This is a genomic window from Streptomyces sp. V3I8 (genome assembly GCF_030817535.1).
GTDB lineage: Bacteria > Actinomycetota > Actinomycetes > Streptomycetales > Streptomycetaceae > Streptomyces.
The window spans coordinates 4,112,117-4,167,459 of record NZ_JAUSZL010000002.1 but is presented as its reverse complement, the minus strand read 5'-3'; the positions used below and the strand labels follow the sequence as shown (position 1 = coordinate 4,167,459).

Sequence of the window (55,343 nt, the reverse complement as noted above, 5' to 3'; positions counted from 1 at the left end):
AGGAACCCCTCGGACAGCGGGTACTCACGGCCGGCCAGGATCACGCAGCGCGCGCACGCCGGCAGCTCGACCACGCGCACGTAGGACACGACGCGCGGCCGGGCGATCATCCCGGCCATGTCGGCGATCCGGCCCGCGTCCGCGATCAGGGAGCGGGTCACCATCTCCAGGAACGCCGCCCCGGACAGGATCGACAGAGCTGTGGAGAACCCGCGGCGCAGCCGGTTGAGGGCGATCAGCAGCGGATACACCAGCGGCACGGCCAGATCCCCCGTCGCGGCGACGGCGGCCTCGGGGTCCACCGCGCCTTCGCCGGGACCGATCTCCTGAGCCAGCCACGGCTCCGAGGTGCCTGCTGCCGCCAGCTGCCCGCTGCGGATCAGCTCGGCGACCAGGACGGCCCGGGCCAGCCAGGACCGTTCGAGGTCCTCGGGGTCGACGCCGGACCACACCGCCCGCACGGCGGCCGCCGTCGCCTGGCCCTGCGCCGCGCGCTCCGCCTGGTGCTGCTGCGCAGCGGCCGGGACCGTCACGCCGCCTCCTCGGCTGGCTCATCGTCCTCCCCGGGCCCGGGCGGCATCTCACGCCGGGAGATGAGCGCGGCCGCCGCGGCGACCGGATCCATCTCCGCCTCCCGCTCGCGCAGTGCCACCACGTCCGCCACCTCGGTGGGGGTGAGTCCGTAGCGCAGGGCCAGCCACTCGAAGGGGAAGCCGATGTCCTTCAGCTTCACCAGGGAGTCGGCGAGCTGGGCGTTCGAGCGGGACTCGGAGTCCGCCCACAGGACCGCGCCGGCGCGCATCGCCTTGGCCTTGGCCTGCTGGTCACGAGCCAGATAGATCAGCCGTGCGACCTCCCGCAGGCCCTGGCCCGACCACAGTTTCTTCTCGTCGACCCGCTTGACCAGACCGGTCTCGGCGGCCAGCAGCGCGCCCTCGGCGAGGTTGGCCATCTTCCCGATCAGGTAGTGCTGCGGGGTGCGCGTCTGCGCGGCGAGGTGCCCGACGGCGACCTCCATCACGTCGGTGTACATGGTCAAGTTGGCCGCCGACCACTCCGAAATCTTCGCGTCCTTGCCGGTGATCCACGCGACCCGGTCCACCTGGAACTTGTCCAGGTCGACCGCCTGCTTGCCGACGATCTCCCCGGCTGCGTTCAGCTTGGGGATCATCGGCCGCTCCGCGCCCGTGATCACGCGCTGCGGGAAGGAGGCGGCGTCGGAGGCGGTGAACAACTGCGCCCAGATCAGGTTGATGGCGTCCTGCATCGCGACGACGCCGGCGACGTCCGAGATCGGCTCGTCGACCAGCATCGGCTTGTTCGGCAGTTCCACCATCGGAACGGCCCCCATCGGGTTGGGCTGCGGGTTCGGCTCGTCCCCCATTTCCCGGGGCTCCCAGGTCTGGCGGCGCCGCCGCTCGCCCTCCGGCACCCACAGGCGCATCGCCTCGTCGACGTCGGCCATCTGCGGACTCTTGTCCTGGCGTGCCAGCGGCCGGGAGAACTTCCACACCTCGTCGGGCAGGTACAGGGTGGCGAAGTCGCCGTTGCCGTCCTGCCAGCGCTTGAGGGCGGCCCGGCGCCGCCGGCGCGAGCCGGGCTCGTAGACCACGATGCACTGGCTCGCGTCCTCGAACGTGACGACCGGCATGTCCTCGTCATCCGGGTTGCCCCACACGAGAACGAAGCTGCGGCCGGACAGGACGGAGCCGAGGAACCCCAGCTGGCTGTCGGCGTCCAGCCCGTTGACCTGCCACACCTCCCACAGGTCCTTGTCCGCTGTGTGCTCGCCGGAGGCCTGGAAGCCGGTCACCGACATGCGCTCGATCGGGCTGTCGCCCACGACCTGGACCCAGTTGTCGGAGAAGTCGCGGTACCGCTCGCCGTGGAACTTGGCGAACTCATCGCTCGCGAAGCGCAACGGGTGTTTCCCGCGGTAGTAGTTGTTGTGCTTGTCGATGTCGATGCGGCGGCGGATCAGCTCCGACTCCAGCAGAGCGACCAGCTCGAGGGCCTCGCCCAGCGTGGCCATGCAGCCCCCTCATGAGCCGTAGTAGTAGGACACTTCCTGCTCGGCCAGGCCCGCGGCGATGACGTCGCCGAGCGCCTCGTGCGCGAGCACGGACGACACCGCAATGTCGATCTTCTGAGCGGGGCTGGCCTTGCGGAGCACGTACAGCCCAGACGGCCGCTCGGCCTGCCGGGTGTTCTCGATATGCGACTGCGTCAGCGGGCAGCCGTCGTGCGTGAACGCGGCCGCGCGCGCACCTTCCGCGGTGTTCCGCTTCACCACGTCGGTCTTCAGCCGCTCGGCCGCCGCGTACATCTGCACCATGCGGCGCGTGTACCAGCGGATCACCCGCTCCTCGCCGTACTGGTCCACCCACTCGTCGACCTCCGTGTCCCAGTAGGGCGGGTCCGCGTACAGCCGCACGACGTCGTAGCGGTTCATCAGCTGGTCCATCGCCGCGCGCACTTCCGCGCGCGGGACCTGGCCGCCGTAGTCGGCCGGGTTCCAGATGGTCGGCTCGTCGTTGCCCCCGTACAGCGGGGTGAACTGGTAGCCGTCCATCGTCTCGGCGCGGATCGCCGTCCAGTCGTCCATGTCCGAGCCGTCGAAGCCCAGGACGATCCGGGTCATCGGCCGCACCCTGCGCGGCTTGGCCTTGGCCGCCCACTTCGTTCCGTCCAGCCAGCCCGCGCTGCCGGCCACGCACCGGTTGCCGAAGAACCGTTCGGCCTGCGCCGGGTCCTTCTCCATGATCTCGGCGGCCTCGGCCTCGATGGCGTCGAGATCCACGTGCGAGGAGCCCGCGTACACGACGGCGTGGATCTTCCGGCGCTGCCGCTTGTCCTTGTACGACAGCGACTTGGGCGCCTGCGGGTGGTACCGGAAGATGTCCTTCGCCCGGGCCTCGGACGTCGTCTGCGCGACCGAGTTCTCCGACGGATCCCACCCGTTCGTCGTCTCCATCGACCGGCCGCCCATGCCGGCCGCGCCGCGCCGCTGCGTCTCGGCGACCCTCCGGAGCTTGTTCGTCACGTTGTACAGGCCGGTCTCGTCCTGCATGGCGAAGATGATCGGGTTGCCGAGGCGGGACAGGGCGCTCGAGGTGACCACGTCGATCCGGCCGTCGTCCCCGACCCGGGTGAACTCCTCGCCGGACTGCATGATCTCGGCGAGCGGACCGCGCTTCACCATCGACCGCAGCGGCCGGTACACGTTGGCGACCTGGTCCTCGGAGGTGGCCGTCAGCTGGATCAGCGGTGTCGGCCACGGCACGCCCATCGGCTCGCCGGGCTGGTAGTCGTACCACCAACCGCACCCGCACCCGTGGTCCGAGCAGCGGTAGCGCTCCCCGCCTTTCGCCCACCCGTTGAAGACGACCGGCCCCGCCCCCTCTGCGAGGACGATCGTGGCCGACCACGGGCCCTTGCCCGTCTTCTGCGGGGCGACGACCTGGCTACGGCGGTAGTGGAACGCCGGCGCCAGCTGCCCGACGCGGGCGGCCGGCTTGACCCGGTAGTGGTTGACCGTGCACCACAGCTGCCACGGGTACAGCTCCATGCGCTCGCCCACACGGAAGCCGTCCGGGACCGGGCAGTGCTCCTCGATCCAGTCCGGAACGATCCACAGGGTGGGGAAGTCGACGACGAACTCGGCTCCGGGGTCAGGCCCCTTCGCCATTGGGCACGACCTTCAGCCGGTCACGGGCCGACGGGCGCCGCGCCGCGGGCTCCGGGCTGGCCGTCGCCTCGGGCTCGTCGACCGCCGGGGCGACCTTCCACCGGTTGCGGTTCATCCCCGCCACGCTCAGGCCGAGGCTGTCGAGGTAGCTGCGCACCATCTTCTTGACGTCCACCCGGCCGTCCGCCCGCTCGGCCTCGGCCAGCGTCCGGACGAACAGGGCGACTTCCAGCGCCTGATCCATCGCTTCCCACGCCACCGCCTGCGGCTTCTCCCACAGGTCCTCCCACAGATCCAGCTCACGCGGCGCAGCTTCGGTCAGCGGCCACTCGGGCGGTGCGCCCGCGCGCCCTTCGGCCGGCAGCGTCCGCCACCCGCCCTTGTCCATGGACGCCGCGCTCTTCAGCGACCTCGGGTCCGGCGGCGGGCCGGACACCGCGCGCGCTCCACCACGGGGCATTTCGATCACTCCTCGGCGCTGCATTGCGCAGCCTCGAATGCCGTCACCTTGCGTGACGGCGGGGACCCTCTGAACCCGGCGGACCTCCGAGCGCCCTCCCCGGCGTTCCGGACCCCCTATCGGCTGGGGGTCACCCCCCACCCCCCGGCAAGCCTCTGACCTGCACCTTTGCATCTCATTAGGCCCCTGACCTGCACTTATGCCATTGAGTCACGATGAGCGGTCGTTCCAGCCCCCTGGCTGATGCTTCGCTGTCTCACGAGAGTGATGAGCCTTGGTCATCGCTTGCAGGTTCGACCAGTCATGACCACGTGGTCCCAAGGGTCCGAGACCGTCACGGTGGTTGACCTCCGTAGCCCTGGGACGCAGCAGTGCGGCCATGGCCTCGCACTCATCGCACTCGCAGTACGGATGCGCACGCAGGTACTCAGCACGCGTGCGCACCCAGCGTGCGTTGTAGCCCTTGGACGCTGCTGTAGGGCGTGCACGCTGCCCCCTGGCCTGGCATGCCGTGCAGCGTCCTGCAGGGGTGAGCTGGGGGCATCCGGGCGTGGGGCAGACCTGCAGCGCCTTACGCGCTGCCATGGATGTGCAGGGTTGCGACGAGCCTGGCCAACGAGGTCGGTATCGGGCCCTCGGTGTGGCCGCAACTGCATGTCAGCTGGCACAGCCCGGTTTTCCCCCAGCAGGCCCAACCGTCTTTCGGGGGGAGTGGGCGGAGCTCAGCTGTGACCCGCACGTCGTGAACGGTGTGCGCGAGCATGACGCCCTCCTTCTGCGGTGGAGATCTTGCACGGCGGCGCCCCGGGGTTCAGGTCGCCGGAGCGCCGCTGTGAGTCTGGGTCAGATCCGGTGGATGTCGAAGCGCAGCGCGACCCGCGACAGCCGTGCGTGCTCGCGGACTGCGGAGGGGATCAGGACGGGCTTCGGTCCGCAGGTCGCTGCGACGCAGGTGCTGTGTCCCTCGCTGACGAGGTGGACGTGGGCGCCTTCGCGGGCGAGCAGGTGGGCGGCTTCGGCGGCGCTCCGGGGCGCCTCGGTCGTGGCGGGCATGGGCGCCTCCGGGTACGACAAAGGCCCCGCTGGTGGGCGGGGCCTCGGGTGTCTGTGGTGCCGGTGTGCGGGCACAGATGTACGCGCAGATCGTCACACAGTCGCTGACCTGCGGTCAAGCAGCGGCGCGCTGCTGGCGCCTGACGACGAGGGCGATGACGTCGGCGGCGGGGAAGTACGGGTGGCGCTCGGTGCCGCTGCTGCGCTTCAGCTGGCCGCGGTAGACGAGGTTGCGGAGGGCGCCGGCGCTGACGCCGAGGGCCTCGCGTGTCTGCAGGGCGGTCAGCTGGCCGGGGCGGATGAACTGTGGCTCCATGCCCCCATGATGCCGCTCACCGAGCCCCAGCCTCGTGCGTGCGTCGCCACGCGTTGTGGGCTCGCCGGCCGAGGCGTAGCCGGAGCCGCTTGCCGCGGCAGCGCGGGCACGTGCGCTCCTTGCGGAAGCGGGTGATCTCGCCTGTGCCCTTGCACCTGCGGCACGGCCCGAACGGCCGGATCAGGCACAGCACGGCGTAGTACACGAGCGCGGCGAGCAGGCCGGTCATAGCGAGCAGCATGGGGCGTCTTCCCTCGTGTAGCGGCTGTTTCGGGTGTTCTGGGGGCGCCCCTGCTAGACGCTAGGTGCCTGCTCAGGGGCCTGATGTGCTGCTAGCGGGCCTGCTAGACCTAGCGGATGGGGGTGCTAGGTCTAGCGGCCCTGCGAGGGCTATGCGGCGGCCCTGTCGGCGTCCCTGCGGGCGATGGCGGCGGCGATGTCGGCGCGCTTGATGCCGCGCCGGTTCTTGCCCTCGCCGTCGTCGGTGGTGCCCCAGACCTGGCCGGCCTTGACGCCCCACGGCTTGAGCGCGGCCGTCACGTTCTCGGCCGTCCATCCCTCGTAGACGTCGGGGCGCAGCTCGGCGAGGCGGGCGGCCACGCGCTCGTTCCACACCTGCTCCTCGTCGGCGCCGACGTTCTTGAGGATGTCGCCGAGCAGGTCCATGCCGGCGGTGGCGGAGGGGCCTTCGCCGAGGGCGTGTCCGGTGATGTTGCCGTACTCCTCGCGCATCTTGCGGGCCCGGACGACGACCTGCTCGGCGCCGGTGGCGTCGATGAACGCGGAGGAGACGATGCGCGGGTCGTCGCCCTCGCCGGACATCCAGCAGATGCCGCGGTCGGAGCGGCTGAACATGGTGGCCTTGATGCCGGACTTGTAGGCGCCGGTGCCGAGGACCATGTCGTTGGCCTGGTGGTTCATCACCTTCAGGCAGAAGCGGAGCACGGCGTTCGCGGAGATGCCGGGCGGCAGGGACTTGGCGTCGGGGCGCTGGGTGGCGAACAGGCCGACGATGCCCAGCGCCGGGCCGCGCTTGGTGATGTCGGTGCAGATGGACTCCAGCTCGGCCCCGTACTTCTCGTCCTCGAACGGGACCTGGCACTCGTCCAGGCCGACGACGATGGGGTGCAGGCCGTACCGCTTGTCGCTGGCCAGGGCGGGCGTGACTTTCGACTCGGGGCAGACCGAGCGGGGCAGGGACCGGATGACCTTTGCGCGGCGGCGCAGTTCCTCTTTGATCTCGCGCAGGGCGTGCAGGACGTACTGGATGTCCTCGGGCTCATCTCCAGCCCGGTAGCGGTGGCAGACCGGTTCGAGGGCGCCGAGGTCGCCGGTGCCCTTGAAGTCGAAGGCGTACAGCTCGGCGCGCGGGTCGAGGGCGGCGATGAGCAGGAACAGCCTGAGCAGGAACGTCTTGCCCATGCGGGGGATGGAGCCGATGACGATGGCGGCGAACATCAGGGTCACGGCCATGGCGCCCATGCGGTAGTCGTTGCCGAACACGACGGGCTTGAAGAGGTCGACCTGCCCGTCCTTCAGCAGTGGCCACGGGGGCTTGGTGGTCTCGTTCATCGGCCGGTCGCCCACCCACAGGATGAGGCGGCCCTCGTGTCCGTCGGCGCTCTCGGTGTCGCCGGAGGGCCAGACGCAGCCCAGCTTGCGGCGCAGCCCGGAAGCCAGGGCCTCGCGCTTCTCGACGACGTCGTCCGGGGTGACGCCGAGGGGGAGGTCGAGTTCCGCGCGGTAGCCGGGCCCGTCACGGCAGATTTCGGAGGTGAAGCCCATGCCGTGGGCGGACTTGTTCCCGAAGTCCTTCACGGCGGCCGAGATTTTGGCGTTGCCGATGGCGTCGAGGGCGCGCAGCACGATGGTGCCGGTGAGTTTCTGCAGCTCAGTGCGTACTACGGCCGGGCCGATGACCGGGGCGTCGGGCTGCTGGCCCGCGTAGCCGAGGGTCAGGACGCCGCCGGCGGCGAAGACGTAGAGGAGTTCGGGGGCCATGACGTACAGGAAGAGGGCGAAGCCGAGGCCGAAGACGGCGGCGATGACGGTGACGAAGCCGCGCAGGCGGACGCGTCCGCCGCGCAGGCGGGCCAGGCGCATGTACTCATCGACGTCGTCCTGGCGGACGGTGAAGTCGCGCAGGGGTGCGGCTTCGCGGTCCCAGATCCACCGGTTCGTGGACGTGATCAGGCGGGCGGTGCCGCGCGGCGCCATGAGGGTGAGCTGCATGCCGTACCAGGGGAGGCGCAGGCCGTGGTAGGCGGTGGCGTACCCGGCGTGCCCGGCCGCGCGTTCGACGGTGGCGAACAGGTCGCGCTTCGAGCGCATCCAGGGGGCGATGATCGGGCGGCGCTTCTCGGCCGTGATGCCGGGGCCGGGCAGGGTCGGGTTGTCGACGGGGACGCTCAGGACGGCGGTGGCGTCCTGAGCGTCCTGGGATACGTCCCGCGCGTCCTGCGGGGCGTCCTGTAGCGGCTTGATCAGGCTGTCGGTCATGCTGGCCTTCCGGTCGTTCTGTTGGGCGGTCCGGGGCCCGGGGACGGCGACTTGCTTGGCGGTAGGACGCCGTCCCCGCGGCGGATCTACTCGCCGGTCGCGGTGTCCGCGAGGGCGGCGATGATGTCGGCGTGGTCAAACGCGAGCGGCGGCAGGCCACTCAGGGGCCACCACTGGGCACGGGTCGCGTCGTCTCCGGCTTCGACGGTCGTTCCGGGGAGGACGGTCAGGTGGTAGGCGACGGTGACGTACCTGCCGCGCGGGTCGCGGTCGGGCCGGTCGAACGTGCCGATCTGGTCCAGCTCTTCCGGCGCCGCGTACACGCCAGCCTCTTCGGCGAGCTCACGGGCCGCAGCGGCGCGACTGGTCTCACCGGGGTCGACATGCCCGCCGGGCAGCGCCCACCGGCCCGCGAACGGGTCCCAGCCGCGTTCGATCAGCAGGACGTGGCCGTCGGTCGTGGTGACGACGACGTCGGCGGTGTAGCGGATGGTCTCGAAGGTCTCGGTCATCTGGGTCTCCTCGGTCACTGCTACTTGCTGTTCTTGCGGCGGGCGGCCTGCTTCTCGATGCGGGCCATGCGCTTCTTGACGTCGTCGAGGACGCGTCCTGTGCCGTCGTCGGCGAGGCCGCGCTTGGCCATGAGGGCGACCAGGCCGGCCATGCGGACCTTCTCACCGGCGGTGAAGTCGCTGAACTGCACGTCGCTGTCCTTCGCCATGGGTCAGGCCTCCGGGGTGCCGTCAGGCAGGACGGCGACGATGGCGCTGTAGCTGCGGGAGACGTCGGCCCACAGGGCGCCGGCCGCGGCGAGCGCGGCGGCCTTCGCCTGCTTGTCGGGGTTGCGGGCCGCTCGCTCCGCGTGCTCGGCGAGCTGGGCGGCCCGGCTGGCGGCGTCCCAGGCGAGGCCGACGTACTGCTGCTGCGTCGTCGGGTCGCTGCCGGTCTCGGGGTCGATCTGTTCCATGGCGGGTTCCTCCTACTGGACGATCAGGTGGTCGGGGTGGCCGTTGTTCATGTGGTCGATGCACTCCTTGCAGCCCTCACGGGATCCGCGCTGCCGCCGGTGAATCGACCGGTCGTAGGCGTGACGCCAGCACTGACGACACTCGTTCCGCGGCGGGTTGTCGGCCTTCGGCATGACGGGCTCCTCTCGGGTGGGGTCAGCGCGGGAGATGCTGGTCGAGGGCGCGGAGGGCCCGCTCGTCGTCGATGGTGTAGGCCAACTCGTCGAGGGCCTCGTCGATGGCCTCGCCGCGGGAGGCGATGTACTCGGGCCCGGCGGATCCTGCGGCCAACTGGTCCTGGCGCAGGGCGCTGATCTGGCCCTGCAGGCGTTCCATCTTTTCCTGGTTGTCCATGACGGGTTCCTCCTGGTCGTGGGCCGGGCTGTCCGGCCCCACCGCACCCCCACGGACCGAGCCCGCAGGGGACGGAAGGGCAGGTCAGCGCTGCACGACGGGCTTGCCGAGGTCGCGGTGCCGGATGGTGACGCTGTGACCGGCTTCGATAAATCGGGCAGCGAGTTCGCGGGCGAACGTGGGCGCCCGGTGCCGGCCGCCCGCGCATCCCGAGGCGACGGTGACGATGCCGGCGGACGGTCCGGCTGCGAACGCGGCGACCGAGAGGGCGACGGCGTCCAGCAGTTGCCGGATTCCGGGCGTGGCCAGGACAGCGGCCCGTACCGGTTCGTCGTCGGCGGTCATGTATCGCAGTTCCGGGGAGACGTGCGGGTCTCGGAAGTGGTGCCGCAGGTCGACCGTCAGGTGCGCGGTGGGCGGGTCGTCGTGCAGGTAGCCGAAGGAGATGATTTCGACGGTGGCGGTTTCCACAGGTCAGCGGCCTTTCTTGATGTCTCGCCACATGGAGCGCAGGACGATGGCGAGGATCGCGACGGACATGCCGCCGATGGCGATCGCGATGGACGCGAAGGCGATGCCGACCCCGCCGATGCAGACGGCGCAGGACAGGCCGATCCACTCGCCCGCACTGCGCCCGGAGCGGCGGCCGTGGTCGTGCTGGCACGGAGCCGGGGGCGCGGGAGTCTGCTGCTGTACGGCCTGCTGGGTGGCGAGGACGGCGGCCACGATGCGCAGGACGTCGGTGTCTGCGGCGGCCTCCCGTGCCGCGTCCTCGGCCTTGTCGAGGGCGTCGCTCATCGCGTCCACCTCCGGACGGTGCGGGTGATGCGCGGCCAGGCCAGGACGCCTGCGGCGAAGGCGAGGACGGGGGGCTGCGAGGCGGCCAGCGTGGTGGCGGCCAAGGCGATGTCGAACAGCGGCGGGACCGCGACCAGCAGCGCGAGGATGAGGCCGAAGAGGATGCGCATCATGCGGGCACCCCCACCTGAAACTTGGGCAGCTCGTCGCGGTGGAAGAGGTTGCGTCCGGCCGCGTCCTTGGAATGGACGGGGATGCGGTCCAGGGCTACCCAGTTGCGGACGGTGGACGGCTTGATGCCGTAGTGATCGGCGACCTGGGCGGACGTCATGAGGGGCGGGGCGGGCGGCGGTCCGTCGTCGGCGTCCTCGTCGTCCTGGCCCGTCCCGGGCGGGAGTTCGCGCGTCCTGTCGGCGTCCTGTCGCTCCTCGCGTTCGAGGGTCACGACGGGTACCGGGCGGGCCGTCATCGGCAGTAGCCGGACCCCGGGCGGGACGACGGCCGGGCGCGGCAGGACGGCCGGGACGGTCGAGGACGGTTGCGCGTCCTCGGCGTCCGGGGCGTCCTCGGGTGCGTCCTGGCCGTCCGGCGGTGAGGCGGCCAGGTGCAGGAGGTGGCCGACCACGGCGGGCGGCACGAGGCTGGTGACCGCGATCAGCAGCGGCTGATCGGCGACCACGTGCCCGGTGGTGATCAGGTGGGAGACGACCTGCGCGGCCATGGCGAGACCGAGGGCGAGGCAGGCGCCGATGATGGCGGACCAGCGTCCGCGGTCGCCGGGCCGGCGGGTGGAGGCGACGGCGGCGGCGATGCCCGCGTAGGCGGACAGGACGACCGGCATGCCGTAGGTGAAGGGGTCGTTCCATCCGGCGGTCTCGGCGAGGTGGTATTCGCCGGGGGCGCACATGAGGAGGGCGACGCCGAGGACGACGGGGCGTCCGCCGGCGGTGAGGCCGCGGACCCACAGCGGGGCGGCGGCGCGGCGGCCGACGGCGGGGGCGGGGGCGGGGCGGAAGGGGCGGGCCAGCCAGGCGGCGGTGCGGCGGGTGCGGCTCACTGGTCCTCACCTGCCGTGGCTGCGTCGGGCAGGGTGACGGCCTCGGACCAGGTCTTGCCCTCGTCTAGCGCAACGTGGGCCTGCTCGGTGGTGACGTATCCGGTGACGGGATGCGCGGCGAGTCGCTCGCGCAGGTATGCGGCGTCCCAGGCCAGACCAAGTGAGGGCCCGTCCTTGCCGAGGACGGACCGCAGGGCGATCCGGACGTGCGCGGCCCGCTTGCTGAGGAGCAGGTCGTGCGCCTCGGCGCCGCCGGTGGTCGCCGGATACGGGAGGTCGATTGCTTCGAGGACCGCGTTGAGCAAGTCGCGGACGGGCTCGGGGAGCGGCTGGTTACCCATCAGTGGCCACCGCCCCGCTGGCGGCGGGCTTCGGCGTCGGTGTAGTCGGCATTGGCGCGCTCGATGAGCTGCACGGCGGTCGCGTTGGCGTCGTCGGCGACGGGGGTGATCTGTGCCGGCGGGGGCGCGCTAGGGTTCGGCTGGGTCATGAGGAGCTTCCATCTCTCTCGTGATCAAGTGGTGCCCCGGCGGCCGGTAGGGTCGGCTTGCCGGGGTTGCCCGCTTTCCGGGCCTATTCGGTTGTCTTCGGGGTCCGGCCTGGGCGTAGGGTGCCCGTGCCGTACCGGAGGATGGATCTTCTTACTGCGCTGGAGTCGATGCCGAGGTCCTCGGCGACTGCCTCTCTGGTTCCCAGCTCGCGCACTCCGTCTTCGAGCGCTGCCGCTCGCCTCCGGGCACTGCCTGAGATCAGGTTCAGCAGCCGCTCTTGCTCTCGGTCCTCGGCCACAACTCGTTCGCGCCAATCAGGTGTTGGCACGTCCACCACCTTAGCGTGACACTAGTGTCACGGGCAAGTGGGTCATGCCGACTGCTCCGGCTGGAAGTGGTGCAGCAAAAGGATTTCCTGCTGTGTCCGGTACGCCGTCCCACACCAGCGGCACCGCAGTTCCTCGCCAGGAAGACGGGACAGGACCGCCCCGCACACGCCGCCCTCGCTGTCGGTGGCCGCGATGCACGTGCCGATCCGCTGCCGCCTCGGCACCGGGTCGCCGACGATGGACCGGGCCTGCTTCTCCAGCTCCCGGACCTCCCGCGCCAAGTCGCCGACGGCCGGGTAGTGCTCGGTGGTCCACTCCATCTCCATGACCAGCCACCGGCAGTCTGCGGCGAGCCGGGCCGGCGGCGGCTCCCCGTGGTCGGGCCAGCGCTCCCGCTGGACGTCCACGCGCCACAGGTGGATCACCTCGGCGGCGCGGACCCCGTTCACGGTGTCGAGCACGTCCTCGTCGAGCGGGCTGCGGGGGCCGGCCGCGCCCTTGGTCGCGATGATGTCGCCCCACCCGGAGCGCCGAGGCACGAGGCACTCGGCGACCTCGGCGTACAGGGTGGGCAGCTGCTCCAGCCGTTCGGCCAGGGCGCGAGCGCAGCCGGGGCACAGGTAGCCGTGTTCCAGCTGGCGCTCGCACAGTCCGCACGTGGTCACTTGTCGCTCTGTTCCTTCGGCTCGGCGAGGGCTGCGCGCAGTTCGACGGCGGCGCCGCCGTGCGTACGGAAGATGGCCCACCGGCGGGCGAGCCGGTCGGCGCGCTGGACGGCGGCCTCGGCGGCGAGGGCGCGCTTCTTCCAGTCGTCGCCGCGGCGCCACCCGCGGGTCGCGTTGTCGTACAGCGCGTCGAGGTCGTCGTCCGTGATGGTGCTGGCGGTGTGCCGCCGCGGCCCGGTCATACAGACCTCCGCTGGGTCTTGCAGGTGCTGGCGTGCTGGAGACCGCAGCTCGGCCACCAGAGGTCACAGCACGCGTCCTGGTGCAGGTTGGCCAGGGTGGCGCGCATGCCCCGTGTGGCGACCTGGCCGTGGAGGCGTGCAGCTCGCTCGGCGCGGACGGCTTCGGCGCGTCGTTCGTCGGCGGCGATGTACTCGCGGACGGCGGCGGTGACGAGCAGGACGGTGACCGTGCCGAGGCCAGCCGCGTATTCGGGGGCGTGGTTCTCGGCGCTGGCGGCGGCGCAGTAGGTGGTGAGTCCGGAGCCGAGCAGGTACGCCCAGCACAGGATGCACGCGGTTCGGGTCATGCGCTGACCTCCATGTCGGGCAGGGGCTTGCCTTCGTCGAGCTGTCGGTTCAGCTCGCGCAGGCGCAGGAAGGCTTTGCTGTCGCGAGTGCTCAGGCGCTTGCGGGTGATGGCGGACAGGCGGTACCAGCAGCCGCGGCACAGGTACTGGCCACGCTGGCGGGTCCGTCCGCAGCGGCAGGGTGTGACGTGCATGGGTTCCTCCGTGGTGGGCGGCCGGGCCCGGGGCCCGCAGGTCGACTGCGGGCCCCGGCGTGGTCAGGCGCAGATGACGCACCGGTGGTCGGCGATCTCGCTGTCGTGGCAGCGGCCGACGCAGCCGCGGCAGTACGGGGACTCGCCGTACCGGGCCCGCCCGGCGAAGCGTCGGTCGGCCGGGTCGAAGGGCTGCTTGCACTTGCCGCACGGCGCGGCCGGTCCCTCGGCGGCCGGGGCCTCTCCGCGGGTCGGCCACCATGCCTCGTGCTTCTCCTGCCGGCACAGGGCGCACAGGGTGTCGTGGTAGGTCGCGCTCCCGCACTCGCCGCATGCTGACGATGTCCGCTCCGGCGGGGCGCCGCCCTGCATGACGGTCACGCAGGCCGCGCACAGCCCCTCGGGCAGTCCGGCGTCCGGCCCGGTCTCGACGAGGGTTTCGGGGACGACGGCCATGCCCTCGCAGGCCGTCAGGGCGAGGACGCCGGGGGCCGCGGGCGAGAAGAAGACCGGGGTGGGGAAGATGTGGCGCGCGTCCGGGGCGGCGTCGGCGTACGGGCTGTGCGGGTTGGGTTCGATCTTGGTCATGTGGTCCTCCGTGGTGTGATGGGTGGAGGGCCGGGCCTGGTAGCAACAGGCCCGGCCGTCATGCAGCGGCGGGAAGGATCAGTTGGCCGAGCACGCGGCCCACGCGGTCCTGGTCGATCAGGTCGGCGACCTCGCCCGACGTGCTGCCGCGCGGCACCTTGATGCCGAGCCGGCGGCACAGACCCACCTGCTTGGCGCTGGCCGCACCGCGGCGCCACGAGGCCTCGCGTGCGACGAACGCCCCGGGAGCGAGCACCTTGGCCTGCTGCTCCAACCAGGCCAGTGCCTCCGGGAGCGGGCGGGCGATGTCGTCCTTCGGCGGGTGCACACCGTCCGACTGCGAGTACCGGCGCATCCGGTACATCCGGGTCCCGGGGTCCCGGACCAGGAACAGGAACATCGAGCCGGTGAGACGGATGAACCACGTACCGTCTTCGGTCCGCAGCCACCGGATCGCGGACTGGCCGAACAGGTTGATCTCCTCGGTGGTCACCCGAGCGGCGAGCGCGCGCCGCTTCTCGCTGGCGACGTGCTCCTCGGCGACCTGCCGGAGCGACTTGCCCTCCTCCGCCTCGCCCACCTCGCGCTCGGTCAGGTCGACCATCGAGGCGAGCTTGTGCCGGGACGCGGCGCCCATCACGTCGAGCAGCAGCGCGTCCCGCTTGCCGGGCGCCGGACGCAGGCCGCGGCCGACCATCTGCACGTACAGGCCGGGGCTCTTGGTCGGCCGGGCGACCACGATGCAGCTGGTGTGCGGGGCGTCGAACCCCTCGGTGAGCACCATGCAGTTGGTGAGCACCTGCACGTCACCGGACGCGTACCGGGCGAGGGTCGAGCGGCGCTCGTCCTTGCCCATGGCGCCCCAGACCGGGGCCGCCGTGATGCCGACCGCGGTGAGCGCGGCGGCGGCGGACTGGGCGGTCGCCACGGTCGGGGTGAAGACGACCCCGGCTCGGTCCGCCGCCAGCTCGGCATACGCCTTGGCGATCGCGTCGATGGCGCCGGAGTCCTCAAGTTCCTTGCCGAGCTGGCCATCGACCAGGTCGCCGCCGCGGGTCTTCACTCGGTTCAGGTCCAACGTGTCGACCGTGATCGACTTCCCACGGACGTCGCACAGGTATCCGTCGGAGATCATGTCGAGGATGTCGAGCCGCATCACGACGTCCTGCCAGACCTCGGCCAGGCCGCCGTCGGTCCTCGTCATCGTCGCGGTGAAGCCGGCCACCGGCACGCCGTCCCAGGCACCGAAGTGCTTGAGCACCTCCATGTAGGTACGGGCGGCGGCGTGGTGGCACTCGTCCACGATGATCAGGCCGATGTCCTTGATCGCCTCGCGGCGCCGGGCTACCGCCAGGGTCTGGACGCTGGCCACGATCACGTCCGCTTCGGCGTGGTCGTCGCGCTGAGCCTTGACGATGCCGACCCGCAGCATCGGGTCCACGGCGAGCAGCTTGGAAGCGGCCTGCTCGATCAACTCTTCCCTGTGGGCGATGACGAGGACGCGGCGGTGGCCGAGGCCTTCGAGCATCTGGTGAGCCAGGTGGGAGAAGACGACGGTCTTACCGGCGCCGGTCGGGAGAACGACGGCCACGCGGTTCTGACCGGCGGCCCATCCCTTGCGGAGCGCCTCGATGGCGTCGAGCTGGTACGGGCGGGGTGTGAAGGCGGTCGTGGTCATGGTCACCTCGTTTCGTTTGCTGGGTCTTTGCGGGGACTGCGGGGACTCCGGGGAGTCGCTGCGGGGAGTCGGGAGGGCCTCTCCATCCGGTCTGATCAGGGGTTTTGCGGGGATGCGGGGACTTGCGGGGACTTGAGAAAGCCCTTGATGACGGAGAGCTTCAGAACTGATCCGTGACGACCGGCGGAATGTGCGATACGCGATGCATGTGGGACGCGTGCGCCATACAGGGGAGCGGTGCAAGTCCCCGCAAGTCCCCGCGTCCCCGCGTCCGTGCAGGCCGGGCCGGGTGCGGAGGCCGGTCGGAGTCCCCGCACAGGTCCCCGCAGAGTCCCCGCACTCCCCGCAGAACGGCCGGTCACGATTCGTGCCTTCCGGCGCCGCGGTCGGCATGGACCTCGACGCGCCACAGGTTTTGCTTCCGGTGGCTGTCGACGACCATCACGACCTTGTGCGTGCCGAAGTAGCGGCCCTGCCGAGCCTTCAGCCAGATGCCCAGCTGGTTCGCGCTCGGCGGGTCGTCGCCCTTGCGAGGTACGTGGAGGGGCAAGCCCTTGATGAGAGCGCCTGTGGCCAGGGGTTCCGAGCCGTAGGTCTCGCGCCACATCTCCAGGAAGAGGGCCCATTCCTGCAGCTCGTCGTCCTGGTCGCGGGCCTCCTCACGGTCGGCATTCCAGCCTTCGACCCCGAGGAAGTGGAGAAGGCCGGCGATGAGGCTGGCCCAGTGGCTGTAGTCGCCTTTACGGACGCGGACTTGGGGCGCCCCCGCGGCGATCCAGGCCCGCACCAACGTCACCAGGGCAGCGACCAGAGTTGAGGCGTGCTGGCGCAGCCACGGGCGGAGGTCGCCGACGGTGAAGTTGTCGCGCTGGTCGGGATCCGGGCAGTCGGGATCCAGGCGGACCCAGAAGACGCGGCGCCGGTTGTCGCCGCCGGTGCGCAGCGCGTTGCCGGTGACGATCCACAGCCTGTCGTTGGGCATCGTGACCTTGGATGTGGATCCGAGGACGCGGTCCCCCCACACCTCGGAGGTCAGCAGTGCGGACAGGACCGGGCTCTTGATGACGTATCCGTTGGGCAGGTTGTCGAGGACGACGACGGGCTGGCCTGTGCCGTACAGCTGGGTGGTGATGCTCTTGCGCAGCTCGGTGTCGTTCTCGGGCCAGGCCGTGTCAGCGATGCCGTAGCAGTATCGAAAGATGTCCTTGAGCAGGCTCTTTCCGGACCCTGCGGCGGTCGCGGTGAGCACGAACATCGGAGTCGCGCCGTGGAAGTAGGGGCGGAGAATCGGGGTCAGCAGGGCGCCGAGGAAGTGCGCGCGGTCGCTCGGGCCGACCCACGGGAAGTCCTTCAGCACCTGGTCCAGGACGATGGCCTTCGCCCGGTCGAGGCTGTCGCGGGTCACCTGCGGAGCGAGGCGGCGCAGCGGCACGCGTGGTTCGAGGTACAGGCCCGTGGCGCGGTCGTAGCCGAGGGCGTCGAGCAGAGACCCGTCCGGACGGACCACGGGCGAGGTGACGATGCCGCGCAGGATCGGCAGCGGCCACGTCTTCCGACCCAGGATCGTCGAGCAGCTCTTGGGCATGAGCAGCTCCCGCTCTTCCTCCAGCTGCTCGGTGAGCGGGTTCCGCTTCAGCGTGAAGCTGGACACGTGGTCGGCGAGGTAGGCGCGGAGGTTGTCGGCGCCGAGCTGCTGGACGATCGGGTCGTCGTTGTCGTCGCGGTAGACCCAGCAGGGGCCGCCGGACCGGGTGTACAGGTCGGGCAGACGGCCGTCCTTCATGAGCTGCAGGACGCCGTCGATGCCGTCGGCCTCGTTGGTGATGTCCAGCTCGGGGCGGGAAGAGACGGAGCGCAGCTGCGGCCCGCCCTCGAACCCCTCCTGTGTATCGGGGGCGTGCTCGGCGTCGAGCGCCGATGAGCCGTCGGCGAAGTGCTGCGCGGGGACGGAGGACAGACGCCGCCGAGGAGACTCGGTGCCGTACCCGCGACCGCGCAGTTCGGCAGCGGCGCGCTTGAAATGCTCCGCGCCGGTGCCGCCCTGCGTGAGGTGGGTGTACGCAGCGAACTTGTCGTAGGGCGTCTCGGACTCGAACGTCGTCGAGGTGGTGAAGACGTACAGGCGGTCGCGGTCCGCAGCGTGGCCGGTCGTCGCCGAAAACCCCTGGCTCTTCCCCTTGCGGCGCCAGTACGTGGTGCTACCGCGCGTGAAGATCGGATCGAACTCGTCGCCGATGATCTGCGGCCAATCCGTGCGGGCCTCGAAGTCGTCACCCGGCCGGACGCCGCCCTCGGGAAGCTCACGCTTCGGACGCGGCGCGGTCTTCGCCTTCTCCTCGCGGGGCATCGCGTCGACCATCTGGCAGACGGCGTGCACCGCTTCGAGCGTGTCCGCGTCGAGGGTCGGGATGCTGCCGGGCCCGCCGGCCAGGCGGACGTACGGACGCCCGGAGGCGTGGACCGGGCCGTCGGACGGCTCGACCAGCCCGTAGCCGCCCTCACCGCGCGTCTCGATGAGGACTCGCACGATCTTCGAGTTGGGTTTCTCGGCGACGCGCTGCCGTTCTTCCGCGGTGTACTCGTCCTCACGGGCGAGACGACTGGCCAGCTTCTTGTTGCCGGCGACGCCGTCCTCGACACGGACCCGGTAGTGCACGCCGCCGGAAGGGGACTGGCTCGACCACCCGGTGGTGATGCTCTGCCACACCTCGCCGAGGCCGGAGCCCTCCATGATCTCGGTGACCTCGTCGAGGACGCCGTCACGAACGGCGAGGCCCTCGAACTCCAGCATCTCGACGTTCCCCGAGACACCGCCGTAGACCACGGCGATGCCGCGCGGGCGGTCGCCGTCGAACCAGTCGTCGTGCTCTTCGGGGGTGCTGCGGGTGACCTTGTACCGGAGCCAGGACACGGCGGGCTTCTTGCTGCCGTCGGCCTTGATGGGCAGGACGCACAGGCCTGCTTCGTGCAGGTCGCGGGCGGCTGCCCGGAGATCGGTGGTCTGCGCGTCGGTCAAGGCTTCTCCCCGTAGTGGTGCCGGGCGAGGTGCTCGGTCTTGATGGCGCGGACGAACTCCAGGACGGCGTCCGGCCCGAAGGCCGGTCCTTCGCGGCGCTGGGGGCAGTCGGGGCGGTAGCACTCGTAGCGAGCGCGGACCTTGTCCGTGTCGACGATCAGCAGGCCGTCGATCTGCTGGGGGACCGTGCGGTCCGGGGTGTCCCGGGCGCGCACGGCGGGGCTGGTCATCGGCCCGCCGTCGAGGTGCGGGCGTGCCAGGCGCCGACGGTCTCGACGTGGCCGTCCCTGAGGGACGCCTGGAAGTCGGCCGCGCGCTGCAGCTCTTCCGCGCGGAGAGCGACCTCTTCGCGGAGCTGGAGAAGCGCGGTGGTGGGCCGCTGGCCCTGCGGGATGATGGCCATCCCGTCCCCGCCGGCAGTCCAGATGACGGCCGCCCTGGGCAGCTGCTCCTCGTCGGTGGCCCTCGACTCGTGCAGGGTGATGTGGTGCTGGGCGGCGAACTGCCGGAGCGACTCGCGACCCAGGACGTGCAGCACCCAGTCGAAGATGGTCTCCGGCGCTCCGGTGATCCTGATCAGGTCCCCGATGGCGGTGAGGCACTCGGCGACGTCGGCCTCGGCGAGCAGCGTGCTCGCCTCGATGGCGGCCAGTGCGCGGGCGACCTCGGGCTTGGTGGACGGCGCGGCGGCCGTGGGAAGCTCAGCCATGAGCGGACCCCGTTCTCTGCTAGCTGGCGCTTGTGGGTGCGGACTGCTCGGACGGCGCTCCCGGCTGGACCCCGGGGGCGTCGTCGTCTTCGGTGGCGGATGCCGACTGGACCTCGGCATCCGCGGACTCGGCGAGGCCGAGGAACTGGAGAAGGTCGGCTCGGCGTACGTGCAGGGCACGACCGAGCGGCACGACCTCGACGGGGAACTCGTCCTCGCGGATCAATCGGTAGCCCAGGGTCTTGCCGATGTTCAGCGCGGCGAATGCCTGCTGCACGGACGGCAGGGCGGGCAGGGCCAGAACCTGCTCGGGGCTGTAGGCGGCGATCGTCATGACGCCGCCTGAGAAGGGATGAAGACGCGGCCGGCGCGTTCCATCGGGACGAACAGCACGAGCAGGTCGATGCCGAGGACCGCAGCGATCGCCTTGGCCTTGTCCTCGGAAACGGTCCTTTGCGCGCCAGACATGAGGGCGCCGATCGTCCCGGTGGCGACGCCAGCGGCGGCAGCCAGTTCGCGGCCGGTGACGGACTCACCAGTGCCGGTGCGTTCCATGAGGATCTTCAGCCGGTCCGCGTTCAGGACCGCGTACATGGTGGGCGGTAGCTCGGGCTTGTACTTGCTCACGTTCACCTCGTTGAAGAGATCATTCATCTCGTTGAACGGTGTGCGTGTGAGCATTCCATGGCCTGAACGGTTTGTCCAGCGTGTTGAATGAGCGGGCGTGTGTAAGGAATCGGTCAATGACTCCGTGCGACCTGGCGTCAACGTCCAACGTGCTGAACAATCCGTTCAGTACGTGCGCTGAACGCTGTACGTGACCTGCCCGTAAGGCTCAATAGCCCGTGAACCCCCTGAACACCCCCACGCCCCCATACGAATCAGGAGTGGCAGGATGAGCCCCATGGCGGCCAAGGACGACAGCACTCGTGACCCTGAGCACAGGACGGATTTCGCGGACCTCATCCGCGACCGGCGGGCCGAGTTGAAGGAGAGCCTGGACACGTTCGCCTCGAAGGCGGTTGACCCCGTCTCCGGCGCGAGGGTCACGCGCGGTTGGATCTACCGGCTGGAGACTGGGGAGCCGGTTACGCCGCCAGTGTTCGCCGAGCTGCGGGCCCTCGCGGAGGCCGCCGAACTGCCCGTACAGCGACTGCAGGACGCGGCTGGCAGTCAGTTCCATGGGGTCGACCCCCTCAGGTCCGGGTCGAGCGAGGCAAGGGCCTACGTCCACAAGCTCGATCGCCTCCCGGCTGACCAGCGGGAACGACTACTCAGCCTGATTGACACGCTGGTTCCACCGGAGAAGGGTGAAAGCGACTAGCTCAGCCGTTCCCCACTGCATCACTCTGAGTGAGTATCCCGAGCTTGGTGTAGCCAGAAGGGGTGCGTGGTGCGATCATCTCTGAACGCCTCCCCCATAGAGGCGCAGGTCTAAGCTGGAAATCGAACGCGTGAGCGGGAGATGGGGGATGACTGTATGGAGTCACCGCGCAGTCCACGAGTCTGGTATTTCTTCAGCTCAGCCGTACCAGAAGACGAACTTCTGGTGCCCATCGAGAACGAGTACGGGCTGGCATTTGCGGTGCGTCCCGGCAAGATGGAACCGGAGATGCTCGATCGGCTGAACGAGGCCGCGGACCACGTGCTGAACGTAGGTCTCGCGCACCTCGATACCGGACGTGCGGAGAAGCCTCCCGAGCGAAAGGAGTAGCGCATGCCGTCTGCACGCCGGGCCGGAGGCATCACCAAGCGGTGCGAGTGCCGTGGGGCAGACGGAAAGCTGCTGGGCAAGAAGTGCCCCCAGCTCAGCAAGAAGAGTCACGGATCCCTATCCCTGCGCCAGGAGCTGCCGCCCGACGCGGAAGGGAAGCGCCGAATTTTCCGGCGCACTGGATACGGCAGCGTGAAGGACGCCTCGGCCGACCTCTCCCGGCTACAGGCGCTCCTCGATCTTCCCGGCGACGACCTCGATGAACAGCGTCGGGTCGGTGACCTGCTGGCTGACGTCATGACGCGACGCGCCCTCATCCCGGACCCCGCTGAGGTGCAGCGCAAGTTGGGCGTCGGCGTCCCGCTCGACGGGAAGACGACCGTGGGCGAGTGGCTCGACAAGGTCATGGCCAACAAGAAGACCCGCACCACCACGAACCACGGATACAACAGCCATATCCGCGTGCACCTGAAGCCAGCCCTCGAACACCTGCGCCTGGACCGGCTCAGCGTCGGCCACGTCGAAGACATGTTCAACGCCATCGACGACCGCAACGACGTGACTCGCGCGGAGAACGCCGCCCGTCGTGAGCAGGCCGCCCGCTGCAAGAGGGGCAAGCCGGGAGCGCCGAAGGCGGCGGAGCGTGCCCAGCTCGCTGCAGAGCGAGAGAAGCTCGCGGCCATGCCACCCTTCCGCCGGATTACCGGACCTGCCACGAAGCAGGCCATCCGGCGCACGCTCCGCATGGCGTTGAACAAGGCCATCGCCAAGCAGCTCATCACCTTCAACGCGGCGCAACACGTCGAGCTCGACCCGGCAGCCCGGCCCAAGGGACTGCTGTGGACTGCTGAGCGGGTGGCCCGTTGGCGGCAGACGGGCGAGAAGCCGTCGCCGGTGATGGTGTGGAACCCGGCTCAGCTCGGCGCGTTCCTCGACGCCGCTGAGGGGGACCGCCTGTACGCCTTCTTCCACCTGATCGCCCATCACGGCCTGCGCCGCGGCGAGGGCGTGGGCCAGGCATGGGAAAACTTCAGCGCGGCCAAGAAGACGATCCTCGTGGCGACCGAGATCGTGGTCGACGGGTGGACGCCGATCGAGACGACTCCCAAGACGCAGGACTCTGCATCCACGGTGAAGCTGGACGCCGGCACGGTCGCCGTCCTGGAAGAGCACCGCGCCCAGCAGAGGGCCGAGCGCGACGCCTGGAACGCACGAGCCGCCGCAGAACGCGAACAGGGCAAGGGCACGGCGGACTGGGCGGACACGGGCAAGATGTTCACGACCGAGTCGGGTGAGTGGCTGCACCCGGACGTCGTCTCCAAGACGTTCAAGCGGATCATGGAAGCGGCCGACCTTCCGCCCATCAACTTGCGGGACCTCCGACACGGAGCAGCGGCGCTCGTGAAGGCCGGCGGGGGCGACATGAACGACGCGAAGGTGAAGCTTCGCCACTCGACCTACGTGCTCACGGTCGACACCTACATGGAGCTGTTCGAGGAGTACGAGGACGAACTGACGGAGAAGGCGGCGGCGGCCGTGCCCCGTGCGCGGCGGGGACAGAGCAAGGCCCCGCCGCCGGATGCTGCGCCGGATGCTGCGCCGGAGGCGGGGCCTGCCGCGTCGCAGCCAGCGAGCGCGGATGATGAAGCCACCGTACGCCCGCGCACTGACAACGGGCAGGCGACCGCGTAGAATCGGCACTCAGCGAAAGGGCCTCTGACCTGCGGGTCGGGGGCCCTTCCTGCTGGCCCCGTGCTGGCCCGAAGGCCACGCAACAGCGCGATACGGGGCGATATGAGACGGTGTGAAGTGAGCGCGATGAACAGACGATAAACGCCCCTGACCAGCACCGGACGGTTCGGCGCGGCTCTCGGCGGAACGGCGCGATACGAGACACGATGAGTGGGCCGCAGACTTTTAATCCATTGGTTGTGGGTTCGAGTCCCACAGGGTCTACGCGAGTTGGGGAATCCAACTAGGTGTTGATCAGCACGAACGCCCCTTGAGAGGTGCAGACCTCTCAGGGGGCGTCGTCGTGCGGTGCCGCCTCAGCCGCCGAGAATGCCCGTCGGGAGCAGCGTCGAAGGCGACCTGGCCGGGTTTCCGATCTCCAGCGACCCGAGGAGGCCGTTGAGGAGGTCGGCGCCGGGTGCGCCGGCGGACGGGGCAGGAGGAGCCGCGGCTGCCGCCTGGGCGGCCGGAGCGGCCGTCAGGAGGGCGACGGCCATGACGGAGACACAGGCAATCTTTTTGATCATGCCTGCCCCAACGACCGTCGCCCCGACGGGCAACGCCCATGTCACCCGCTTGCCCGGACACCGCGGACACCCGGGGCTCCGCCCTCGTCACGCTCGCGCCTGGCGGGGTTCGCCTCCGGCGGGCTCGTCGCCGGTCGGCTCCGGCATCGCGATGACGTACGTGCCCTTCGCGGGCAAGGTCGCGACAAGGCCCCGGCGAGGTGGCCAGACCTCCCGGGGCATGGTCAACGCTGCTGAAGGAGCGTCAACATGTACGACCTTATCCGTCGCACCCTCGAATGGATGCGGCTCCTCTTCTCCTCGGGTACGGGTAAACGGCGCCGTACCCGCCATCGCCCCTGTCTCTGCCTCCACGTCACCGCCGTACGTCACGCCCCGGCACCTCCGGCGCCGGCCCTGCCCCGCCTCCGCTCCCCGTACGGGCTCGGCTCGCCCTCGCCCGCCCCCTGCTGGACGACCCGGCGTCCCCGCCCACGACCGGGACGACACCCCCGCGGTGATCACCGGACGGGCAGGGGAGTGGTCGCTGTCATGCTGATCGAGGTTCTACGCAGGTACCAGAAGTAGGAAGAGCGCGAGATCAACCGGATCATCGACGAACGTATGGCGAACCCGGCTGCCGGTGTCCCGGTCGAGGACGTCATGAGGGAGACGCCGGCGCGGGGTGAGTGAGCGCAGCACGAGCGCCTACCGCACCGTCTGCGGCGGGCCGGCGACGCCCTCAGCCCACCGTCAGCTTCGCCAGGGGCAGCGTGTGCTGGGTCTGGAGGACCTTCGCGCGGAGGTAGAGGACGTTGTGGGCCGTGGTGAACACGCCCGTCGGGACCCGGCGCCGCACGTCGATGCCGAGGGTGCGGAGCTGCTCCGCCTTGTCCGGGTTGTTGGACAGGAGGTCCAGCTCCCCGATGCCGAGGGCTGTGAGCATCTGGGCCGCCGCCGTGTAGTCCCGGGCGTCCTCGGGCAGGCCCAGGGCCGCGTTGGCGGCGTACGTGTCGAGGCCTCCGTCCTGCAGCGCGTACGCGTCGAGCTTGTTGTAGAGGCCTATGCCGCGGCCCTCCTGGCGGAGGTAGAGGAGCACGCCGCCGTGCTCGGCGATCTGCTCGACGGCCTCGCGCAGTTGCGGGCCGCAGTCGCAGCGGGACGAGCCGAAGGCGTCGCCCGTCAGGCACTCGGAGTGCAGGCGCACCAGGGGCGTCGCGCCGGCCGGGTCGCCGAGGATCACCGCCACGTGTTCCTGGCCGTCGGTCAGACCGTGGAAGGTGACCAGTTCGGCGTCGACGCCGTAACCGTCATGGAAGCGCAGGGGCACCCGGACGCGTGAGCGCTGGGTGGCGGCGGGATGGTCGGGCATGCGGCTCTCCGGTCCACGGTCCTCATCTGCTTCAGATTTGAAGCAGATCCTCGAGTCGGGACCCTACTCATGTTTTAAAGTTAAAGCAATGGTGACGGGGGAAGCAGGGAGTCGCCCGGTGCGGTGGCTGCCGCTATGCGCAGGGGCCCGACGAGCGGCGGCGCCAGGGGAGGTCGTCCGGGGCCGTCGCTCCCGGTTCCTCGCCCTGCAGGCCGCGCGCCACACCCGTGAACATCTCCTCCAGCTGCCCGACCTGCTCCGGCGTGAGGTGGTCGAAGAGCGTCGCGCGGACGGTCTCGACGTGGCCGGGCGCCGTGCGCTCCAGCAGCGTCATGCCCTCGTCGGTCAGGACGGCGATGCTGCCGCGCTTGTCACCGGGGCATCCTTCACGGCGTACCGCCCCGTCCTTCTCCAGACGGGTCACCGCGTACGTGAGACGGCTGCGGGTGATCTTCGTCCGCTCGGCCAGGTCGGTCATGCGCAGCCGGCGGTCCGGTGCCTCGGAGAGGTTGGCCAGGATGGAGTAGTACAGGTGCGGCATGCCGGCCTCCTGCTGGAGCTGCCGGTCGATCGCGTCCTCCAGGAGGTGGGAGGCGGCGATGTAGGCGCGCCAGGCGCGCTGCTCCTCGGGGGTGAGCCAGCGGGTCGTCATGCCTCCAGTGTAGGTTTGTTTCAAACTTGAACCAATCGCGGGCCCGCGGCCCGTGAGAAGGAGAGCGAGTCCATGCCCCACCCCTACGTCCTGTTGTCCGCCGCCGTCTCCCTCGACGGCCGCCTGGACGACACCGGCCCCGAACGGCTGCTGCTCTCCGGCCCGGCGGACTTCGACCGGGTCGACGAGGTGCGGGCCGACTCCGACGCCATCCTGGTCGGCGCCGGCACCCTGCGCGCCGACAACCCCCGCCTCCTCGTCAACTCCGCCGAGCGCCGCGCCGCCCGCGTCGCCGCCGGCCGCCCGGAGTACCCGCTGAAGGTCACCGTCAGCGGCACCGGCGACCTCGACCCCGACGCCAACTTCTGGTCCACCGGCGGCGAGAAGATCGTCTACACCACCGAGGAGGGTGCCGTGGCGGCCGCCGACGCGCTGCGCGGGCTGGACGTCGACGTCGTACCCGTCGGTCCCGGCCTGGACTGGCGCGCCGTGCTCAGCCACCTCCACGACGTCCGCGGCGTCCGCCGGCTCATGGTCGAGGGCGGCGGCCGGGTGCACACCCAGCTCCTCCAGCAGGGGCTCGCCGACGAACTGCAGCTCGCCCTCGCGCCCCTCGTGGTGGGGCAGCCGCACGCGCCGAAGCTGTTCGGGTCCGGCGCGTACCCCGGCGGCCCCCGCAGCCGTATGCGCCTGGTCGAGACCCGGCCGGTGGGGGACGTGGTGCTCATGCGGTACGTGCCCACCGCACCCGGCACCGGACCCGTCCCCGCCGCCGCCGACCACCGCTGGCTGCGGCTCGCCTGCGAACTCGCCGCCGAGTGCCCGCCCTCGCGGACCGCGTTCAGCGTCGGCGCGGTCGTCGTCGCGGCCGACGGCACGGAGCTGGCCCGCGGGTACTCCCGTGAGTCCGACCCCGTCGAGCATGCCGAGGAGGCCGCGCTCGCCAAGATCGCCCCCGGCGACCCGCGGCTCCCGGACGCCACGGTCTACAGCAGCCTGGAACCCTGCGCCCGCCGCGCCTCACGGCCCTCCCCCTGCGCCCGGCTGATCCTCGACGCGGGCGTGCGCCGGGTCGTCACCGCCTGGCGCGAGCCCGACACCTTCGTGGCGGCGGCGGACGGGAACGGCCTGCTGGCCGCGGCGGGCGCCGACGTCCTCGTGCTGTCCGCGTACGAGGCCGCGGCGAAGGCGCCCAACCGGCACCTCGGCTGAGCCGGTGTCCACCGCGGATCCACCCGGGATCCACCCGTGTGCTCCGGACCCCGCGGATGGCGTACACTGGTTTCAACGACGCGGGGTGGAGCAGCTCGGTAGCTCGCTGGGCTCATAACCCAGAGGTCGCAGGTTCAAATCCTGTCCCCGCTACTGAAGGCCTGAGGCCGGAATCCAATGGATTCCGGCCTCAGGTGTTTTCGTGCGGTCCGCAGGCCGCAGACGCCATATCACCCGCGGTAGTCGAACGGCACCCCTGCGCATAACAACTGACGCACCATCAATAAAAGTGGTACCTGTGAAACCCGATCGACTCGCCCGGTTTGAACCTCTCATGTCCCGTACGTCCAGGCCGGGAGCCGTAACGATCATCAAGAACAGCTTGGAATCAGGTGCCCGGGTCTATTAACGTTCGATAACGCAGCGCGGTCGTCCCAGCCGTCACAAGAGACGGCTCCGTGCGCACGTGCCGAATCCCGCAAGGGAACCGGGGAACCACCTACATGGGGTGAATCGCTCGTCTTTCGCGGTGGAGACACCGTGGTTGACGCGCGTAGGAGACCTTCCTGCTCCAAACCCGTCAGCTAACCCGGTAGGCGAGAAGGAAGGAAAGGAGCGCGCCCACGTGGCGTCAAACCGGCCTGCCCCCATGCCCACGTTCATACCGGACGAGGTGACGGGGGAGACCTCGGGCGACAAGAAGCCCGACACCTACACCTTCGCCTACGGCGCCCGCAGGGACGACGAGACCTTCGAGGTCTGGAACCCCAGCGCGGAGACCGTCGTTCCCGTCCGCGGCAAGCACCGTGTCTCCAAGCAGCGCGGCGGAGGGCTCGCCCGCAGCTCCACCGTTCTGGGCGTCGGTGTCATAGCCGCCGTCGGCGCGGGCGGCATGGCCTCCGCGCAGACCGGCAAGCCGCCGGTGTCGATCTCGATCCCCGACCTGCCGAACGTCGGCTCGCTGATCTCGGACGAGGACGACAAGGCCCCCGAGGGCTCCAGCACCCCGCTCACCGCCGCCGGTCTCACCACCGCCGACGCCGAGCAGGGCAACGCGGACGCCGGCGAGGCACTGCGCGCCCGCATCATGCTCCAGGCCGAGCTCCAGCAGGACCAGGTGGACCGCGAGGCCCAGCAGGTCGCCGAGGCCGCCGCCGCGAAGAAGGCCGCCACGCTGGCGGCCAAGGAGCAGGACGCGGCGAAGGCCAAGGCCGCCGCGGCCGAGAAGAAGAAGAAGGAGGAGGCCGCGGCGAAGGCGGAGGCCGCGCGCCTCGCCGAGCTCGCCAAGCAGTTCACGCTGCCCACCTCCTCGTACACGATCACCTCGACCTTCGGGCAGTCCGGCTCGCTGTGGTCCTCCGGCCAGCACACGGGTCTGGACTTCGCCGCTCCCACGGGTACCCCGCTCAAGGCGATCCACAGCGGCACGATCACGGAGGCCGGCTGGAGCGGTTCGTACGGCTACCGCACGGTCCTCACGCTCGACGACGGCACGGAGCTCTGGTACGCCCACCAGTCGTCGATCGGCGTCAGCGTCGGGCAGAAGGTCAGCACGGGCGACGTCATCGGTCGCGTGGGCGCGACCGGCAACGTCACCGGGGCGCACCTGCACCTCGAGGTCCACACCAGCGGCGGCAGCGGGATCGACCCGATGGCCTGGCTGCGGGGCAACGGGCTCACTCCGTAGGATCCCGGAGGGCTCGCGGGGACTCGCGGAGACTCGTGAGGGGCGTCTCTCCGCGAAACGCCCGGAGGTGCGGAATGGAATACGGCCGTCCGTCACGGCCGTTGCCGTACGCATGACTTCTCTCCGCACGCTGGGTTCGTCCGACCTCGAGGTCTTCCCGCTCGCTCTCGGGGGCAACGTCTTCGGCTGGACCGCCGACCGGGCCGGGTCCTTCGCCGTCCTCGACGCGTACACCGCCGCCGGCGGCAACTTCGTGGACACCGCCGACACGTACTCGTCCTGGGCGCCGGGCAACGAGGGCGGCGAGTCCGAGACCGTCATCGGCGAGTGGCTGGCCGCGCGCGGCAACCGCGCCGACGTCCTGGTCGCGACGAAGGCCGGCGCCCACCCCCGGTACAAGGGGCTGGCCCCCGGCACCCTCAAGGCCGCCGCCGAGGCGTCGCTGCGCCGTCTGGGGACGGACTACATCGACCTCTACTACACGCACTACGACGACCCGTCCGTGCCGGTCGAGGAGATTCTCGGGACCCTGGACGAGCTCGTGCGCGCCGGCACGGTGCGGGCGGTCGCCGCGTCCAACATCACGCCCGAGCGGCTCCAGGAGTCCCTGGACGCCTCCGACCGCGAGGGCCTCGTCCGGTACGTGGCGCTGCAGGCCCAGTACAGCCTCGTCTCCCGTGACACGTACGAGGGTCCGCTGCGGGACGTCGCCTCGCGGAACGGTCTGGCCGGCATCCCCTACTACGGGCTCGCCTCCGGCTTCCTCACCGGCAAGTACCGGCCCGGCACCGAGGTCGACAGCGCCCGGGCCGGGGCGGCGGGCAGGCACCTGGAGTCGGCGCGCGGGCAGCGGGTGCTGGCCGCGCTCGACGAGGTCGCCCAGGAGCGGGGGGCCGAGATCACGACCGTGGCCCTGGCCTGGCTGGCGTCCCGCCCCACCGTCGCCGTACCGCTCGCCAGCGCCCGCACGGTGGCGCAGCTTCCCGCGCTGCTGGCGGTGGCGGACCTGGAACTCACGGACACGGACCTCACGAAGCTGACGCTCGCCTCCGAGTGACACGACGGTGCCGGCCACGGATCTCCGGCGTCGGGCACGGATCTCCGGCGTTCGGGCACCGTGGCGAGCGCGCGGGTCCGTTCAGGGGCGCGCGGAACTGCGCGCTCAGCCACGGACGGGCCGGCACCGGATACCGGCACCGGATGCCGGCGGCCGGGTGCCCGCGGCCGCGGGTGTCAGGAGCGGTACGGGTTGTATGCCGGGTAACCCTGCGGGTACCCGTACCCCGGCCAGGGCGACGGCGCCGGGGGCGGGGCCGTCGCCCTGGCCGCGTACGCCAGGGCGGGGCGGGCCGGCTCGCGGCGCGCCCACAGCTCCTGCAGCAGTTCCCGTTCCCGCACGGCGAAGTCGGCCCCCACCCGGCCACGCCGGCCCCGGTGCCGCAGGAACGCCAGCGACGTCGCGTACGCCTCGTACTCCGCGACCGCCCGGCCCGCGTCCCGCCCGCCGTGCCGGGTGGCGTACTCGCGGGCCAGCCGCCTCGCCCTCATCGAGCCCAGCACGAACGGCTCCGGCGCGGCCAGCCAGCCGGCGACCGCGTACGACGGCAGCTCCGCGCGGACCGTCCCGAGTGCGCGCTGGCGGGTCCAGACCGCGAGCCAGGTCAGCAGCCCGAACACCGGGACCATGAAGACCGCGTACACCGCGAAGAAGCCGTACTCCCCGAACGTCGACGAGCCGTTCCACATCGCGTGCGTCCCGATCGCGAGCAGCAGCCCGACGAGGGGGAACAGCACGCGGCGCAGCCGCCGGCGGTCCGCAGAGAGCGCCGCGACGCCGAAGCCGATGCCCGTCAGCACCGTGAACAGCGGATGCGCGAACGGCGACATGATCACCCGTACGAAGAAGGTCGCCGCCGTGACGGAGAAGATGCCGGTGTCGCCGGTCAGCCGGTCGGTGCCGAACGCCGTACCCAGGTAGAGGATGTTCTCGGTGAACGCGAAGCCGGTCGCCGTGACGCCCGCTATCACCACGCCGTCGACGATCCCCGTGAAGTCCCGTCTGCGGAACAGGAACACGAGCAGGACCGCCGCCGCCTTCGCCGACTCCTCGACGACCGGCGCTATCACCGTCGCGCCGAGGGTGTCCGCGTGGGACGGGTCCGCGGTGGCCGTCGCTATCCACCGCGTCGCGAAACTGTTCGCGACGATGGCCATCAGCGCGGCCGCGCAGGCGCCCCAGGCGAAGGAGAAGACAAGGTTCCGCCAGGGCCCCGGGTCGACCCGGTCCAGCCAGCGGAACGCGGCGACGAGCAGCGGGACGGGCAGCACGGCGAGGCCGAGGCCCACCAGGAAGCCCTCCGTGCCGGTCTGTCTGCGGACCAGCAGAAGGATGACCAGGCCGGACAGGGCGAGCAGGGTGGTCGGCGCGGTGTAACGCACCCACGTGCGCTGCCACCAGGGGGCGTGCTGGCGGGCGCCTTCGGCGGGAAGGCCGGGAAGGCCGGGAGGTGCCGGGGGTGGGGGGCTGGTGGCCATGACAAAAACCCTAACGAGGTCGGGGCGCGGCCCGCGAGAGCGCCCCGTCGGGGGCGCCCTCAGGTGTCCGTGCTGCCGCTGCCCGTGGTGTCCGCATCCGCACCCAGCGGTACGCGGCGGAACAGGAGATCGTTCACCACGTGGCCCTTGTCCAGGCCCTGGCCCTCGAAACGGGTCCGGGGACGGAAGTCGGGGCGGGGCGCGTAGCCGTCGCCGTCCGGGGGCTGCGTGTTCTCGAAGTCCGGGTGCGCGGTCAGGACGTCGAGCATGACCTCGGCGTACGGTTCCCAGTCCGTCGCGCAGTGCAGCAGTGCGCCGGGGCGCAGGCGGGAGGCCGCGAGGGTGAGGAACTCCGGCTGGATCAGGCGGCGCTTGTGGTGGCGCTTCTTGGGCCAGGGGTCCGGGAAGTAGACGCGCAGGCCGGCGAGGGTGTGCGGGGCGAGCATCTCGCGGAGCAGGATGATGGCGTCGCCGTTGGCCACGCGGATGTTGGACAGGCCGGCCTGGTCCGCGAGGTTCAGCAGGTTGCCCTGGCCCGGGGTGTGGACGTCCGCGGCGAGGATGCCGGTGCCGGGGTCGGCGGCGGCCATGCGGGCGGTCGTCTCGCCCATGCCGAAACCGATCTCGAGGACGACCGGGATGTCCGCCGCGAACAGGGCGGGGAGATCGAGCGTCCGGCTGCCGTCGATGTCCAGGCCCCACTTGGGCCACAGCCGTCGCAGCGCGTCCGCCTGGCCGGCGGTCACCCGGCTGCGGCGGGGCTGGAAGCTGCGGATCCGGCGCTCGAAGTGCGAACCGGCCGGGTCGGGCTGGGGGCCGTCGGGGAAGCGGGGTTCGCTCCTGGGGCGCGGGGACCGCGCATCGGGGGTGCGGGGTGAGTCAGACACAGTGGGTCGATTTTACGTCCGCCGTGACGTGGGCCGGGGCCGTGGGGCCGGGCCCGGGCGCCGGTGGCGGCGCGGTCAGCCGGTTCTGAGGGCGGTGAGGGCTCTTCGGGCGACCTCCCGGCCGATGGGGAGGGAGGCGGTCGCCGCGGGGGAGGGGGCGTTCAGGACGTGGACCGTGCGGGGGCCCTCCTGGATCAGGAAGTCGTCCACCAGGGTGCCGTCGCGCAGGACCGCCTGGGCGCGGACACCCGCGGGGGCGGGGACCAGGTCGTCCGCCGTCGCCGCGGGGAGCAGGCGGCGGACGGAACGGACGAAGACGGCCTTGCTGACCGAACGGCTGATCTCGCCGGTGCCGTAGCGCCAGTGGCGGCGGGCCATGTGCCAGGAGCCGGGCCAGCTGAGGGACGAGTACAGGTCGCGGGCGCGGACCGTCCGCCAGTCGTAGCCCTCCCGGGCCAGGGCGGGGACCGCGTTCGGGCCGACGTGGACGCTGCCGTCGATGCCGCGGGTGAGGTGGACGCCGAGGAAGGGGAAGGCGGGGTCCGGGACGGGATAGACGAGGCCGCGGACCAGGTCGGGGCGGGCGAGGGTGAAGTACTCGCCGCGGAAGGGGACGATCCGCATCTGCGGTTCGTCGCCCGTGAGGCGGGCGATCTCGTCGCAGTGCAGGCCGGCGCAGTTCACCAGGACACGGGCGCGCACGACCGTGCCGTCGTCCGTGCGGACCGCCACGCCGCGGTCGGGGCGGCGGTCGATGTACACGGCCTTCGTGCCGTACCTGAGGTGGGCCCCGGAGGCGTCCGCGAGCCGGCGCGCCACACCCACGAAGTCGCACACGCCGGTCGTGGCGACGTGGATCGCGGCGAGGCCCCGCACCCCGGGCTCGTACTCGGCGATCTGGGTGGGGCCCAGCTCCCGGACCGGGATGCCGTTCTCCCGGCCCCGCTGGACCAGGGCGTGCAGACGCGGGAGCTCGTCCCGCTCCGTGGCGACGATCAGCTTGCCGGTCACCTCGTGGGCGATCCCGTACTCGGCGCAGAACTTCACCAGCTCGGCGCCGCCCCGCGCAGCGAACCGTGCCTTCAGCGAGCCCGGCCGGTAGTAGATCCCGCTGTGGATGACCCCGCTGTTGCGCCCGGTCTGGTGGCGGGCCGGGCCGGGCTCCTTCTCCAGCACGGTCACGCGCGTCCCCGGCGCCGCGCGCGTCACCGCGTGGGCGGTGGACAGCCCGACTATCCCCCCACCGACCACGACGACATCACAGTCATAACCGCCTGCCCGCACCATCAGCCCGCCCATCCTCCCGGCTCCCGCCCCCGATACTGCCCTGCACCACTGACAACCCGGTTAAACCACCAGCGCAGCGGGGTCCGGTCCAGGGGGCAGGGGGCGTGCCTTCAGGAGGGCGGGGAGCCGCGCGACCGGCCCCGGCGCACCCGCACCCTCCGACGGCGCGGGCCACGCGGACACGAAGGGGGCCTGGGCCACTAGGCCGGCGCCATGAGCAGCGGCCGGGCCCGCTCCCGCAGCTCGACGACCCGCGGCTCGTCCCCGTACGGCTCCAGCCGGTGCAGGAGGTCCTTCACGTACTCCGTCGTGCGGGCCGACGAGATCCGCCCGGCGACCTCCACCGCCCGCACCCCCTGCTCGCACGCCGCGTCGAGGTTGCCCGACTCGAGTTCGGCGACCGCCGACACCCACCAGGCGCAGCCCGTGCGACCGCACGAACTCCTCCGTCGGTTTGGACAGGGCCTGTTCGGTGAAGCGGCGCACCTGCCGCGGAGCCTTCAGGTCGCGGTAGCACTCCGCCGCGTCGGCCGCGAAACGGTCGTACGAGTAGAAGCCGAGCCAGGACGGGTCCTGGTCACCCTCGCGGGCCCGCTCCAGCCAGCCCTCGGCGGCCTTCAGGGCGCCGCCGGCCGCGTGGGCGTCCCCCGCGCGCGCGTGGGCCCGGGCCTCGACCAGGCGGAAGAAGCTCATCGTGCGGGCGGTGGCCAGGCCCCGGTTGCGTTCGAGGGCGGCCTGCGCGAGGTCCACACCCTCGTCGCCGAAGCCGCGGTAGGTCGCCTGGAGGGACATGGAGGCCAGTACGTAGCCTCCGAGCGGTACGTCGGCCGCCGCGCGGGCCAGGCGCAGCGCCTGGATGTAGTAGCGCTGGGCGGCTTCCTGCTGGCCGGTGTCGAAGGCCATCCAGCCGGCCAGGCGGGTGAGCTCGGCGCTCGCTCCGAAGAGGGCCCGGCCCACCTCGTCCGAGTACGAGGCGAGGAGCAGCGGCGCCGCCTCGACCCGTAAGCACTCCGGGACCATGGACGAACGCCAGTCGCCGCCGCCGTACTTGGAGTCCCAGCGCCTGGCGTCCTCGGCGGCCTCCCGCAGCTTCACCACGTCGCTGTGGCCGACTTTCGGCGGCACCCCGGAACCCTCCAGCGGGCCGGCGTCCCGTGCCACCGTGCTGTCGGCCGGGGTTATCAGCCACCGTGAGGCGGGCGTCGCGTACGCGCTCACCGCGAAGGAACCGGCGAGCGACTGCCAGATGCCGCCGGAGCCGGCCCGGCGCCCGGCGAGGTCGAGGCGGTAGAGGTCGGTCGCCGACCGCACGGCCTGTCCCACGTCGCGGGGGAAGGCGAGGCCCACCTCCGGCGCGGGGTCCGCGTCCGCCAGGCCGATCTCGTGCAGCGGCACCGGGCGGCCGAGCTTCTGGCCGATGGCGGCGGCGATGAGGTGCGGCGCGGCACCTTGCGGCACCATGCCTTTCGACACCCAGCGCGCCACCGACGTCTTGTCGTAGCGAAGAGTCAACCCGCGTTGTGCGCCAAGGTCGTTGACGCGACGCGCGAGTCCTGCGTTGCTGATTCCCGCGAGGGCGAGAACGGCGCCGAGTTTTTCGTTCGGCCCGCGTTGCTCCCTGGACATGCGCCACCCCTCGACACAGACGGCTGCCGCGCGGGTGTGACCCTGCGGCATTCGTGCTGCATCCTCCCGGGGGGCCGGTCCCTGGAACCTCACCCGCACAAGCACGTGGCTGAGCCCTCAGGAATATGCCTCCCGCGAAAACACAGGCAAACACAGGGTAGTTCGCCGCATCCCAAGCGTTAAGGGGCATTGTTCCGGATGGCGGGAATGTGGTCCGCGGGCAAGCACGGAGCGTCGTACCGTGCTCCCTGTGTGTGGCAGTGCGCCCGTCCGTGCGCTCTTCTCCGGCCACCGGTGGAGCGCTTCGATGGATGGTGCGTGGGTCGGCCCGCTGTACTGGATCCAGTGGGCTGGGGGACACCGCCGCCTACATCCCCGCGGGCGGCGGACCGGTCCGGGAGGCGCCATCCGCCTCCCGGACTGTGCGTTGCGCACAGCCTGCACGGAGCGTGTGCGGAGCTGTCTGTCCATCCCCGATTTGGCTGAATATCGCCCCCGCCTCCCGCAGTCAAAAACCGCGTCTACCACGGTACTTAAGGGCGCGTTGGGTGTTCTGGGGGAGCGTTTCGGGGGCGCATTCACGTCGTAGCCCGCATCGTGGTCCGCAGGTCAATTCCCCGCGATCGCCTTTCGGCGCGCGTGAGTTCACCGCCGAGGGGGCATCTCCTCAGGGGCGCACCGGGGGAGCACAAGCGGACCCGCGGGCCCTCCGGCGCGCTCGCTTCGTGGCAGCATGGGGACCGGTTCGTGCGGTGCCCTGGTTGTCCACGGCCTGTGGAGGCGGCGATGCGGTGGTTGGTGGGATGGAGCAGTGCCGCCGCTCGCGCGCGCGAGATCGGTTCGGCGGGCGCGACCGGCAGCGACGGGGAGACCGTGCACCCGGTCGGCTCCCAGCTCCTGTGGGGCGACCCCGACCCGCTCTGGGCGGTCGGCGACTGGCGTCCCGACGAGGTGCGTGTCGTCAGCGCCGACGACCAGAACCGCATCGCGGTGCTCGGCACCTGCGGGGCCTCCGACGAGGAGCTGCGCCTCGGCCTGGTCGCCGCGCGCGGCGGGGCACTGCGGCACCTGACGGCCTGGTCCGGCAGCTACACGGCCGTCGTCCAGGTGGGCCGCCGTGTCATGGTCTGCGGCGATCTCGCGGGCGTGCGGCCCGTGTTCCACACCCCGTGGGCCGGTGGCACGGCCTACGCCACCGCCGCCCTGCCCCTCGCCGACCTCATCGAGGCCAACCTCGACTTCGGGCACCTGGCCGCCCTGCTCGCGGCCCCCGACGTACCGGCCGCGCCCTGCACGACTCCACCCCGTACGAGGGAGTGCGACGCATTCCGCCCGGGCACGCGCTGATCCTGCGCGCCGGCGCACGGGAGATCGCCGGGTACGAGCCGGTGGCCTCGCTCGCCGTCGCGGCGCCCACCGCCGACGCCGACAGCGCGGTGGACGGCGTCCGGGACGCCCTGGTGGAAGCCGTCCGCACGCGGCTCGCCGCCCCCCGGCACGTACCGGGAACCGACATGGACCCCGGGCCCGTCCCCGGGATGGGACCCGCCGAGCGGCGCGCCGCCCGCGGCATGCCGGTGGCCGGCATCGGCGCCGACCTCTCCGGAGGACCAGCCTCCGGCACGCTCGCCCTCCTCGCCGCCGGTCTGCCCGGCGCCCCCGGCACCGTCCTCGGGCACGGCACGGGCGCCGGCGAACGCCTCGTCGCGGTCACCTTCAACGACCTGGCGGTCAAGGGCCGCGAGGCCGAGCTGGAACGGGCCGGGACCCTCGCCGCCAACCCGCGGCTGCACCACGTGGTGGTCGCCGGCGGCGAGGAGACCCTCCCCTACGCCGAGCTGGAGGGCCCGCTCACCGACGAGCCGGGCCCGTCCCTGGTGACGGCCGCCCGCCATCGGGTCCGCCTGGCCGCCGGCAGCGCGGACCACTTCACGGGACACGGCGCCCGGCAGGTCCTGGACGCCCACCCGGCCCGCCTCGCCGATCTGCTCATGGACCGCAGACGACGCCACCTCGTGCGTCCCGTCGCGGCACTGACCAAGGCCGACGGATCCGTCATGGTCCCCGCGCGCGTGTACGGCGCGGCGCGCAAACTCTCCCGTACGCCGTACCTGACCGGCGTCGAGGGACTGGCGGACCGGCTGCTGCGCAAGCGGTTCGACGAGCCCGAAGGTGCCGCCGGGGCGTCCCTCGCCGCGCTCACGTGGGCCAGACCCGGCCCCGCCGCGCGCTGGCTGACCGGCGAGGCCCTCGCTGAAGTATCGGTTCGCCTGACGGGTGCGACGACCCGTGCGAGCGTCGGACCCGGTCAGCGGCCGGGCGACTTCCGGGCCCGCTCGGCGCTCACCCGGCACGCCGCGGACCTCCGCATCCTCGAGCAGGCCGCCGAGATCCGCTTCCAGCGCCTGCACGCCCCCTTCCTCGACAACCAGGTCGTACGCGCCTGCCGTGCGCTCCCCGAGGCGCTGCGCGTCCGGCCCGGGGCGCGGGCCGCGATCCTGCGTACGGTCCTCGAAGGCGCCGGCGTGGCCGACCTGCCGCCGGGCTGGGGCGCCCCCTCCCACGCGTCCTCGAACGCCGCCGCGCGTACGGGGCTGCGGGTCGCCGTGGACGACCTGGTGGCCCTCTTCGACACGCCCCTGCTCGCCGAGGCGGGCCTGGTCGAGGCGCGCGTCGTCCGCAAGGCCCTCCGGGCGGCGGCCGACGGCGAACCCTTCCCCCTGGAGGGCCTCGCGGACCTGGTCTCCCTCGAACTGTGGCTCCGGCGCCTCCTGGACCGCCGGGGGACGTGCTGGACGGGCACGCCGGCGCGGCAGCGGGCCGTGCCGGCGGGGATCCGGCCGCAGCGGGGGGCGCTGGGGGCCGCGCCCACGCATTCCCACCACTGAGTCCGGAACGGGTCCCGGATTCCGCCCCGAACCCTGCCCCGGACTCCGTCCCGGATTCCGTCCGCGGGTCCGGTGGGGCCTGGGCGCGCAGTTCCTCGCGCCGCCGGGGAGGGGGAGGTGCCCCGAATCCCCGGGTGTTCCAGCCCGTCCGGCGTTCGAGGACGAGCGCGTAGCGCGATCGCGGGGGGCTGGGGGCGGCAGCCCTCAGGTCGGGTCGGGAAGGGGCGGCGGGGGCGAGAACAGGGTGAGGTCAGCCGCAGCGGAACCGGGAGTCGGCCCAGTCCGCCAGGGACACCGTGTCGAAGGCGGACCGCGGTTCCACGACCAGCCGGATCGTCCTTTGGCCCGTCAGATCCACCCGCACGGGCACCGCCGCCTGCCCACCCCGCACCACCTCCGACCGCCACACCCGCACCCCGTCCGCGAACACGGAGAACCGCACCTGCCCGAGCCCCCTCGTCAGATCGTCCACGCCGGCCATCGCGTCGTACGAGGAACACGCGCGGTTCAGATCGATGGTGACCGAGGACGCGCCGTGCACGGTGACACCGTTCGCGTACGGCTTGCCGGCGACCGACATGCCGTACCGCTGCCAGACCCAGGTGCTCTCCCCGAGCCGCATCTCGGGCCGGGTGCCGTCCCCGGTGATGCCGTACTCGAGCGCGTTCCACCGGAAGACGGCGGGGGCGGGCGCGGGAGCCGGCGGGGGTGGCGGAGCAGGAGCGGGCGCGGGAGGGGCGGGGGAGGGCGTGGGCCCGGGAGCGGGTGCCACGGTCGGCGCCGGCTTCGGCTCCGGCATCGATGCCGGCCTCGGCTCCGGGGCGGGCCCGACCGGCCGGGACGGCTTCGGTTCCGGCGTCGGCGTCCGCTTCAGCGCCACCACCGGCCCGGGCGCCGCTTTCGCCGCCCCCGGCGGCTCCGGGGACGGCGACGGCACGCTCGGTCCGACGACCGGACCGGGCGGGCGCGGCCCGGCCCCGGACCTCTTCGCGGGGATGTCGTCGCCCGCCAGCGCGAACACGACCGCGGCGACGGCCACCGCGACGACCCCGGCCGCGATCCCGGCCTTCACGGGCGCGCCGAACCCTTCCGCCGCCGCCCCGCCACCGGCCCCCGCGCCCCCCGCGCCACCACCCGCCGCGGACGCGGCCCCGGCGGCACCGGCCGCGCCCACGCCGGTCCCGCCGGCGATGAGCGCGGCCGCCTTCGCGTACCCGGCGGCACCGAACCAGCCGATGACCGCGACCGGCACGACCGCGGGGATGCCGTTCGCGACCTCCTTGATCTGACCGGCCGCGAGCCGGCACCTGGCGCACTCCTCCAGGTGCTTGCGCAGCCCGCGCTCGGCCCGCGTGCGCAGCCCGCCGCGTGCGTACGCGCCGAGCCGGTCGGCGTGGCGCGCGCACTCCTCGTCCAGGGCGAGCGCGGCACTCACGTGGGCCTGCAGATAGGCCTGCTTGAGGCCCTCGCGGGCCCGGCTGGCCAGGACGCGCGTGCCGTTGGCATCCAGGCCGAAGAGCGTGGCGACCTCGCTGGGCGACTCGTCCTCGACCTCGGTGTGCCACAGCACGGCCTGCCAGCGCTCGGGCAGCGAACGGAACGCCTGCATGGCCAGCGACTGCTCGGCCTCGTGCATGGCCCGTACGTCGGCGCCCAGTTCATGGCCTGCGCCGAAGGAGCCGGGGGGCGCGGTGTCGTCCGGCAGGTCGGAGCCGCGGGCGGCCCGGGCCGCGAACACGGCGAAGTCGTCGACGAGGTGTTCCCGCCGCGCCGACCTGGTCCAGCCCGCCGCGACGCGCCGTACGGTCGTCAGCAGGTAGGCGCGTACGGAGTGCCGGGGGCCGCTGCCGCCGCGCACGGCCTGCAGCGTACGGGCGAAGACCTCGGCGGTGAGGTCGTCCGCCGTGTGGGTGTCCTGGCAGCAGGTGCGCGCGTACCGGCGGACGGCGTCCGAGTGGCGCCGGAACAGCTCCTCGTACGCCGTGTCGTCGCCCGACCGCATCCACTCGACCAACTCGGCGTCGGAGGTCGGTGGTTCAGCGGAGAACGGTTCGACGGGAGGAGGCAGCACCCCGCTGTCGCGCCACTCACGCTGAGCCGGAACACTGCCTTCGGCTTCGGCTTCGGCTTCGGCTTCGGCTTCGACGTCGGCTTCCGTGCCGGTTTCCGCTCCGGTCTCCGCTCCGGTCTCCGTGCCCCCGTCGCCGGACGCCCCGTCCCGACCGTCAACGCTCATCGCGGAAAGCCCCCGCCTGCACAGTCGGATCCGAACACCGGAAACAGTGCCACACGGAGCCACAGGCGTTACTCACGGGAACCAATCAACCACTCATACGTGGGGATCACCCGAACGGAGCTTGACGAACCCGGGCCCGGCGAGCAGCGCGGAACATCGCGCGCCGGCCCCGGAGGTACCCGTGCACAGGTGGTCACGCCACCGGCGCACAGGGCTCCGGGCCGAAACGGCCTACGAGGGACGCGACCGCAGCCCCTCCAGCAGGATGTCCAGCAACCGCGCCGACGCCGCGGCCTGCTGCGCGGCGTCCGGCAGCGACGGCGCCGCCGTGGCGATGACCAGCAGCACGTCCGACACCGTCACGTCCGTACGCAGCTCACCGGCCGCCCGCGCCCGGTCCACGAGCCGGCCCACGACCTCCAGGAGCTGCGCCGCCCCGGCGTCGTCGTCCGGCTCCCCGAAGGACACCGACCGCTGTTCCACGAGCCGCAGTTCGGCCCCGCCGGACTGCGACCGCTGCTGCGGGACCCGCGTCGCCCCGTCCAGCGCGGCGGTCCCGTCGAGGCCCGTGTCCGTACCGTCCTCGGCGACCCCCACCCGCAGGACCTGCGGCGGAAGCAGCCGTCCGGCGCCCGAGGCCACCGACGTCCGCAGGAAGCGCGAGAGCGCCGACCACGGCTCGTCCTCCTGCCCGAGCGCGGACCGTGCCTGGTCGGTCAGCCGGGAGGTCTCCTCCTCGGCGATGCGCCGGACCAGGACGTCCTTGCTCGGGAAGCGCCGGTACACCGTGCCGACGCCGACCCGCGCGCGGCGGGCCACGTCCTCCATCGGAGCGCCGTACCCCAGCTCGCCGAAGACCTCGCGCGCCGCGCGCAGTACGTGTTCCAGGTTGCGCTGTGCGTCCACCCGCAGTGGCGTGGTGCGCGATACGTCTCCCGCGCGTCCGTTGCCCGCCACCGCACCGACCGCGCCGCCGTTCGTGAGAACGGACGCGGATGTCCACTGAGTGTCCTGAATATGCATGTGTGTTCCCCCGGTAATGACGTCTCCCCCCGGAGACTCTCCCCGCCATCGACAGCCGGAGTCAGTGGAACGGCCTTCGCCGTGGGACCCCGCCGTTCGGGCCCCGTCGAGCGCATCCCCCTACACCCCGATGACAGACGAACATAGTTGAGTGGGGGTCAATTCAGAAGGGGGAGGTTCCGCACGGAGCGCCCCCCGATCGGAGTACGGACCGCTTACGTCCCGGTTGCGCCCCCTAAAGCCGTCCCGATCACCCCCGCTGACCTGCGCACCTTGCCCGCTCTGCGGCGAATCGGACGGGCCCCGGCCGCTTCGGCGTCCGGTCACACAAATTGACGGGCCTGTGGACAAACGCCGGGAGCCGTTGCGTCATGGGTGAGTGAAGGAACGTGCGCGCATTCTCGTTGTCGGCGGCGGCTACGTCGGGATGTACACCGCCCTGCGTCTGCAGCAGAGGCTCAAACCGGAGCTGAGACGGGGCGACGTGGAGATCACCGTGGTCACCCCCGACCCGTACATGACCTACCAGCCGTTCCTCCCCGAGGCCGCCGCGGGCTCGATCTCCCCGCGCCATGTCGTCGTGCCGCTGCGCCGCGTCCTGGACCGCTGCCGGGTCGTCATCGGCGAGGTCACGTCCGTCGACCACGCGAAGCGCACCGCGACCGTCGCGACCCTCGCCACCGAGGAGGAGGGCACGGGTCCCGACCAGCTCGCGTACGACGAACTGGTCCTGGCCCCCGGCTCCGTCTCGCGCACCCTGCCGATCCCCGGTCTCGCCGAGTACGCCATCGGCTTCAAGACCGTAGAGGAGGCCATCGGCCTGCGCAACCACGTCCTCGAACAGATGGACATCGCCTCCTCCACCCGCGACCCCGCGATCCGCGACGCCGCCCTGACCTTCGTCTTCGTGGGTGGCGGTTACGCCGGGGTGGAGGCGCTCGGCGAGCTCGAGGACATGGCCCGCTACGCCTCCCGCTACTACCACAACGTGAAGCCCGACGACATGAGGTGGATCCTCGTCGAGGCCTCCGGCCGCATCCTCCCCGAGGTCGGCGAGGAGATGGGCAGGTACACCGTCACCCAGCTGCGCCGCCGCAACATCGACGTGCGCCTGGAGACCCGCCTCGACTCGTGCACCGACCGTGTCGCCGTCCTCAGCGACGGGGCGCGCTTCCCGACCCGCACGGTCGTGTGGACCGCCGGCGTGAAACCCCATCCGGTCCTCGCGGCCACCGACCTGCCGCTGAACGAACGCGGCCGGCTGAAGTGCACCCCCCGGCTGACGGTGGACGGCGCCGCGCACGCGTGGGCGGCGGGCGACGCGGCCGCCGTGCCCGACGTGACCGCCGAGGAGCCCGGCAGGGAGACGGCCCCGAACGCCCAGCACGCGGTACGGCAGGCCAAGGTCCTCGGCGACAACATCGCCCACTCCCTGCGCGGCGAGCCGCTGGAGACGTACTCCCACCGGTACGTGGGCTCGGTCGCCTCCCTGGGACTGCACAAGGGCGTCGCGTACGTCTACGGGCGCAGGCTGAAGGGATACCCTGCCTGGTTCATGCACCGCGTGTACCACCTGAGCCGGGTGCCCACCTTCAACCGCAAGGCCCGCGTGCTCGCCGAATGGACCCTGGCGGGGCTCTTCAAGAGAGAGATCGTCTCCCTCGGTTCGCTCGAACATCCCCGTGCGGAGTTCGAACTGGCGGCCGGTGGAAAGGCCCCGGAGGACCCGAAGGGGTCGTCCTGACCGGAGCCAGGAACTCCGCACATCCGACCGGCGTCTGACGAATGCCGGTCCGGTCGGACACACTGGTCCACGACCATGGGCGGGCCGACCGCTCGCCCTTCGACCCCACGAGGCCTGTCCCACAGTGAACTTCACGCGCTGGAGCGCCCGGCTCCCCGGAACGCAGCGCCGCGCGGCCGCGCGGGCCGACGGACTACCGACGGCGCTCCCTCCGGAGAGCTCCGTGCCCGCGGCACGCGCCGAACGGACGGCCGGCGACGGCACCTCGGTCGCGCTCGCCCCCGCCGTGGACGAACTGCCGGTCCGCGAGGTCCTGGACCGCATCCCGGCCCTCGTCGCCCTCGTCCACGGCCCGGAGCACCGCCTCGCGTACGTGAACGACGCCTATGCGGCCGCCTTCGGGGACCGTCCGGTCGGCGAACCCGCGCGCGACGCGCTGCCGGAGCTGGCCGAGGTCGGCCTGCTGCCGCTGCTCGACCAGGTCCTGCGCAGCTCCAGGCCGCGCACGGTCAAGTCCCGCAAGGTCCCCGGCGGCCGCTCCTACACGTTCACGTGCACCCCGGTCCCCGTCGAGGTGTCGGCCCCCGCGCAGGGCGGCGTCCTGATCTTCGCCGCGGACGTCACCGACCACGCCGAGGCCGCCGAGCGGCTGCGGGCCAGCGAGCGCCGGCAGCGCGAGACCGCCGTCACCCTGCAGCGCTCCCTGCTGCCCCAGGAGCTCGAGGAACCGGACGACCTGCGCGTCGCCGCGACCTACCACCCCGGCGGCACCGAGGCCGCGGTCGGCGGCGACTGGTACGACGTGATCATCCTCGGCGGCGGCCGCACCGCCCTCGTCATCGGGGACGTCATGGGCCGCGGGGTCCGCGCGGCGGCCGTCATGGGCCAGCTCCGCACGGCCGTCCGCGCGTACGCCCGCCTCGACCTGCCCCCGCACGAGGTCCTCCAGCTCCTCGACGGCCTCGCCATGGAGATCGACCCCAACCAGATCGCCACCTGTGTGTACGCGGTCCACGACCCGAACGAGGGACGGCTGGTGTACGCCTCCGCCGGCCACCTCCCGATCCTGGTCCGCGACGAGAGCGGCACCGTCCTGCGCGCCGACGAACCCACCGGACCCCCGCTCGGCACGGGCGGCTGGATGCACGCCTCCGGCACGGTGCCGCTCGGCCCGGGCTCCACCGCCGTGCTCTACACCGACGGCCTGGTCGAGCGCCGGGACGCGGACCTCGACGAGGGCATCGCCTCCCTCGCGGGCGCCCTCGCCGGCGCCACGGGCACCCCCCAGGTGGTCTGCGACCGCCTGGTCCGCTCGGCGGGCGTGACGGCCGACCACGACGACGACGTCGCCGTCCTGGTCCTCCAGCACCCGGCGCGTACGGGCCCCGACGGCGACCTCTTCCGCAACGCCGCCCTGGAGCTGCTCGGCGGCGTGGAAGCGACCCCACGCGCGCGTGCCTTCGCCTCCGGCGTCCTCACCAGCTGGCGTTTCCCGCCCGAGCTGCACGACCTCGGGGTGCTGGCCGCCAGCGAACTCGTCGCCAACTCCCTCCAGCACGGCACCCCGCCGATGCGTCTGCGGCTGCGCCGCACCGACCGCCGCCTGATCGTCGAGGTCACCGACGGCGACGACCACCTCCCGCGCCGCCGCCGCGCCGAACCGGCCGACGAGTCCGGCCGCGGGATCGCGATCATCCACGCCATCGCCTCGAACTGGGGCTCCCGCCGCACCCCCGGGGGCGGCAAGGCGGTGTGGTGCGAGTTCGCACTCCCGCACCCCGCCTGAACGGACGGGGTGCGCACCGCCCGGGGGCACCGGCCGCGCGTCCCGTCAGGCCGCGCTCCGCACCGATTCCGTCGAGGCCCCGCCCCGCACCACGACCCGGCTCCTCGCCACCGAGGGCTGGTTCTGCACCGGAGTGAGCTGCCGCCCCAGCCGCACCGCCAGGAACGTGATGCCCAGCGAGAACAGCAGGAACGTCACGATGTACGGGGTGTGCAGCGAGGCACCCATCGGACCGCCCACCGCCGGACCGATCGCGAGGGCCAGCTGCTTCACCAGGGCGAAGGCCGAGTTGTACTGTCCCGCCATGCCGCTCGGCGCCAGGTCCGCGACCAGCGGGGCCACGGTCGGCGACAGCATCGCCTCACCGAGCCCGAACAGCGCGTACGTCGACACGAACGCGGCGGTCGCCATGGTCTGGCTGCCGTGTCCGAGCCCCGCGTAACCGGCGGTGACCCAGGCGAGGGCCCAGATCAGCCCCACCGCGGCGATCACCCGGGACCGCTTGCGGCGCTCGACGAACTTCAGCACGGCGAACTGCGCGACGACGATCATCGCCGTGTTCGCGGCCAGGGCCGTCCCGAGCGCGGAGGTGGAGATACCGGCCGCCTCGACGCCGTACGCGCTCAGCCCCGACTCGAACTGCCCGTAGCAGGCGAAGAAGAGCACGAAGCCCAGTACGCACAGCTGCACCATGGCCCGGTTGCCGAGCAACTGCTTCCAGCTGCCCCTGGCCTGCGCCGGCGCACCCTCGACCTTGGGGGCGCGCGGCATCCGTACGGTCGCCATGACCACCACGAGCAGCAGGAACATCGCCGCCTCGACCGCGAACAGCAGTGTGAAGGAGCCGGCCCGGGAGGGATCGACGAGGTGACCGCCGATGAGCCCGCCCACCCCGAGTCCGAGGTTCTGCAGGAAGAACTGGGTGGCGAAGGCCCGCGAGCGGGTGTCGGCGGTCGAGCAGTCGACGATCATCGTGGCCAGCGCGGGCTGCATCACGGCCTGCCCGGCACCGAGCGCCGCCGCGGACAGCAGTACGGCCGTGGAGCCGGCCGCCAGGCCCAGGCTCAGTGATCCGACGGCGGCCGTGCCCAGGGCGATGAGCAGCACCGGCAGCGGGCCCCGCCGGACGATGGCCCGCCCGGCGAACGGCAGCACCACGAGCGCCGCCACGGCGAAGACGGCGAGCACGAGACTCGCCGTCATGGCACCCAGATCCCGTACCTGCGCCACGTAGACGTACAGATAGGGGACGGTGAAGCCGAGCCCGAACGCGCTGAGTGCGTTGCCCACATGGATCCGGCGCATCTCCGCGCCCCTTGCCCTGGTCACTTTCACCTGCCTTGTGAGAGAAGTCCTACGCCGACCTAAGGAGTCAGACGTGAAGACTTCGAAGCTAAAGTTCGAAGCTAAACTGTACATCTCGAAGGACTTCGACGCCAAGCGGGGGCGTGCCATACTGCGGCCATGGGTGACACCCCCGTGAACGAGCCGACGCTGGACGAGCAGATCGCCGCCTACCAGCGCGAGTTCCAGGACCTCGACCCCCAGGTCGAGAAGATCGTCTCGGCGCTCGGCCGCCTCAACCGCCGGATGAACGTCGCGTACGGCCGCCAGACCTCGGCCCTCGGCATCAGCAACGCCGAGTGGGAGGTCCTCAAGGCACTCGTCCTGGCGGGGGCGCCCTACTGCCTGGGCCCGAGCGACCTGGCGAAGAGACTCGGTCTGACCCCGGCCGCCATGACCCACCGGATCGACCGGATGGTGGCGGAAGGGCTCGTCACCCGGGAGCGCGACGAGTCCAACCGGGTCCGCGTCATCGTGGAGCTCACGCACGAGGGCCGCGACAAGTGGCTGGAGGCCATGCGCATGGCCACCGTCTTCGAGGAGGACCTGCTCCAGGACCTCTCCCAGGAGGAGCGCGGCGTCCTCGGCGAGGTGCTCACCAGACTGCTGCGCCGGGTGGAGGACGCCCAGCCGGACGCCGGCGGGCGGCTCACCGATCTCGACTGAGCCGGGTTTGCCGGAGGGCCGGCCGGGGGAGACTTGACACTCCCCCGGTGGATCCGTAAGGTTCTTCGAGTTGCCGCGGGGCCGTAACGGTTCTGCGACAGCCATCCGCCGCGGTAGCGGCACACCAAACCACCAGCAACATCCCCCGAACGGGATTGATTTCGGCACGCCCGAATTCATTTCGATTTGGGCCGACGGCTCCGATTAGGAACTGCCGGGCGGATCCGCTAAAGTTTTGGACGTCGGAACGGCCCAACAGCTGCGAAGACAAGCCCGGTTGACCGGGGTCAGGCCCGAAAGGATCTGATACAGTCAACATCGCCGGAAAGGGAAACGCGAAAGCGAAAACCTGGAAAGCGCCGAGGAAATCGGAACCGGAAACGGTCTGATAGAGTCGGAGACGCAAGACAGCAAGACCGAAAGGAAAAGCCCGGAGGAAAGCCCGAGAGGGTGAGTACGAAGGAAGCGTCCGTTCCTTGAGAACTCAACAGCGTGCCAAAAATCAACGCCAGATATGTTGATACCCCGTCCGTCACCGTTTGGTGGCGGGTGGAGGTTCCTTTGAAAAAGTCCTGCCGGGTTAACGCCTGGTAGGCGCATCAGCGAGGACGCTGTGAACAGTCTTCCTTATTCCGGTCGACTGTTCCGCTCTCATGGTGTTGTCCCGATTACGGGAAAACATTCACGGAGAGTTTGATCCTGGCTCAGGACGAACGCTGGCGGCGTGCTTAACACATGCAAGTCGAACGATGAACCACTTCGGTGGGGATTAGTGGCGAACGGGTGAGTAACACGTGGGCAATCTGCCCTTCACTCTGGGACAAGCCCTGGAAACGGGGTCTAATACCGGATGATACTTCCACTCGCATGGGTGGGGGTTGAAAGCTCCGGCGGTGAAGGATGAGCCCGCGGCCTATCAGCTTGTTGGTGAGGTAGTGGCTCACCAAGGCGACGACGGGTAGCCGGCCTGAGAGGGCGACCGGCCACACTGGGACTGAGACACGGCCCAGACTCCTACGGGAGGCAGCAGTGGGGAATATTGCACAATGGGCGAAAGCCTGATGCAGCGACGCCGCGTGAGGGATGACGGCCTTCGGGTTGTAAACCTCTTTCAGCAGGGAAGAAGCGAAAGTGACGGTACCTGCAGAAGAAGCGCCGGCTAACTACGTGCCAGCAGCCGCGGTAATACGTAGGGCGCAAGCGTTGTCCGGAATTATTGGGCGTAAAGAGCTCGTAGGCGGTCTGTCGCGTCGGATGTGAAAGCCCGGGGCTTAACCCCGGGTCTGCATACGATACGGGCAGACTAGAGTGTGGTAGGGGAGATCGGAATTCCTGGTGTAGCGGTGAAATGCGCAGATATCAGGAGGAACACCGGTGGCGAAGGCGGATCTCTGGGCCATTACTGACGCTGAGGAGCGAAAGCGTGGGGAGCGAACAGGATTAGATACCCTGGTAGTCCACGCCGTAAACGGTGGGAACTAGGTGTTGGCGACATTCCACGTCGTCGGTGCCGCAGCTAACGCATTAAGTTCCCCGCCTGGGGAGTACGGCCGCAAGGCTAAAACTCAAAGGAATTGACGGGGGCCCGCACAAGCAGCGGAGCATGTGGCTTAATTCGACGCAACGCGAAGAACCTTACCAAGGCTTGACATCGCCCGGAAAGCCGTAGAGATACGGCCCCCCTTGTGGTCGGGTGACAGGTGGTGCATGGCTGTCGTCAGCTCGTGTCGTGAGATGTTGGGTTAAGTCCCGCAACGAGCGCAACCCTTGTTCTGTGTTGCCAGCATGCCCTTCGGGGTGATGGGGACTCACAGGAGACTGCCGGGGTCAACTCGGAGGAAGGTGGGGACGACGTCAAGTCATCATGCCCCTTATGTCTTGGGCTGCACACGTGCTACAATGGCAGGTACAATGAGCTGCGATACCGCAAGGTGGAGCGAATCTCAAAAAGCCTGTCTCAGTTCGGATTGGGGTCTGCAACTCGACCCCATGAAGTCGGAGTTGCTAGTAATCGCAGATCAGCATTGCTGCGGTGAATACGTTCCCGGGCCTTGTACACACCGCCCGTCACGTCACGAAAGTCGGTAACACCCGAAGCCGGTGGCCCAACCCCCTTGTGGGGAGGGAGCTGTCGAAGGTGGGACTGGCGATTGGGACGAAGTCGTAACAAGGTAGCCGTACCGGAAGGTGCGGCTGGATCACCTCCTTTCTAAGGAGCATTTCTTGGCCGGCAGGTTTACCTGACGGTCCAGAGGCCAGTTCATCGGCGAATGTCCGGTGCTGGTTGCTCAAGGGTGGAACGTTGATTATTCGGCATTCTCAGTCTGCTCAGGCTGCAAGTACTGTCCTTCGGGGCGTGGAAAGCTGATCTGGGGGTCGGGGGTGTCGGGCACGCTGTTGGGTGTCTGAAGGTACGGCCGTACATGGTCGTCCTTCGGTGCCGGCCCCAGTGCACTCGCCTGTAAGGGTGGGGTGATGGGTGGTTGGTCGTTGTTTGAGAACTGCACAGTGGACGCGAGCATCTGTGGCCAAGTTTTTAAGGGCGCACGGTGGATGCCTTGGTACCAGGAACCGATGAAGGACGTGGGAGGCCACGATAGTCCCCGGGGAGCCGTCAACCAGGCTTTGATCCGGGGGTTTCCGAATGGGGAAACCCGGCAGTCGTCATGGGCTGTCACCCACATCTGAACACATAGGGTGTGTGGAGGGAACGCGGGGAAGTGAAACATCTCAGTACCCGCAGGAAGAGAAAACAACCGTGATTCCGGGAGTAGTGGCGAGCGAAACCGGATGAGGCCAAACCGTATGTGTGTGAGACCCGGCAGGGGTTGCGCATACGGGGTTGTGGGATCTCTCTTTCACAGTCTGCCGGCTGTGAGACGAGTCAGAAACCGTTGGTGTAGGCGAAGGACATGCGAAAGGTCCGGCGTAGAGGGTAAGACCCCCGTAGTCGAAACATCAACGGCTCGTTTGAGAGACACCCAAGTAGCACGGGGCCCGAGAAATCCCGTGTGAATCTGGCGGGACCACCCGCTAAGCCTAAATATTCCCTGGTGACCGATAGCGGATAGTACCGTGAGGGAATGGTGAAAAGTACCGCGGGAGCGGAGTGAAATAGTACCTGAAACCGTGTGCCTACAAGCCGTGGGAGCGTCGCTCACAGAGTTTACTCTGTGGGTCGTGACTGCGTGCCTTTTGAAGAATGAGCCTGCGAGTTTGCGGTGTGTTGCGAGGTTAACCCGTGTGGGGAAGCCGTAGCGAAAGCGAGTCCGAATAGGGCGATTCAGTAGCGCGCTCAAGACCCGAAGCGGAGTGATCTAGCCATGGGCAGGTTGAAGCGGCTGTAAGAGGTCGTGGAGGACCGAACCCACCAGGGTTGAAAACCTGGGGGATGACCTGTGGTTAGGGGTGAAAGGCCAATCAAACTCCGTGATAGCTGGTTCTCCCCGAAATGCATTTAGGTGCAGCGTCGTGTGTTTCTTGCCGGAGGTAGAGCACTGGATAGGCGATGGGCCCTACCGGGTTACTGACCTTAGCCAAACTCCGAATGCCGGTAAGTGAGAGCACGGCAGTGAGACTGTGGGGGATAAGCTCCATGGTCGAGAGGGAAACAGCCCAGAGCATCGACTAAGGCCCCTAAGCGTACGCTAAGTGGGAAAGGATGTGGAGTCGCACAGACAACCAGGAGGTTGGCTTAGAAGCAGCCACCCTTGAAAGAGTGCGTAATAGCTCACTGGTCTAGTGATTCCGCGCCGACAATGTAGCGGGGCTCAAGCGTACCGCCGAAGTCGTGTCATTTCAGCAATAGGGCCAACGCCTGCTGGGATGGGTAGGGGAGCGTCGTGTGCCGGGTGAAGCCGCAGCGGAAGCTAGTGGTGGACGGTTCACGAGTGAGAATGCAGGCATGAGTAGCGATACACACGTGAGAAACGTGTGCGCCGATTGACTAAGGGTTCCTGGGTCAAGCTGATCTGCCCAGGGTAAGTCGGGACCTAAGGCGAGGCCGACAGGCGTAGTCGATGGATAACCGGTTGATATTCCGGTACCCGCTGTGAAGCGTCAAATATCGAACCAGGCGATGCTAAGTCCGTGAAGCCGTTCCGGACCCTTCGGGGAAAGGAAAGTGGTGGAGCCGACGGTCCAGACCTGTAGTAGGTAAGTGATGGGGTGACGCAGGAAGGTAGTCCATCCCGGGCGGTGGTTGTCCCGGGGTAAGGGTGTAGGGCGTTGTCCAGGTAAATCCGGACAGCACATAGCCTGAGACCTGATGCCGAGCCGATTGTGGTGAAGTGGATGATCCTATGCTGTCGAGAAAAGCCTCTAGCGAGTTTCATGGCGGCCCGTACCCTAAACCGACTCAGGTGGTCAGGTAGAGAATACCGAGGCGTTCGGGTGAACTATGGTTAAGGAACTCGGCAAAATGCCCCCGTAACTTCGGGAGAAGGGGGGCCATCACTGGTGAGAGCACTTGCTGCTTGAGCTGGGGGTGGCCGCAGAGACCAGCGAGAAGCGACTGTTTACTAAAAACACAGGTCCGTGCGAAGCCGTAAGGCGATGTATACGGACTGACGCCTGCCCGGTGCTGGAACGTTAAGGGGACCGGTTAGTGCACTTTCGGGTGTGCGAAGCTGAGAACTTAAGCGCCAGTAAACGGCGGTGGTAACTATAACCATCCTAAGGTAGCGAAATTCCTTGTCGGGTAAGTTCCGACCTGCACGAATGGCGTAACGACTTCTCGACTGTCTCAACCATAGGCCCGGTGAAATTGCACTACGAGTAAAGATGCTCGTTTCGCGCAGCAGGACGGAAAGACCCCGGGACCTTTACTATAGTTTGATATTGGTGTTCGGTTCGGCTTGTGTAGGATAGCTGGGAGACTGTGAAGTGCGGGCGCCAGCCCGTGTGGAGTCGTCGTTGAAATACCAGTCTGGTCGTGCTGGATGTCTAACCTGGGTCCGTGATCCGGATCAGGGACAGTGTCTGATGGGTAGTTTAACTGGGGCGGTTGCCTCCTAAAGAGTAACGGAGGCGCCCAAAGGTTCCCTCAGCCTGGTTGGCAATCAGGTGTTGAGTGTAAGTGCACAAGGGAGCTTGACTGTGAGACCGACGGGTCGAGCAGGGACGAAAGTCGGGACTAGTGATCCGGCGGTGGCTTGTGGAAGCGCCGTCGCTCAACGGATAAAAGGTACCCCGGGGATAACAGGCTGATCTTCCCCAAGAGTCCATATCGACGGGATGGTTTGGCACCTCGATGTCGGCTCGTCGCATCCTGGGGCTGGAGTCGGTCCCAAGGGTTGGGCTGTTCGCCCATTAAAGCGGTACGCGAGCTGGGTTTAGAACGTCGTGAGACAGTTCGGTCCCTATCCGCTGTGCGCGTAGGAATATTGAGAAGGGCTGTCCCTAGTACGAGAGGACCGGGACGGACGAACCTCTGGTGTGCCAGTTGTCCTGCCAAGGGCATGGCTGGTTGGCTACGTTCGGGAGGGATAACCGCTGAAAGCATCTAAGCGGGAAGCCTGCTTCGAGATGAGTATTCCCACCAACTTGATTGGTTAAGGCTCCCAGTAGACGACTGGGTTGATAGGCCGGATGTGGAAGCCCTGCAAGGGGTGGAGCTGACCGGTACTAATAGGCCGAGGGCTTGTCCTCAGTTGCTCGCGTCCACTGTGTTGGTTCTGAAACCACGAACAACCCCATACCCCTTTTAGTGTGGCCACGGGGGGTGTGGTGCGGGTGTTTGAATCAGAGTTTCAAAGTGTTTCGGTGGTCATAGCGTGAGGGAAACGCCCGGTTACATTCCGAACCCGGAAGCTAAGCCTCACAGCGCCGATGGTACTGCAGGGGGGACCCTGTGGGAGAGTAGGACGCCGCCGAACAAATATTACGAGAAAGCCCCCGCACTTCGGTGCGGGGGCTTTCTCGCGTTTCGGGAGCAGTTTCGGGTGCGGTTGCTGTGTGCGTATTACGGTTGCCTTCATGAGTCCTGACTACGTGTTCCGGTCGATACAGGCCGATGAATGGCCCGCGGTCAAAGAAATCCGGTTGGCCTCGCTGCAGGATCCGGTGGCGGATGTGGCCTTCCTGGACACCTTCGAGAACGCCTCGGGCCAGCCCGATCGTTTCTGGCAGGACCGGGCTGCCGGCGCTGCCGAAGGGGTGCTCGAGCGGCAGCAGATCGTGGCCGAGGAGGCCGGCGGGCGGTGGGTGGGGACTCTTGTCGTGCTGGTGGAGGAGCCCGGGGCCGTGGGGGCGCTGGGGGTCGTCAGCGACGTACGGCAGGGGCACTTCGTCGGTGTGTTCGTGCGGCCCGAGGCGCGGGGGCAGGGACTGACCGAGCGGCTGTTCGCGTCCGGACTGCGGTGGGCCTGGGACGTCGCCGGGGTGGACCGGGTGCGGTTGTTCGTGGACGAGCGGAACGGGCGGGCCGAAGCCTTCTACCGGAAGTTCGGGTTCCTGCCCACGGGGAAGAGCGTTCCCGCGCCCGGGGACTCGGGCGCGCGGGAGCTGGAGTTCGTGTTCGAGCGGCCCTGAGCGGTGGGAGTCACACCGGGAGGTCGTGGTGGGGCCAGCGGGAGCGGGCCTGTTCACGGGAGCGCAGCAGCGCCAGTGTAGGGAGACCGCGGTCCGAGGACGTGTCCGCGCTCGTCGTGAGCAGGTCCGGGAGCTGGGGTAGCGGGGCCACCGCGGCGACGTCGTCCAGGACCAGGGTGAGTGGTGGGTCGAGGCGACCGGAGGATGACCGTTCGGCCATGCGCCGGCCGCGCTCGACCACGCTTGAGGCGAGGGCCGTCAGGAGCGGCATGGCGCCGGGATTCGACCTCGGGTCCTCGATGGGTTCACCCACCACATAAAGTGTGCCCCCCTCGTTGACGAAGGAATCCAAGGTGAGGGTGTCGGTTCGGTTGGGAGTGCACGCTTCCCGGATGTTGACCGTGAAGAGCGCGGAGAGCGCCCGGGCCGTCAGCTCCTGGGCGATGTCCCGCCGTTCCGGGTATGAGGTGAGGGCGGCTTCCAGTTCGCCCGCGGAGCCGGCGGCGGCCTTCGGGTTCGTACGGAGGATGCGTACGGCTTCCTGGACCTGCGTGCCCTGTGCCCAGCGGTGGACGTGCCGGATGGTGCGGCCGTCGACCGCGGCGGCGTGGAGGTAGCTGCGCAGGAGTGTTTCGGCGGTGTCGGCGACCGCCTGGTCGATCCGGGCCGTGGGCCGGACCGGGGCGAGCAGCGCCGCCGCGCGGGCCCTGGCGGTGTCCTTGGACTCGCAGCCCGCGGAGGGGGACCAGTGGAGGCGGGCCGGGGTGTCGCAGAGGTGGGAGGGGTCGTAGAGGAGGACGGGGCCCAGTTTGGCCCGGGCGTCCTTCGTGTTCGACCAGAGGCCCGGGTCGGAGGTGATGACCAGGGCGGGGCCGTCCGCGTCCCGGATCGCCTGGACGGCGAGGGGATGGCGGGTCTCGGGCGGGCCGAGGACGACCGGGCCCCGCGGGGCCGGCACGGGGCTTTCCCACCCGCCCGCCGTGCCCGTCCCCGCCGTGCCCGTCCCTTCACCGGCGGACGACGCGGGAACCGGCTGCGGGAGCGAATGCGCCGGGACGACCGGCTGGGCCGCCGGTACCTGTTCGACCACGGGGTGCGGGGCCTGCTCGCGGGGGACCGGTTCGGGCCGCGGACGGGGCCGGGGCGCTGCTTCCGGTTCCGGCGCCTGCTCCTGTACGGGAGCAGGCGCGGGCTCCTGGGCGGGGGACGCGGGCGGCGCGAGCTCCCTGCGTCTCGCCCTTCCCGCCCGCCATCTCGCCACCGTGCCCAGCACGAACACCGTGAGCACCACCAGCACCATGAGCTGGCCGATGAACAGGCCCCAGAAGAGCCCGTACCCGGAGAGCTGGTCCGGTGGGGTGTCGGGCCAGGCGGCCGGCAGGTCGTGGGGAGCGGCGACGAGCTGGCGTATGGCCAGGGGCGTACGGCGGAAGGTGATCCCGTCGGGCCAGGAGCCGTGGGAGAAGAGACCGGCGAGGCCGGTCGCCGTCCATACCATGACGGTCATGCCGAGGCCGAAGGCCAGCAGGCCCAGCAGCAGGCCGTCGGGGACGCCCCCCTGGCCGCTGCCGCCGCCGTGGTGGCGGTCGCGATCGTCCGGTCTCATCTCGGTCCGCTCCTCTACGCCACCGTGGACTCGGACGAGTCGTCGAGGTCGCTCAGGTGGTGCTCCATGAAGGCCGCGGCCCGCTCCTCGGCCTCCAGTTCGGCGGCGCGCAGGGCGTCGTCGGCGAGGTGGTCGGCCGACGACTCCGTCATGGCGCGGTCGGTGAAGACGAGCGGCCGTTCGGTCTCGGTGATCAGGTGTTTGACGACCTGGACGTTGCCGTTGACGTCCCACACGGCGATGCCCGGGGTGAGGGAGGGGATGATCTCCACCGCCCACCGGGGCAGGCCGAGGACCCGGCCCGTCATTCTGGCCTCGTCGGCCTTCTGGGCGTAGATCGTCCTGGTCGAGGCCATCTTGAGGATCGCCGCGGCCTCTTTTGCGGCTGCTCCGTCCACCACGTCGGACAGGTGGTGGACCACCGCCACGAACGACAGGCCGAGCCGTCGGCCGAACTTCAGCAGGCGCTGGAAGAGCTGGGCGACGAACGGGCTGTTGATGATGTGCCAGGCCTCCTCGACGAGGAAGATGCGCTTCTTCCGGTCGGGGCGGATCCAGGTGTGCTCCAGCCACACGCCGACGATCGCCATGAGGATGGGCATGGCGATGGAGTTGCGGTCGATGTGGGACAGGTCGAAGACGATGAGGGGGGCGTCGAGGTCGATGCCGACGGTCGTCGGGCCGTCGAACATGCCGCGCAGGTCACCGTCGACGAGGCGGTCGATGACCAGGGCGACGTCGAGGCCCCAGGCGCGTACGTCGTCTATGGCGACGTTCATCGCCTCCGCCGACTCCGGTTCGGGGTGGCGCAGCTGCTCG

Annotated in this window: 51 protein-coding genes, 1 tRNA gene, 3 rRNA genes, 3 pseudogenes and 1 riboswitch (2 of these 59 running past the window's edge); of the genes and pseudogenes, 16 read left to right on the top strand and 42 right to left on the bottom strand. The window is 70.2% G+C overall.

Annotated features, from left to right (window positions below; all coding sequences use genetic code 11):
• The 30 genes from QFZ75_RS18380 to QFZ75_RS18235 form a co-directional block, all read right to left on the bottom strand.
• Positions 1-533, bottom strand: partial view of a hypothetical protein gene (locus QFZ75_RS18380; RefSeq protein ID WP_307538292.1) — the 5' portion only. It extends 409 nt beyond the left edge of the window; only the first 533 of its 942 coding nucleotides appear in the window; it begins with the start codon at positions 531-533; the stop codon falls past the left edge of the window.
• Positions 530-2,032, bottom strand: a complete 1,503-nt coding sequence (locus tag QFZ75_RS18375; RefSeq protein WP_307538291.1) for a phage portal protein — start codon at positions 2,030-2,032, stop codon at positions 530-532. Before QFZ75_RS18375 ends, QFZ75_RS18380 begins: the two co-directional genes overlap by 4 nt.
• A gap of 9 nt (positions 2,033-2,041) precedes the next feature.
• Positions 2,042-3,688 carry a hypothetical protein gene (locus QFZ75_RS18370; RefSeq protein WP_307538289.1) on the bottom strand — a complete coding sequence of 549 codons (1,647 nt, stop codon included), beginning with the start codon at positions 3,686-3,688 and terminating at the stop codon, positions 2,042-2,044.
• Positions 3,672-4,148, bottom strand: a complete 477-nt coding sequence (locus QFZ75_RS18365) for a hypothetical protein (protein WP_307538288.1) — start codon at positions 4,146-4,148, stop codon at positions 3,672-3,674. The genes QFZ75_RS18370 and QFZ75_RS18365 overlap by 17 nt, the downstream gene beginning before the upstream one ends.
• A gap of 843 nt (positions 4,149-4,991) precedes the next feature.
• On the bottom strand, positions 4,992-5,201 hold the full coding sequence (locus tag QFZ75_RS18360) for a hypothetical protein (RefSeq protein WP_307538286.1): 210 nt from the start codon (positions 5,199-5,201) through the stop codon (positions 4,992-4,994).
• A gap of 115 nt (positions 5,202-5,316) precedes the next feature.
• On the bottom strand, positions 5,317-5,517 hold the full coding sequence (locus QFZ75_RS18355) for a hypothetical protein (protein ID WP_307538284.1): 201 nt from the start codon (positions 5,515-5,517) through the stop codon (positions 5,317-5,319).
• A 16-nt stretch (positions 5,518-5,533) separates the two neighbouring features.
• A complete protein-coding gene (locus QFZ75_RS18350) occupies positions 5,534-5,746 on the bottom strand; it encodes a hypothetical protein (protein WP_307538283.1) in 213 nt (70 codons plus the stop codon).
• A 161-nt stretch (positions 5,747-5,907) separates the two neighbouring features.
• Positions 5,908-8,016, bottom strand: coding sequence for an FtsK/SpoIIIE domain-containing protein (locus tag QFZ75_RS18345; protein WP_307538281.1), 2,109 nt, complete (start codon positions 8,014-8,016; stop codon positions 5,908-5,910).
• A gap of 86 nt (positions 8,017-8,102) precedes the next feature.
• Positions 8,103-8,528, bottom strand: a complete 426-nt coding sequence (locus tag QFZ75_RS18340) for an NUDIX hydrolase (protein ID WP_307538279.1) — start codon at positions 8,526-8,528, stop codon at positions 8,103-8,105.
• Between the two features lie 20 nt (positions 8,529-8,548).
• Positions 8,549-8,737 carry a DUF6257 family protein gene (locus tag QFZ75_RS18335; protein ID WP_307538277.1) on the bottom strand — a complete coding sequence of 63 codons (189 nt, stop codon included), beginning with the start codon at positions 8,735-8,737 and terminating at the stop codon, positions 8,549-8,551.
• A 3-nt stretch (positions 8,738-8,740) separates the two neighbouring features.
• The gene (locus QFZ75_RS18330; RefSeq protein ID WP_307538275.1) at positions 8,741-8,983 is read right to left on the bottom strand and encodes a hypothetical protein; all 243 of its coding nucleotides are present in this window, start codon (positions 8,981-8,983) and stop codon (positions 8,741-8,743) included.
• Between the two features lie 12 nt (positions 8,984-8,995).
• Positions 8,996-9,157, bottom strand: coding sequence for a pRL2-8 (locus QFZ75_RS18325; protein WP_307538273.1), 162 nt, complete (start codon positions 9,155-9,157; stop codon positions 8,996-8,998).
• Positions 9,158-9,179: 22 nt separating this feature from the next.
• Positions 9,180-9,377: a hypothetical protein gene (locus tag QFZ75_RS18320; RefSeq protein WP_307538271.1), complete on the bottom strand. Its 198-nt coding sequence runs from the start codon at positions 9,375-9,377 to the stop codon at positions 9,180-9,182.
• A gap of 84 nt (positions 9,378-9,461) precedes the next feature.
• Positions 9,462-9,848 carry an RNase adapter RapZ gene (locus QFZ75_RS18315; protein ID WP_307538269.1) on the bottom strand — a complete coding sequence of 129 codons (387 nt, stop codon included), beginning with the start codon at positions 9,846-9,848 and terminating at the stop codon, positions 9,462-9,464.
• A gap of 3 nt (positions 9,849-9,851) precedes the next feature.
• Complete coding sequence (locus QFZ75_RS18310) at positions 9,852-10,175, bottom strand: hypothetical protein (protein WP_307538267.1); 324 nt, start codon at positions 10,173-10,175, stop codon at positions 9,852-9,854.
• Entirely contained in the window at positions 10,172-10,348 is a 177-nt protein-coding gene (locus QFZ75_RS18305) for a hypothetical protein (protein WP_307538265.1), read from the bottom strand. Before QFZ75_RS18305 ends, QFZ75_RS18310 begins: the two co-directional genes overlap by 4 nt.
• Positions 10,345-11,232 (bottom strand): helix-turn-helix domain-containing protein, encoded by an 888-nt coding sequence (locus tag QFZ75_RS18300; protein ID WP_307538263.1) that lies wholly within the window; start codon positions 11,230-11,232, stop codon positions 10,345-10,347. The genes QFZ75_RS18305 and QFZ75_RS18300 overlap by 4 nt, the downstream gene beginning before the upstream one ends.
• Positions 11,229-11,573: a hypothetical protein gene (locus QFZ75_RS18295; RefSeq protein WP_307538261.1), complete on the bottom strand. Its 345-nt coding sequence runs from the start codon at positions 11,571-11,573 to the stop codon at positions 11,229-11,231. The genes QFZ75_RS18300 and QFZ75_RS18295 overlap by 4 nt, the downstream gene beginning before the upstream one ends.
• A complete protein-coding gene (locus tag QFZ75_RS18290) occupies positions 11,573-11,722 on the bottom strand; it encodes a hypothetical protein (RefSeq protein ID WP_307538260.1) in 150 nt (49 codons plus the stop codon). The genes QFZ75_RS18295 and QFZ75_RS18290 overlap by 1 nt, the downstream gene beginning before the upstream one ends.
• A 371-nt stretch (positions 11,723-12,093) precedes the next feature.
• On the bottom strand, positions 12,094-12,717 hold the full coding sequence (locus QFZ75_RS18285) for a hypothetical protein (protein WP_307538258.1): 624 nt from the start codon (positions 12,715-12,717) through the stop codon (positions 12,094-12,096).
• Complete coding sequence (locus tag QFZ75_RS18280) at positions 12,714-12,959, bottom strand: hypothetical protein (RefSeq protein ID WP_307538256.1); 246 nt, start codon at positions 12,957-12,959, stop codon at positions 12,714-12,716. Before QFZ75_RS18280 ends, QFZ75_RS18285 begins: the two co-directional genes overlap by 4 nt.
• A complete protein-coding gene (locus tag QFZ75_RS18275; RefSeq protein WP_307538255.1) occupies positions 12,956-13,306 on the bottom strand; it encodes a hypothetical protein in 351 nt (116 codons plus the stop codon). The genes QFZ75_RS18280 and QFZ75_RS18275 overlap by 4 nt, the downstream gene beginning before the upstream one ends.
• Positions 13,303-13,500, bottom strand: a complete 198-nt coding sequence (locus QFZ75_RS18270) for a hypothetical protein (protein WP_307538254.1) — start codon at positions 13,498-13,500, stop codon at positions 13,303-13,305. Before QFZ75_RS18270 ends, QFZ75_RS18275 begins: the two co-directional genes overlap by 4 nt.
• A gap of 63 nt (positions 13,501-13,563) precedes the next feature.
• A complete protein-coding gene (locus tag QFZ75_RS18265) occupies positions 13,564-14,088 on the bottom strand; it encodes a hypothetical protein (protein WP_307538251.1) in 525 nt (174 codons plus the stop codon).
• Between the two features lie 58 nt (positions 14,089-14,146).
• Entirely contained in the window at positions 14,147-15,766 is a 1,620-nt protein-coding gene (locus QFZ75_RS18260; protein ID WP_307538249.1) for a DEAD/DEAH box helicase, read from the bottom strand.
• 358 nt (positions 15,767-16,124) lie between these two features.
• Positions 16,125-18,782, bottom strand: coding sequence for a bifunctional DNA primase/polymerase (locus QFZ75_RS18255; RefSeq protein WP_307538247.1), 2,658 nt, complete (start codon positions 18,780-18,782; stop codon positions 16,125-16,127).
• Positions 18,779-19,012, bottom strand: coding sequence for a hypothetical protein (locus tag QFZ75_RS18250; RefSeq protein WP_307538245.1), 234 nt, complete (start codon positions 19,010-19,012; stop codon positions 18,779-18,781). Before QFZ75_RS18250 ends, QFZ75_RS18255 begins: the two co-directional genes overlap by 4 nt.
• Complete coding sequence (locus tag QFZ75_RS18245) at positions 19,009-19,491, bottom strand: hypothetical protein (protein WP_307538243.1); 483 nt, start codon at positions 19,489-19,491, stop codon at positions 19,009-19,011. Before QFZ75_RS18245 ends, QFZ75_RS18250 begins: the two co-directional genes overlap by 4 nt.
• 19 nt (positions 19,492-19,510) lie before the next feature.
• A complete protein-coding gene (locus QFZ75_RS18240; protein WP_307538240.1) occupies positions 19,511-19,825 on the bottom strand; it encodes a hypothetical protein in 315 nt (104 codons plus the stop codon).
• The gene (locus QFZ75_RS18235; protein ID WP_307538239.1) at positions 19,822-20,145 is read right to left on the bottom strand and encodes a helix-turn-helix domain-containing protein; all 324 of its coding nucleotides are present in this window, start codon (positions 20,143-20,145) and stop codon (positions 19,822-19,824) included. The genes QFZ75_RS18240 and QFZ75_RS18235 overlap by 4 nt, the downstream gene beginning before the upstream one ends.
• 250 nt (positions 20,146-20,395) lie before the next feature.
• Between QFZ75_RS18235 and QFZ75_RS18230 the strand changes: the two genes are divergently transcribed.
• From QFZ75_RS18230 to QFZ75_RS18220, 3 genes are all read left to right on the top strand, one after another.
• The gene (locus QFZ75_RS18230; RefSeq protein WP_307538238.1) at positions 20,396-20,815 is read left to right on the top strand and encodes a hypothetical protein; all 420 of its coding nucleotides are present in this window, start codon (positions 20,396-20,398) and stop codon (positions 20,813-20,815) included.
• A 225-nt stretch (positions 20,816-21,040) separates the two neighbouring features.
• Positions 21,041-21,205, top strand: coding sequence for a hypothetical protein (locus QFZ75_RS18225; RefSeq protein WP_307538236.1), 165 nt, complete (start codon positions 21,041-21,043; stop codon positions 21,203-21,205).
• A 3-nt stretch (positions 21,206-21,208) separates the two neighbouring features.
• A complete protein-coding gene (locus tag QFZ75_RS18220; protein WP_307538235.1) occupies positions 21,209-22,897 on the top strand; it encodes a tyrosine-type recombinase/integrase in 1,689 nt (562 codons plus the stop codon).
• A gap of 356 nt (positions 22,898-23,253) precedes the next feature.
• Here the strand turns inward: QFZ75_RS18220 and QFZ75_RS18215 are convergent, their stop codons facing one another.
• A complete protein-coding gene (locus QFZ75_RS18215) occupies positions 23,254-23,463 on the bottom strand; it encodes a hypothetical protein (protein WP_307538234.1) in 210 nt (69 codons plus the stop codon).
• Positions 23,464-23,959: 496 nt separating this feature from the next.
• Here QFZ75_RS18215 and QFZ75_RS18210 point away from each other — a divergent pair.
• Positions 23,960-24,135: pseudogene (locus tag QFZ75_RS18210) on the top strand (type II toxin-antitoxin system prevent-host-death family antitoxin).
• Between the two features lie 49 nt (positions 24,136-24,184).
• Here the strand turns inward: QFZ75_RS18210 and ribA are convergent.
• Together ribA and QFZ75_RS18200 are read right to left on the bottom strand one after the other, a co-directional pair.
• Positions 24,185-24,814 carry a GTP cyclohydrolase II gene (gene ribA / locus QFZ75_RS18205; RefSeq protein WP_307538232.1) on the bottom strand — a complete coding sequence of 210 codons (630 nt, stop codon included), beginning with the start codon at positions 24,812-24,814 and terminating at the stop codon, positions 24,185-24,187.
• A 133-nt stretch (positions 24,815-24,947) separates the two neighbouring features.
• Positions 24,948-25,466, bottom strand: coding sequence for a MarR family winged helix-turn-helix transcriptional regulator (locus QFZ75_RS18200; RefSeq protein WP_307538230.1), 519 nt, complete (start codon positions 25,464-25,466; stop codon positions 24,948-24,950).
• Positions 25,467-25,538: 72 nt separating this feature from the next.
• Here QFZ75_RS18200 and QFZ75_RS18195 point away from each other — a divergent pair, with 72 nt between their 5' ends.
• The 4 genes from QFZ75_RS18195 to QFZ75_RS18180 all read left to right on the top strand — a co-directional run bounded on the left by QFZ75_RS18195 (position 25,539) and on the right by QFZ75_RS18180 (position 29,422).
• Positions 25,539-26,678 (top strand): dihydrofolate reductase family protein, encoded by a 1,140-nt coding sequence (locus tag QFZ75_RS18195; protein WP_307538229.1) that lies wholly within the window; start codon positions 25,539-25,541, stop codon positions 26,676-26,678.
• 79 nt (positions 26,679-26,757) lie between these two features.
• A tRNA-Met gene (locus tag QFZ75_RS18190) sits at positions 26,758-26,831 on the top strand.
• A gap of 304 nt (positions 26,832-27,135) precedes the next feature.
• A riboswitch (cyclic di-AMP (ydaO/yuaA leader) is annotated at positions 27,136-27,292 on the top strand.
• Between the two features lie 11 nt (positions 27,293-27,303).
• A complete protein-coding gene (locus tag QFZ75_RS18185; RefSeq protein ID WP_307538228.1) occupies positions 27,304-28,365 on the top strand; it encodes a M23 family metallopeptidase in 1,062 nt (353 codons plus the stop codon).
• A gap of 112 nt (positions 28,366-28,477) precedes the next feature.
• The gene (locus QFZ75_RS18180; protein WP_307538226.1) at positions 28,478-29,422 is read left to right on the top strand and encodes an aldo/keto reductase; all 945 of its coding nucleotides are present in this window, start codon (positions 28,478-28,480) and stop codon (positions 29,420-29,422) included.
• A 176-nt stretch (positions 29,423-29,598) separates the two neighbouring features.
• On the opposite strand, the gene QFZ75_RS18175 is transcribed toward QFZ75_RS18180, so the two are convergent.
• The 4 genes and pseudogenes from QFZ75_RS18175 to QFZ75_RS18160 all read right to left on the bottom strand — a co-directional run bounded on the left by QFZ75_RS18175 (position 29,599) and on the right by QFZ75_RS18160 (position 34,700).
• Positions 29,599-30,900, bottom strand: coding sequence for a PrsW family intramembrane metalloprotease (locus tag QFZ75_RS18175; protein WP_307538224.1), 1,302 nt, complete (start codon positions 30,898-30,900; stop codon positions 29,599-29,601).
• 59 nt (positions 30,901-30,959) lie between these two features.
• Complete coding sequence (trmB, locus tag QFZ75_RS18170) at positions 30,960-31,787, bottom strand: tRNA (guanosine(46)-N7)-methyltransferase TrmB (RefSeq protein ID WP_307538222.1); 828 nt, start codon at positions 31,785-31,787, stop codon at positions 30,960-30,962.
• A gap of 75 nt (positions 31,788-31,862) precedes the next feature.
• Complete coding sequence (lhgO, locus tag QFZ75_RS18165; protein ID WP_373465896.1) at positions 31,863-33,086, bottom strand: L-2-hydroxyglutarate oxidase; 1,224 nt, start codon at positions 33,084-33,086, stop codon at positions 31,863-31,865.
• A gap of 188 nt (positions 33,087-33,274) precedes the next feature.
• Positions 33,275-34,700 (bottom strand): annotated as a pseudogene (locus tag QFZ75_RS18160) (MFS transporter).
• Between the two features lie 786 nt (positions 34,701-35,486).
• Here QFZ75_RS18160 and QFZ75_RS18155 point away from each other — a divergent pair.
• Positions 35,487-37,588: pseudogene (locus tag QFZ75_RS18155) on the top strand (asparagine synthase-related protein).
• A gap of 250 nt (positions 37,589-37,838) precedes the next feature.
• On the opposite strand, the gene QFZ75_RS18150 reads toward QFZ75_RS18155, so the two are convergent.
• Together QFZ75_RS18150 and QFZ75_RS18145 are read right to left on the bottom strand one after the other, a co-directional pair.
• Complete coding sequence (locus QFZ75_RS18150) at positions 37,839-39,824, bottom strand: sigma-70 family RNA polymerase sigma factor (RefSeq protein ID WP_307538220.1); 1,986 nt, start codon at positions 39,822-39,824, stop codon at positions 37,839-37,841.
• Positions 39,825-40,055: 231 nt separating this feature from the next.
• Entirely contained in the window at positions 40,056-40,847 is a 792-nt protein-coding gene (locus QFZ75_RS18145; RefSeq protein WP_307538217.1) for a TetR/AcrR family transcriptional regulator, read from the bottom strand.
• Positions 40,848-41,226: 379 nt separating this feature from the next.
• On the opposite strand from QFZ75_RS18145, the gene QFZ75_RS18140 reads away from it, so the two are divergent.
• Positions 41,227-42,591 (top strand): NAD(P)/FAD-dependent oxidoreductase, encoded by a 1,365-nt coding sequence (locus QFZ75_RS18140; RefSeq protein WP_307538215.1) that lies wholly within the window; start codon positions 41,227-41,229, stop codon positions 42,589-42,591.
• A gap of 124 nt (positions 42,592-42,715) precedes the next feature.
• Entirely contained in the window at positions 42,716-44,377 is a 1,662-nt protein-coding gene (locus tag QFZ75_RS18135; protein ID WP_307538214.1) for a SpoIIE family protein phosphatase, read from the top strand.
• Between the two features lie 45 nt (positions 44,378-44,422).
• Here the strand turns inward: QFZ75_RS18135 and QFZ75_RS18130 are convergent, their stop codons facing one another.
• Positions 44,423-45,682, bottom strand: coding sequence for an MFS transporter (locus tag QFZ75_RS18130; RefSeq protein WP_307544582.1), 1,260 nt, complete (start codon positions 45,680-45,682; stop codon positions 44,423-44,425).
• A 159-nt stretch (positions 45,683-45,841) separates the two neighbouring features.
• On the opposite strand from QFZ75_RS18130, the gene QFZ75_RS18125 reads away from it, so the two are divergent.
• The 5 genes from QFZ75_RS18125 (at position 45,842) to QFZ75_RS18105 (ending at position 52,918) form a co-directional block, all read left to right on the top strand.
• Complete coding sequence (locus QFZ75_RS18125; protein WP_307538212.1) at positions 45,842-46,387, top strand: MarR family winged helix-turn-helix transcriptional regulator; 546 nt, start codon at positions 45,842-45,844, stop codon at positions 46,385-46,387.
• Positions 46,388-47,068: 681 nt separating this feature from the next.
• Positions 47,069-48,596: ribosomal RNA gene (locus tag QFZ75_RS18120) — 16S ribosomal RNA — on the top strand.
• A gap of 317 nt (positions 48,597-48,913) precedes the next feature.
• Positions 48,914-52,036: ribosomal RNA gene (locus tag QFZ75_RS18115) — 23S ribosomal RNA — on the top strand.
• 110 nt (positions 52,037-52,146) lie between these two features.
• Positions 52,147-52,263: ribosomal RNA gene (gene rrf / locus QFZ75_RS18110) — 5S ribosomal RNA — on the top strand.
• The 16S, 23S and 5S rRNA genes sit together here, the layout of an rRNA operon.
• A 100-nt stretch (positions 52,264-52,363) precedes the next feature.
• Positions 52,364-52,918: a GNAT family N-acetyltransferase gene (locus QFZ75_RS18105; RefSeq protein WP_307538210.1), complete on the top strand. Its 555-nt coding sequence runs from the start codon at positions 52,364-52,366 to the stop codon at positions 52,916-52,918.
• A gap of 10 nt (positions 52,919-52,928) precedes the next feature.
• Here QFZ75_RS18105 and QFZ75_RS18100 read toward each other — a convergent pair whose 3' ends face one another.
• Positions 52,929-54,524, bottom strand: coding sequence for a type IV secretory system conjugative DNA transfer family protein (locus tag QFZ75_RS18100; protein WP_307538208.1), 1,596 nt, complete (start codon positions 54,522-54,524; stop codon positions 52,929-52,931).
• A gap of 14 nt (positions 54,525-54,538) precedes the next feature.
• On the bottom strand, positions 54,539-55,343 hold the 3' portion of the coding sequence (locus QFZ75_RS18095; protein WP_307538206.1) for an ATP-binding protein. Its footprint extends 620 nt past the window's final position; 805 of the gene's 1,425 nt are visible here — the last part of the coding sequence; its start codon lies off the right edge, out of view — the gene reads right to left on this strand; it ends in the stop codon at positions 54,539-54,541.

What these genes read in the sequence shown, in the direction of transcription:
- QFZ75_RS18250 (WP_307538245.1), bottom strand. Translation starts at nt 19,012, where the DNA reads ATGACCAGCCCCGCCGTGCGCGCCCGGGACACCCCGGACCGCACGGTC.
- QFZ75_RS18375 (WP_307538291.1), bottom strand. Translation starts at nt 2,032, where the DNA reads ATGGCCACGCTGGGCGAGGCCCTCGAGCTGGTCGCTCTGCTGGAGTCG.
- QFZ75_RS18220 (WP_307538235.1), top strand. Translation starts at nt 21,209, where the DNA reads ATGCCGTCTGCACGCCGGGCCGGAGGCATCACCAAGCGGTGCGAGTGC.
- QFZ75_RS18295 (WP_307538261.1), bottom strand. Translation starts at nt 11,573, where the DNA reads ATGGGTAACCAGCCGCTCCCCGAGCCCGTCCGCGACTTGCTCAACGCG.
- QFZ75_RS18215 (WP_307538234.1), bottom strand. Translation starts at nt 23,463, where the DNA reads ATGATCAAAAAGATTGCCTGTGTCTCCGTCATGGCCGTCGCCCTCCTG.
- QFZ75_RS18350 (WP_307538283.1), bottom strand. Translation starts at nt 5,746, where the DNA reads ATGACCGGCCTGCTCGCCGCGCTCGTGTACTACGCCGTGCTGTGCCTG.
- QFZ75_RS18325 (WP_307538273.1), bottom strand. Translation starts at nt 9,157, where the DNA reads ATGCCGAAGGCCGACAACCCGCCGCGGAACGAGTGTCGTCAGTGCTGG.
- QFZ75_RS18345 (WP_307538281.1), bottom strand. Translation starts at nt 8,016, where the DNA reads ATGACCGACAGCCTGATCAAGCCGCTACAGGACGCCCCGCAGGACGCG.
- QFZ75_RS18175 (WP_307538224.1), bottom strand. Translation starts at nt 30,900, where the DNA reads ATGGCCACCAGCCCCCCACCCCCGGCACCTCCCGGCCTTCCCGGCCTT.
- QFZ75_RS18275 (WP_307538255.1), bottom strand. Translation starts at nt 13,306, where the DNA reads ATGACCCGAACCGCGTGCATCCTGTGCTGGGCGTACCTGCTCGGCTCC.
- QFZ75_RS18230 (WP_307538238.1), top strand. Translation starts at nt 20,396, where the DNA reads ATGGCGGCCAAGGACGACAGCACTCGTGACCCTGAGCACAGGACGGAT.
- QFZ75_RS18245 (WP_307538243.1), bottom strand. Translation starts at nt 19,491, where the DNA reads ATGGCTGAGCTTCCCACGGCCGCCGCGCCGTCCACCAAGCCCGAGGTC.
- QFZ75_RS18260 (WP_307538249.1), bottom strand. Translation starts at nt 15,766, where the DNA reads ATGACCACGACCGCCTTCACACCCCGCCCGTACCAGCTCGACGCCATC.
- QFZ75_RS18320 (WP_307538271.1), bottom strand. Translation starts at nt 9,377, where the DNA reads ATGGACAACCAGGAAAAGATGGAACGCCTGCAGGGCCAGATCAGCGCC.
- QFZ75_RS18370 (WP_307538289.1), bottom strand. Translation starts at nt 3,688, where the DNA reads ATGGCGAAGGGGCCTGACCCCGGAGCCGAGTTCGTCGTCGACTTCCCC.
- lhgO (WP_373465896.1), bottom strand. Translation starts at nt 33,086, where the DNA reads ATGGGCGGGCTGATGGTGCGGGCAGGCGGTTATGACTGTGATGTCGTC.
- ribA (WP_307538232.1), bottom strand. Translation starts at nt 24,814, where the DNA reads ATGCCCGACCATCCCGCCGCCACCCAGCGCTCACGCGTCCGGGTGCCC.
- QFZ75_RS18340 (WP_307538279.1), bottom strand. Translation starts at nt 8,528, where the DNA reads ATGACCGAGACCTTCGAGACCATCCGCTACACCGCCGACGTCGTCGTC.
- QFZ75_RS18365 (WP_307538288.1), bottom strand. Translation starts at nt 4,148, where the DNA reads ATGCCCCGTGGTGGAGCGCGCGCGGTGTCCGGCCCGCCGCCGGACCCG.
- QFZ75_RS18200 (WP_307538230.1), bottom strand. Translation starts at nt 25,466, where the DNA reads ATGACGACCCGCTGGCTCACCCCCGAGGAGCAGCGCGCCTGGCGCGCC.
- QFZ75_RS18195 (WP_307538229.1), top strand. Translation starts at nt 25,539, where the DNA reads ATGCCCCACCCCTACGTCCTGTTGTCCGCCGCCGTCTCCCTCGACGGC.
- QFZ75_RS18180 (WP_307538226.1), top strand. Translation starts at nt 28,478, where the DNA reads ATGACTTCTCTCCGCACGCTGGGTTCGTCCGACCTCGAGGTCTTCCCG.
- QFZ75_RS18125 (WP_307538212.1), top strand. Translation starts at nt 45,842, where the DNA reads ATGGGTGACACCCCCGTGAACGAGCCGACGCTGGACGAGCAGATCGCC.
- QFZ75_RS18240 (WP_307538240.1), bottom strand. Translation starts at nt 19,825, where the DNA reads ATGACGATCGCCGCCTACAGCCCCGAGCAGGTTCTGGCCCTGCCCGCC.
- QFZ75_RS18335 (WP_307538277.1), bottom strand. Translation starts at nt 8,737, where the DNA reads ATGGCGAAGGACAGCGACGTGCAGTTCAGCGACTTCACCGCCGGTGAG.
- QFZ75_RS18280 (WP_307538256.1), bottom strand. Translation starts at nt 12,959, where the DNA reads ATGACCGGGCCGCGGCGGCACACCGCCAGCACCATCACGGACGACGAC.
- QFZ75_RS18330 (WP_307538275.1), bottom strand. Translation starts at nt 8,983, where the DNA reads ATGGAACAGATCGACCCCGAGACCGGCAGCGACCCGACGACGCAGCAG.
- QFZ75_RS18235 (WP_307538239.1), bottom strand. Translation starts at nt 20,145, where the DNA reads ATGAATGATCTCTTCAACGAGGTGAACGTGAGCAAGTACAAGCCCGAG.
- QFZ75_RS18100 (WP_307538208.1), bottom strand. Translation starts at nt 54,524, where the DNA reads ATGAGACCGGACGATCGCGACCGCCACCACGGCGGCGGCAGCGGCCAG.
- QFZ75_RS18105 (WP_307538210.1), top strand. Translation starts at nt 52,364, where the DNA reads ATGAGTCCTGACTACGTGTTCCGGTCGATACAGGCCGATGAATGGCCC.
- QFZ75_RS18290 (WP_307538260.1), bottom strand. Translation starts at nt 11,722, where the DNA reads ATGACCCAGCCGAACCCTAGCGCGCCCCCGCCGGCACAGATCACCCCC.
- QFZ75_RS18145 (WP_307538217.1), bottom strand. Translation starts at nt 40,847, where the DNA reads ATGCATATTCAGGACACTCAGTGGACATCCGCGTCCGTTCTCACGAAC.
- QFZ75_RS18130 (WP_307544582.1), bottom strand. Translation starts at nt 45,682, where the DNA reads ATGCGCCGGATCCATGTGGGCAACGCACTCAGCGCGTTCGGGCTCGGC.
- QFZ75_RS18310 (WP_307538267.1), bottom strand. Translation starts at nt 10,175, where the DNA reads ATGAGCGACGCCCTCGACAAGGCCGAGGACGCGGCACGGGAGGCCGCC.
- QFZ75_RS18265 (WP_307538251.1), bottom strand. Translation starts at nt 14,088, where the DNA reads ATGACCAAGATCGAACCCAACCCGCACAGCCCGTACGCCGACGCCGCC.
- QFZ75_RS18355 (WP_307538284.1), bottom strand. Translation starts at nt 5,517, where the DNA reads ATGGAGCCACAGTTCATCCGCCCCGGCCAGCTGACCGCCCTGCAGACA.
- QFZ75_RS18150 (WP_307538220.1), bottom strand. Translation starts at nt 39,824, where the DNA reads ATGAGCGTTGACGGTCGGGACGGGGCGTCCGGCGACGGGGGCACGGAG.
- QFZ75_RS18270 (WP_307538254.1), bottom strand. Translation starts at nt 13,500, where the DNA reads ATGCACGTCACACCCTGCCGCTGCGGACGGACCCGCCAGCGTGGCCAG.
- QFZ75_RS18360 (WP_307538286.1), bottom strand. Translation starts at nt 5,201, where the DNA reads ATGCCCGCCACGACCGAGGCGCCCCGGAGCGCCGCCGAAGCCGCCCAC.
- QFZ75_RS18305 (WP_307538265.1), bottom strand. Translation starts at nt 10,348, where the DNA reads ATGATGCGCATCCTCTTCGGCCTCATCCTCGCGCTGCTGGTCGCGGTC.